This is a genomic window from Moraxella lacunata (genome assembly GCF_002027545.1).
Classification (GTDB): Bacteria; Pseudomonadota; Gammaproteobacteria; order Pseudomonadales; family Moraxellaceae; genus Moraxella; species Moraxella lacunata.
In genome coordinates this window covers 57,672-115,342 of the sequence record NZ_MXAN01000004.1, presented here as the reverse complement: position 1 = coordinate 115,342, position 57,671 = coordinate 57,672, and the positions used below count along the sequence as shown (strand labels likewise).

52 protein-coding genes and 2 pseudogenes (2 of these 54 cut by a window edge) are annotated in these 57,671 nt (G+C 44.2%); 33 read left to right on the top strand and 21 right to left on the bottom strand.

Annotated elements, in window-relative coordinates; genetic code table 11:
• Positions 1-415: the 3' portion of a type I glutamate--ammonia ligase gene (gene glnA / locus B5J94_RS00890; protein ID WP_062498038.1), read on the top strand. 995 nt of this gene lie to the left of the window's left edge; the window shows 415 of its 1,410 coding nt (coding positions 996-1,410); its start codon lies off the left edge, out of view; the stop codon is at positions 413-415.
• A gap of 119 nt (positions 416-534) precedes the next feature.
• Positions 535-1,062, top strand: coding sequence for a hypothetical protein (locus tag B5J94_RS00885; protein WP_062498036.1), 528 nt, complete (start codon positions 535-537; stop codon positions 1,060-1,062).
• Positions 1,063-1,248: 186 nt separating this feature from the next.
• On the opposite strand, the gene B5J94_RS00880 is transcribed toward B5J94_RS00885, so the two are convergent.
• Positions 1,249-1,932 (bottom strand): alpha/beta hydrolase, encoded by a 684-nt coding sequence (locus B5J94_RS00880; RefSeq protein WP_062498034.1) that lies wholly within the window; start codon positions 1,930-1,932, stop codon positions 1,249-1,251.
• A gap of 183 nt (positions 1,933-2,115) precedes the next feature.
• On the opposite strand from B5J94_RS00880, the pseudogene ypfJ reads away from it, so the two are divergent.
• The 3 genes and pseudogenes from ypfJ (at position 2,116) to B5J94_RS00865 (ending at position 5,599) form a co-directional block, all read left to right on the top strand.
• A pseudogene (gene ypfJ, locus B5J94_RS00875) lies at positions 2,116-2,948 on the top strand (KPN_02809 family neutral zinc metallopeptidase).
• 191 nt (positions 2,949-3,139) lie between these two features.
• Positions 3,140-4,051: a LysO family transporter gene (locus B5J94_RS00870; RefSeq protein WP_062498032.1), complete on the top strand. Its 912-nt coding sequence runs from the start codon at positions 3,140-3,142 to the stop codon at positions 4,049-4,051.
• Between the two features lie 660 nt (positions 4,052-4,711).
• Entirely contained in the window at positions 4,712-5,599 is an 888-nt protein-coding gene (locus B5J94_RS00865; protein ID WP_062498030.1) for a LysR family transcriptional regulator, read from the top strand.
• A gap of 14 nt (positions 5,600-5,613) precedes the next feature.
• On the opposite strand, the gene B5J94_RS00860 is transcribed toward B5J94_RS00865, so the two are convergent.
• Together B5J94_RS00860 and B5J94_RS00855 are read right to left on the bottom strand one after the other, a co-directional pair.
• On the bottom strand, positions 5,614-6,984 hold the full coding sequence (locus B5J94_RS00860; protein ID WP_062498028.1) for an ABC1 kinase family protein: 1,371 nt from the start codon (positions 6,982-6,984) through the stop codon (positions 5,614-5,616).
• Between the two features lie 285 nt (positions 6,985-7,269).
• Entirely contained in the window at positions 7,270-8,427 is a 1,158-nt protein-coding gene (locus tag B5J94_RS00855) for a cupin domain-containing protein (protein WP_062498026.1), read from the bottom strand.
• Positions 8,428-8,687: 260 nt separating this feature from the next.
• Between B5J94_RS00855 and prmB the strand changes: the two genes are divergently transcribed.
• Positions 8,688-9,818, top strand: a complete 1,131-nt coding sequence (gene prmB / locus B5J94_RS00850; protein ID WP_062498024.1) for a 50S ribosomal protein L3 N(5)-glutamine methyltransferase — start codon at positions 8,688-8,690, stop codon at positions 9,816-9,818.
• Positions 9,819-9,932: 114 nt separating this feature from the next.
• On the opposite strand, the gene B5J94_RS00845 is transcribed toward prmB, so the two are convergent.
• From B5J94_RS00845 to B5J94_RS00825, 5 genes are all read right to left on the bottom strand, one after another.
• Complete coding sequence (locus B5J94_RS00845; protein WP_062498022.1) at positions 9,933-10,319, bottom strand: hypothetical protein; 387 nt, start codon at positions 10,317-10,319, stop codon at positions 9,933-9,935.
• 20 nt (positions 10,320-10,339) lie between these two features.
• Complete coding sequence (gene ybaK / locus B5J94_RS00840) at positions 10,340-10,807, bottom strand: Cys-tRNA(Pro) deacylase (protein ID WP_062498020.1); 468 nt, start codon at positions 10,805-10,807, stop codon at positions 10,340-10,342.
• Between the two features lie 80 nt (positions 10,808-10,887).
• A complete protein-coding gene (locus tag B5J94_RS00835) occupies positions 10,888-11,343 on the bottom strand; it encodes a hypothetical protein (protein ID WP_062498018.1) in 456 nt (151 codons plus the stop codon).
• A 17-nt stretch (positions 11,344-11,360) separates the two neighbouring features.
• Entirely contained in the window at positions 11,361-12,449 is a 1,089-nt protein-coding gene (aroC, locus tag B5J94_RS00830; RefSeq protein WP_062498016.1) for a chorismate synthase, read from the bottom strand.
• Positions 12,450-12,726: 277 nt separating this feature from the next.
• Positions 12,727-13,557, bottom strand: a complete 831-nt coding sequence (locus tag B5J94_RS00825) for a glycosyltransferase family 25 protein (RefSeq protein WP_062498014.1) — start codon at positions 13,555-13,557, stop codon at positions 12,727-12,729.
• A gap of 74 nt (positions 13,558-13,631) precedes the next feature.
• Between B5J94_RS00825 and B5J94_RS00820 the strand changes: the two genes are divergently transcribed.
• A complete protein-coding gene (locus B5J94_RS00820) occupies positions 13,632-14,630 on the top strand; it encodes a glycosyltransferase family 4 protein (RefSeq protein WP_143821865.1) in 999 nt (332 codons plus the stop codon).
• Positions 14,631-14,632: 2 nt separating this feature from the next.
• Complete coding sequence (locus B5J94_RS00815) at positions 14,633-15,613, top strand: glycosyltransferase family 4 protein (RefSeq protein ID WP_062498010.1); 981 nt, start codon at positions 14,633-14,635, stop codon at positions 15,611-15,613.
• Here B5J94_RS00815 and B5J94_RS00810 read toward each other — a convergent pair.
• Genes B5J94_RS00810 through aspS form a run of 5 tightly spaced genes read right to left on the bottom strand, consistent with a single transcriptional unit; the run spans position 15,610 to position 21,431 of the window.
• Positions 15,610-16,368, bottom strand: coding sequence for a glycosyltransferase family 25 protein (locus B5J94_RS00810; protein WP_228144483.1), 759 nt, complete (start codon positions 16,366-16,368; stop codon positions 15,610-15,612). The two genes, B5J94_RS00815 and B5J94_RS00810, sit on opposite strands and share 4 nt — an antisense overlap.
• Positions 16,365-17,957 (bottom strand): glycosyltransferase family 2 protein, encoded by a 1,593-nt coding sequence (locus B5J94_RS00805; RefSeq protein WP_228144482.1) that lies wholly within the window; start codon positions 17,955-17,957, stop codon positions 16,365-16,367. The genes B5J94_RS00810 and B5J94_RS00805 overlap by 4 nt, the downstream gene beginning before the upstream one ends.
• Positions 17,954-18,700 carry a hypothetical protein gene (locus B5J94_RS00800; RefSeq protein ID WP_062498008.1) on the bottom strand — a complete coding sequence of 249 codons (747 nt, stop codon included), beginning with the start codon at positions 18,698-18,700 and terminating at the stop codon, positions 17,954-17,956. The genes B5J94_RS00805 and B5J94_RS00800 overlap by 4 nt, the downstream gene beginning before the upstream one ends.
• Positions 18,697-19,614, bottom strand: coding sequence for a lysophospholipid acyltransferase family protein (locus B5J94_RS00795; RefSeq protein ID WP_062498007.1), 918 nt, complete (start codon positions 19,612-19,614; stop codon positions 18,697-18,699). The genes B5J94_RS00800 and B5J94_RS00795 overlap by 4 nt, the downstream gene beginning before the upstream one ends.
• Before the next feature lie 17 nt (positions 19,615-19,631).
• Positions 19,632-21,431 carry an aspartate--tRNA ligase gene (aspS, locus tag B5J94_RS00790; RefSeq protein WP_062498005.1) on the bottom strand — a complete coding sequence of 600 codons (1,800 nt, stop codon included), beginning with the start codon at positions 21,429-21,431 and terminating at the stop codon, positions 19,632-19,634.
• 274 nt (positions 21,432-21,705) lie between these two features.
• On the opposite strand from aspS, the gene B5J94_RS00785 reads away from it, so the two are divergent.
• The 4 genes from B5J94_RS00785 to tpx all read left to right on the top strand — a co-directional run bounded on the left by B5J94_RS00785 (position 21,706) and on the right by tpx (position 26,234).
• On the top strand, positions 21,706-23,568 hold the full coding sequence (locus B5J94_RS00785) for a potassium/proton antiporter (protein ID WP_062498003.1): 1,863 nt from the start codon (positions 21,706-21,708) through the stop codon (positions 23,566-23,568).
• Between the two features lie 69 nt (positions 23,569-23,637).
• Positions 23,638-24,627 (top strand): protease SohB, encoded by a 990-nt coding sequence (sohB, locus tag B5J94_RS00780; RefSeq protein WP_062498001.1) that lies wholly within the window; start codon positions 23,638-23,640, stop codon positions 24,625-24,627.
• Between the two features lie 143 nt (positions 24,628-24,770).
• Positions 24,771-25,637 (top strand): SDR family oxidoreductase, encoded by an 867-nt coding sequence (locus tag B5J94_RS00775; RefSeq protein WP_062497999.1) that lies wholly within the window; start codon positions 24,771-24,773, stop codon positions 25,635-25,637.
• A 93-nt stretch (positions 25,638-25,730) separates the two neighbouring features.
• A complete protein-coding gene (tpx, locus tag B5J94_RS00770; RefSeq protein WP_062497997.1) occupies positions 25,731-26,234 on the top strand; it encodes a thiol peroxidase in 504 nt (167 codons plus the stop codon).
• Between the two features lie 243 nt (positions 26,235-26,477).
• On the opposite strand, the gene B5J94_RS00765 is transcribed toward tpx, so the two are convergent.
• The gene (locus B5J94_RS00765) at positions 26,478-28,316 is read right to left on the bottom strand and encodes a phosphoenolpyruvate carboxykinase (GTP) (RefSeq protein ID WP_062497995.1); all 1,839 of its coding nucleotides are present in this window, start codon (positions 28,314-28,316) and stop codon (positions 26,478-26,480) included.
• A gap of 194 nt (positions 28,317-28,510) precedes the next feature.
• Positions 28,511-29,965: an SLC13 family permease gene (locus tag B5J94_RS00760; protein ID WP_062497992.1), complete on the bottom strand. Its 1,455-nt coding sequence runs from the start codon at positions 29,963-29,965 to the stop codon at positions 28,511-28,513.
• 426 nt (positions 29,966-30,391) lie between these two features.
• Here B5J94_RS00760 and xseB point away from each other — a divergent pair, with 426 nt between their 5' ends.
• Both xseB and B5J94_RS00750 read left to right on the top strand, forming a co-directional pair.
• Positions 30,392-30,616 carry an exodeoxyribonuclease VII small subunit gene (gene xseB / locus B5J94_RS00755; protein WP_227514754.1) on the top strand — a complete coding sequence of 75 codons (225 nt, stop codon included), beginning with the start codon at positions 30,392-30,394 and terminating at the stop codon, positions 30,614-30,616.
• Between the two features lie 15 nt (positions 30,617-30,631).
• Positions 30,632-31,309 carry a TerD family protein gene (locus tag B5J94_RS00750; RefSeq protein WP_062497989.1) on the top strand — a complete coding sequence of 226 codons (678 nt, stop codon included), beginning with the start codon at positions 30,632-30,634 and terminating at the stop codon, positions 31,307-31,309.
• A gap of 151 nt (positions 31,310-31,460) precedes the next feature.
• Here B5J94_RS00750 and B5J94_RS00745 read toward each other — a convergent pair whose 3' ends face one another.
• The 4 genes from B5J94_RS00745 to B5J94_RS00730 form a co-directional block, all read right to left on the bottom strand.
• A complete protein-coding gene (locus B5J94_RS00745; RefSeq protein WP_062497987.1) occupies positions 31,461-32,297 on the bottom strand; it encodes a M23 family metallopeptidase in 837 nt (278 codons plus the stop codon).
• Positions 32,298-32,334: 37 nt separating this feature from the next.
• Positions 32,335-33,183 carry a symmetrical bis(5'-nucleosyl)-tetraphosphatase gene (locus B5J94_RS00740; RefSeq protein ID WP_062497984.1) on the bottom strand — a complete coding sequence of 283 codons (849 nt, stop codon included), beginning with the start codon at positions 33,181-33,183 and terminating at the stop codon, positions 32,335-32,337.
• A 14-nt stretch (positions 33,184-33,197) separates the two neighbouring features.
• A complete protein-coding gene (gene rsmA / locus B5J94_RS00735; protein WP_062497982.1) occupies positions 33,198-34,043 on the bottom strand; it encodes a 16S rRNA (adenine(1518)-N(6)/adenine(1519)-N(6))-dimethyltransferase RsmA in 846 nt (281 codons plus the stop codon).
• 165 nt (positions 34,044-34,208) lie between these two features.
• Positions 34,209-34,625 carry a DUF4377 domain-containing protein gene (locus tag B5J94_RS00730; protein ID WP_062497980.1) on the bottom strand — a complete coding sequence of 139 codons (417 nt, stop codon included), beginning with the start codon at positions 34,623-34,625 and terminating at the stop codon, positions 34,209-34,211.
• A 693-nt stretch (positions 34,626-35,318) separates the two neighbouring features.
• On the opposite strand from B5J94_RS00730, the gene B5J94_RS00725 reads away from it, so the two are divergent.
• The gene (locus B5J94_RS00725) at positions 35,319-35,810 is read left to right on the top strand and encodes a septal ring lytic transglycosylase RlpA family protein (protein WP_065256865.1); all 492 of its coding nucleotides are present in this window, start codon (positions 35,319-35,321) and stop codon (positions 35,808-35,810) included.
• A gap of 243 nt (positions 35,811-36,053) precedes the next feature.
• On the opposite strand, the gene B5J94_RS00720 is transcribed toward B5J94_RS00725, so the two are convergent.
• Positions 36,054-36,491 carry an HIT domain-containing protein gene (locus B5J94_RS00720; RefSeq protein WP_062498765.1) on the bottom strand — a complete coding sequence of 146 codons (438 nt, stop codon included), beginning with the start codon at positions 36,489-36,491 and terminating at the stop codon, positions 36,054-36,056.
• Positions 36,492-36,721: 230 nt separating this feature from the next.
• Between B5J94_RS00720 and B5J94_RS00715 the strand changes: the two genes are divergently transcribed.
• The 7 genes and pseudogenes from B5J94_RS00715 (at position 36,722) to B5J94_RS00685 (ending at position 47,081) form a co-directional block, all read left to right on the top strand.
• On the top strand, positions 36,722-38,011 hold the full coding sequence (locus B5J94_RS00715) for an adenylosuccinate synthase (protein WP_062498766.1): 1,290 nt from the start codon (positions 36,722-36,724) through the stop codon (positions 38,009-38,011).
• A gap of 167 nt (positions 38,012-38,178) precedes the next feature.
• A pseudogene (locus tag B5J94_RS00710) lies at positions 38,179-39,876 on the top strand (ABC transporter substrate-binding protein).
• A gap of 70 nt (positions 39,877-39,946) precedes the next feature.
• On the top strand, positions 39,947-41,614 hold the full coding sequence (locus B5J94_RS00705) for an ABC transporter substrate-binding protein (RefSeq protein ID WP_228144481.1): 1,668 nt from the start codon (positions 39,947-39,949) through the stop codon (positions 41,612-41,614).
• Between the two features lie 55 nt (positions 41,615-41,669).
• A complete protein-coding gene (locus B5J94_RS00700; RefSeq protein WP_062498767.1) occupies positions 41,670-43,304 on the top strand; it encodes a peptide ABC transporter substrate-binding protein in 1,635 nt (544 codons plus the stop codon).
• A 343-nt stretch (positions 43,305-43,647) separates the two neighbouring features.
• Positions 43,648-44,568, top strand: coding sequence for an oligopeptide ABC transporter permease OppB (oppB, locus tag B5J94_RS00695; RefSeq protein WP_062498768.1), 921 nt, complete (start codon positions 43,648-43,650; stop codon positions 44,566-44,568).
• Between the two features lie 16 nt (positions 44,569-44,584).
• Positions 44,585-45,481 carry an oligopeptide ABC transporter permease OppC gene (gene oppC / locus B5J94_RS00690; protein ID WP_211271032.1) on the top strand — a complete coding sequence of 299 codons (897 nt, stop codon included), beginning with the start codon at positions 44,585-44,587 and terminating at the stop codon, positions 45,479-45,481.
• Position 45,482: 1 nt separating this feature from the next.
• Complete coding sequence (locus B5J94_RS00685) at positions 45,483-47,081, top strand: ABC transporter ATP-binding protein (protein WP_062498770.1); 1,599 nt, start codon at positions 45,483-45,485, stop codon at positions 47,079-47,081.
• Positions 47,082-47,170: 89 nt separating this feature from the next.
• Here the strand turns inward: B5J94_RS00685 and B5J94_RS00680 are convergent, their stop codons facing one another.
• Complete coding sequence (locus B5J94_RS00680; protein ID WP_079363868.1) at positions 47,171-48,397, bottom strand: NRAMP family divalent metal transporter; 1,227 nt, start codon at positions 48,395-48,397, stop codon at positions 47,171-47,173.
• 217 nt (positions 48,398-48,614) lie between these two features.
• On the opposite strand from B5J94_RS00680, the gene xthA reads away from it, so the two are divergent.
• The 11 genes from xthA to B5J94_RS00630 form a co-directional block, all read left to right on the top strand.
• The gene (xthA, locus tag B5J94_RS00675) at positions 48,615-49,430 is read left to right on the top strand and encodes an exodeoxyribonuclease III (RefSeq protein WP_062498772.1); all 816 of its coding nucleotides are present in this window, start codon (positions 48,615-48,617) and stop codon (positions 49,428-49,430) included.
• A gap of 1 nt (position 49,431) precedes the next feature.
• On the top strand, positions 49,432-50,010 hold the full coding sequence (locus B5J94_RS00670; protein WP_143821863.1) for a hypothetical protein: 579 nt from the start codon (positions 49,432-49,434) through the stop codon (positions 50,008-50,010).
• Between the two features lie 4 nt (positions 50,011-50,014).
• Positions 50,015-50,566: a 5' nucleotidase, NT5C type gene (locus tag B5J94_RS00665; RefSeq protein ID WP_062498774.1), complete on the top strand. Its 552-nt coding sequence runs from the start codon at positions 50,015-50,017 to the stop codon at positions 50,564-50,566.
• Between the two features lie 193 nt (positions 50,567-50,759).
• Positions 50,760-51,386 carry an alpha/beta hydrolase gene (locus B5J94_RS00660; RefSeq protein WP_062498781.1) on the top strand — a complete coding sequence of 209 codons (627 nt, stop codon included), beginning with the start codon at positions 50,760-50,762 and terminating at the stop codon, positions 51,384-51,386.
• A gap of 17 nt (positions 51,387-51,403) precedes the next feature.
• Positions 51,404-51,943 carry a hypothetical protein gene (locus B5J94_RS00655; protein WP_143821862.1) on the top strand — a complete coding sequence of 180 codons (540 nt, stop codon included), beginning with the start codon at positions 51,404-51,406 and terminating at the stop codon, positions 51,941-51,943.
• The gene (zapE, locus tag B5J94_RS00650; RefSeq protein ID WP_062498776.1) at positions 51,943-53,040 is read left to right on the top strand and encodes a cell division protein ZapE; all 1,098 of its coding nucleotides are present in this window, start codon (positions 51,943-51,945) and stop codon (positions 53,038-53,040) included. Before B5J94_RS00655 ends, zapE begins: the two co-directional genes overlap by 1 nt.
• A gap of 205 nt (positions 53,041-53,245) precedes the next feature.
• Entirely contained in the window at positions 53,246-53,818 is a 573-nt protein-coding gene (locus B5J94_RS00645) for a nitroreductase family protein (RefSeq protein ID WP_062498777.1), read from the top strand.
• Between the two features lie 174 nt (positions 53,819-53,992).
• Complete coding sequence (locus B5J94_RS00640; RefSeq protein ID WP_062498778.1) at positions 53,993-55,318, top strand: NAD(P)H-dependent glycerol-3-phosphate dehydrogenase; 1,326 nt, start codon at positions 53,993-53,995, stop codon at positions 55,316-55,318.
• A 110-nt stretch (positions 55,319-55,428) separates the two neighbouring features.
• Positions 55,429-55,926: a phosphohistidine phosphatase SixA gene (gene sixA / locus B5J94_RS00635; protein ID WP_062498779.1), complete on the top strand. Its 498-nt coding sequence runs from the start codon at positions 55,429-55,431 to the stop codon at positions 55,924-55,926.
• 96 nt (positions 55,927-56,022) lie between these two features.
• Positions 56,023-56,145, top strand: a complete 123-nt coding sequence (locus B5J94_RS14870) for a hypothetical protein (RefSeq protein ID WP_265734255.1) — start codon at positions 56,023-56,025, stop codon at positions 56,143-56,145.
• Between the two features lie 287 nt (positions 56,146-56,432).
• On the top strand, positions 56,433-57,671 hold the 5' portion of the coding sequence (locus tag B5J94_RS00630; RefSeq protein WP_062501524.1) for a nitric-oxide reductase large subunit. Its footprint extends 1,026 nt past the window's final position; the window shows 1,239 of its 2,265 coding nt (coding positions 1-1,239); the start codon lies at positions 56,433-56,435; the stop codon falls past the right edge of the window.

Sequence of the window (57,671 nt, the reverse complement as noted above, 5' to 3'; positions counted from 1 at the left end):
ACTGGCGTATTCAGCGTCCAACCGCTCGGCATCGATTCGTATCCCCCACGTCAATAGCCCCAAAGCGGTGCGTGTGGAAGTGCGTTTCCCTGACCCGTCTGCCAACCCTTATTTGGCGTTTTCGGCACTGCTCATGGCAGGGCTTGACGGCATTGAAAATAAAATCGACCCTGGTGAAGCATCTGATAAGAACTTATATGACCTACCCCCCGAAGAAGAAATGCTTATCCCAACCGTTGCCGAAAACCTAGAAGTGGCACTAAATGCCCTGCGTGATGACCATGACTTTTTGTTAAAAGGTGGGGTCTTTACCAAAGAGATGATTAACGACTATATCGCTCTAAAAATGAAAGAAGTACAGCGTATCAATGAAGCGGTACACCCCTTAGAATTTGATATGTATTATCGTTGCTAATCGCTGGGGTACGCCCTAAAAAGACAGACGGCATGAATTTGGGTTTATGCCGTTTTGTTTTGCGTGCATTTTCGGTGATTTTTGGGTAAAATAAGATTATTTGTAACATTGGAATTCAGATGACTCATTTTTCAAAATCAGCCTTTTTCAAATCAGCAATGTGCATGGCACTCTCTGCCCTGCCGACATTGAGTTTTGCTTATCACATCCAAATCACCGAGCCTGCCGAAGACCGTGCCTATCATCGCCCTGCCCAGAGCATTGATGTGCAGGCAACTGTGTCGCCAACATTGGAGATGGGCTATACCACAGCTGTGCTATTAAATGGCAAAGTGGTGGGTGATGGGCTAACCGCCAGTGTGCCAACCCTTGATTTGGTGGCAGGCGAGTACACGCTAGAAGCCATCGTGATGGATAAAAATGCCCAAACGGTGGCGAGCGATACTCGCACAGTCTATGTCATTCAAAACAACCAAATCCAACGCAAAAAGAAAGCCGCCATTGCCGAGCGAGAAGCATATGATAATTCGTCAATTTGGCATAAGATTGCGGTGGGTCTAAACCCCAAAGTCCAAGCCCCGCCAAAGGTCTATGAATCCACACCAACATGGGAGCTTAGGGATTTGCCAAACAAACCAAATAAATAAGTCTTACTCATAAATAAAAGCCCTGTATGAACAGGGCTTTGTTAGAGTGTGTCTATCATTGATAACATTTTTGTAAAATAAGACCCCATTCTCAACTTTATATTAAGTGGTTGATTTATCAAGGGCGAATATGATTCGCCCCCACAACCCGAAAAATAGCTATCAGATAATCAATAAGTTGCCATTTTAAGTTGAAAGTGAAGTAAGTACTTTATTCATCCATTTGCCAATGTCTTTAATCTGCTCCATGCATACTTGATGAGCCATGCCGTAGCGTTTAAATTCAGGCGACAGACCCAAAGCGGTGAGTTTTTCGCTTGCCTTGACCCCAAGCACTGATGGCACGACGTCATCATAGTCGCCATGGTCGATTTTAACAGGCAGGGACGCATTAATATCAAGCTCGCCAATCTCCTGCTCGGTGGCAAGATAAGTGGATAAGGCAAGCAGTCCTGCCAATGGTCGGCTGTTGGTCAGGGCGTTGTGATAAGCAACAGCACCGCCTTGGGAAAACCCTGCGATGATGATGTTCTGACTGGGTATGCCGAGACGCACCTGCTCATCAATCAAGTCATTGATACGTTCGCTGGATGCCTTGATTTGGGCGGTATCCACCTTTCTGTCTAGGCTCATCTCCAAGATGTCATACCATGCAGGCATGACATAACCGCCATTGACGGTCACAGGAATGGATGGGGCGTGCGGAAAAATGAATCGCACGCCAAGCTCATCAGACAGCCCAAGCTCAGGCACGACAGGCACGAAATCATGACCGTTCGCCCCTAAGCCATGAAGCCATATCACGGCGTGTTCGATGGGTTTGTCTTTGGGGTTGTGAATGACTGTTTCAAAAGGAAGTAGCGAAACCATGTCAGCTCCTAACAATGCTCAATGTTTGACATACCCTAATTATACATAATTTTTAAAAATTCTTACAGATTTTTTGCAATTTTGCCTTATAATAGGCTAATTTTTTATGATAATAGGTGAGCTATGCAGTGGCGTGGTCGCAGATAGAGTAATAACATCGGAGACCGTCGTGGCGGTGGTGGCATGAAGGCAGGCGGGCTAAGTATCGGCAGTATCATTCTTGCCCTTGTCCTATGGAAAGTGTTTGGGGTTAGCCCTGAGACCACGCTGGGGGTCACTCAGCAGATAGGGCAGGCGACCCAACAGTCCGCTCCTGTCAATGAGACTGCCGACCAAGCCGAGAGTTCGTGGCGACTGTGCTTGCCGATACCGAAGATGTATGGACACCTGTTTTTGCCAGTCTTGGTGGTACTTATCAGCCGCCAAAACTGGTGATGTTCACAGGTTCGGTTAAGTCAGCGTGTGGAGCGGCAACATCTGCCAGTGGTCCTTTTTATTGCCCTGCTGACCAAAAAGTATATTTGGACACGCAGTTTTTTGTGGACATGAGACGGCACATGGGTATCGGCAGTGAGCGTAATGGCAGTACCGAGCTGTCTCGCCAAGACCAAGTGGGCGACTTTGCCCAAGCCTACGTCATCGCTCATGAAGTGGGACATCATGTCCAGACCCTGCTTGGAATATCCCAAGAAGTGCGAAAAGCCCAAATGCAAGGCAATGAGCGACAGGCAAATGAGCTGTCCGTCCGCCAAGAGTTGCAAGCGGACTGCTTTGCAGGCATGTGGGCAAAGAAAAACCATGAACGCACTGGCTTTTTACAACAGGGCGACATCGAAGAAGCCCTAGACGCTGCCGAGAAGATTGGCGATGATTATCTGCAACACAAATCGCACGGACACGTCGTGCCTGACAGTTTTACTCATGGCACGAGTGCCCAGCGTCAGCGTTGGTTCTATCGAGAGTTTGAGACGGGCGATATCCAAGCCTGCGACACCTTTGGCACCAATCAACTCTAAGCGCTTGATTTGCAAAATACACAAGGACGGTTTTTGCCGTCCTTTTTATTGCATGGTCTGGACTTGTATTGAACGCCAATCATTCATTTTGAATAAATTTTAATCAAAATCTTGTCTATTTATCAAAAAATGTTATAATCTTACGCTCATATTCTTTAATATTTCAAAAATCATTCACCAACCGTCACGCCATGCAAGGTATCATCACACTCCTGCTTATCTTAACCCCGATGTTTGTTGGTTTTGCCCTGCCAAACAGCAAAAAAAGCACGCATTTGGCGGAGCGTGGGCTTAACTATCTGGTGTTCATCATCTTGGTGGTGATTGGCATGGAGTTGGGATTGGTTGATGATTTACAGCATAAACTTGCCAATATCGCCCTGTATCTGTCGGTGCTCATGGCGTTGACCATCGGCTCAGGATTGATGGCTTTGGCGGTTTTTGACCGCTTATCGCCTTGCCAGTATCGCTCACAGCCAAGCCCGACCGCCAAGCCTAATGTCAGCATTCATGGCAGTCTGACCCAAATCCTGTGTTTGGCAATGGGCTTTGTTGTCGCTAAGTTTTTACCTGCCACGTGGCACCCGCCAGAGAAGACCACGACGGTGTTACTCATGCTACTGCTGTTTTTGGTGGGCATTTCACTCAAAGGCTCAGGCGTCAGTCTCAAACAAGCACTGCTAAATAAGCGGGGCTTGCAAATCAGCTTGATTTTTATGGGGGTGACACTGCTCTCGGGTGTTCTTTTTGCCCTGCTTTTTGATGATGTATCAGTGGCTCAGGGCTTGGCGTTGTCATCGGGTTTTGGTTGGTATTCGCTCTCAGGCACGATCATGACGGACGCTTATGGGGCGGTATGGGGGAGTGTGGCACTGCTAAATGACTTGGGGCGAGAAGTGCTGGCACTCATCTTTATCCCGTGGGTCATGCGACATTCATCATCGGCAGCGATAGGGCTTGGGGGTGTGACCAGTCTTGATTTTACCTTGCCGACACTCACGCAGGCGGGTGGGGCTTCTATCATTCCGCTAATCATCAGCTTTGGTTTTATTACCAATCTTGTCTCGCCCATTTTGATGGTGTTTTTTGCCAGCTTGTCTTAGGTATTTTATTAAGTTTATATTAAAAGACCATTAATATAAACTTAATAAAATCATAATAAATGCCAATATAAATTTAAATAAAAGTTAATCAAAAGAATAAATCATTATTTTTATGATTTTTAATAAATCACCATTCTTTTTAAATAAATCTTGGTATAAATATATCATGTCATAGAATTTGCCATTATATGCTATCTTGAAGCATTAATCCAGCAATATTTTTCATAAATAAAATTACCTTGTAATAATTACTTTATTTTAAAAATATAAAATAAACTTTAAATTTCAATAACTTATGTCATAAATTTTTATATTTTATTACGATATAAATTCTTTGTTTTATTTAAAATAACCAAATTTATTCATTAATTTTTTTATTATTTTTAAAAAGATACCAATAAATTTTTTAAAAAATAATATTATTTTAAGAATTGCTATTTGATTTATAAAAAATTTTTGTTATAATGCTTGCCAGCTTGCCAGCTTGCCAGCTAATTATTTGCTCATGAAAAGGTTAAAGCGTGATCAAATATTAAAAGGTGCTTGCAAAGGTTGCTAATGGGTCTGATGAAACATTAGGCTTTGCCCTTGTTTTACAGGTTTATCAGACGAATAATAATGTGAATATAATCTGAGCAAATCGGTGAATGGGGGTCAGATATGATACTAGATAATTTGCGAGCGATGGCGGTTTTTGTAGCAGTGGTCAGACACGGTTCATTTAGCGGTGCCGCCAAAGAACTTGGCATCACCACAAGTGCGGTCAGCCAGCAGATTCGCTCATTGGAAAATGAACTCGGAGCGGTACTATTACAACGCTCAACACGTAAAGTCAGTCTGACCGAGGTGGGTGAGTTGTTTCATCAATCAGCCATGCAAATGGTGGCAGCAGCCCAGATGGGTTGGCATCAGGTGAGTTGTTTTCGTGATGAAATCATGGGCAACCTAACCATTGCGACCACGCCACAGGTGGCTTGCCAGTATCTCATGCCTGCTTTGGCAGATTGGTTGGCACAAAATGAATCGTTGTCGCTCAACTTCATGGTGCGTGGCGAAGAGCTTGACATGACTCACGACCGTGTGGATATCTGTGCGGGCTTTGTGGACATCAAAGACGTGGGCGAGCATGATAAAAATGACGTACTACTTGCCCATGTGCCACAATTGCTATTGGCATCAGGCGACTACCTAGATAGGCATACACCCATCCACAGCATTGATGATTTGGCTGAGCAGGATTTTATTTTGTTAGACGGCAATCGCACGATAGCTTTTGCCACAGGCGAGACAGTCGCCATAAAAAGTCGTCTTAGCACCAACAGCTCCAAAATCGCCCTAAACCTTGCCATGTCGCACCAAGGAATCATCAAGGTCAATGCCTTGGACGCTAAGCCATTTGTCCAAAGTGGCGAGCTTAAAAACGTATTGGCAGGGCATGAACTACCGCCCTTGGCATTGGTGGCAAGACTACCCGATAAAGAATTTCAACCCATCAAAGTGCAACGCTGTTTGGATATTTTGGTAAAGCATTTTGCTAATATTGAATAAAAACAAAACGCTCATCATTGAGCGTTTTTTGCGACATGGCGTTTTACCAATCCATCAGCGTCCGTACGGCTGTCTAATGCCGAGAGCAGGGCGTATGCCCCGATAAATTTGCGACTGATGAACATCAGCTCTTTGGGTGGTAGGCTAAATTCTAGCGACTGCATGCCTGATTTGGCGGTGGTCATGACGCGTTGATATAGGTCGCTTTTTGCCCAAATGTATTTGCCATCATCAAGATATTCGCTGTCCACGGTGTCACTGTTGGCAAATGGCTCGCACGCCATCAGTAGCACGTCCGCCACGTCATCTTGGGGTTTTCCTGTTAATTTATCAAAAAAATCATAGCCCGTCATGGCATTTTTCATCATTGTTTTGTCTTGATGGTGACCTGCGATGAGTAGATTTTTGGCAATGGTTAATAATTTATCATCAAATTGTTTAATCGCCCCAAAATCGAGTAGCACCAATTTGTCTTGTTGGGTAGTATCATCAAGCCTGACCAAATAATTACCAAAATTGGGGTCGGTTTGCATCTCGCCCCACTCAAAAATCTCTCGTATGACAATGTCAATGGCGGATTGCCCTAAGTGATTACGGCGTGTTTGATTTAATGATTGTAGGGTAGGGTCATTTAAATGAATGCCTGCTTCATAACTCATACAAATCAGGCGGGGCGTGGAATAATTGTCATAAATGGTCGGTACGATATACCGCTCGTCGTCTTTGAGATAATCGGCAAATCGCTTGGTGGTGCTTGCTTCCATGACATAATCCACTTCCCGATGTAATAACTGCCTAATCTCGCCAAACCAGTCATCTAGGGCTTTGGTTTGGGGGACGGCATTGGTTACTTTTAATAAATGCTTAAATAACGACAAATCCGAATCAATGGCTTGGGCGACATTGGGGTATTGGACTTTTAGGACGACTTCTCGCCCTGAATATTTGTGCGTGGCTTTGTGGACTTGGGCGAGGCTTGCCGTGCCGATGGGTGTCCGCTCAATCTCAAAATCGTCAATCCGCTCGCCCAGCTCCGCCCGTATCGTCTGATACATGATGTGCCACGCCAGTGGGGCGGTCTGAGCGTCTAGGGTGTGCAAGGCATTGACGACTTCACGGGGGAGCATATGCTCGCCATATAACGCCAGCATTTGCCCAACCTTGACAACTGATCCCTTTAATTTACCAAGCTCTGCCACCAAATAATCCGCCTGCTCTTGCATGAGCGTGTGCTTTTGGAGTTCTCGCTGTTCTTTGGATAAAAAAAGCCCTGTAACACCACTTTTCGCCCAGTTTTTGCCGATGTTTAGGGAAGTTTTGGCAATGCTTAACTGGCGAGAAAAGGTGGACGTTTTGACGGTATCTAGGGGCTTTTTGTCGGTCATTGGGGTGCTAAATCATTTAAAATTGGGCAGGATTATAGCAGAAAATGGGGGTTTTGGCTATGCTCTTTTGGGGGTAGGGCGTGATTGGGGTGGGTGTTGGTGGTATAAAAATGCCAAGTTTGTTGCTTGGTATTTAAATGGGCTAAGTTAAATGAATTGGCATTGTTGCTTAATTATACTTTTTGGATATTTTGTAGGGGTAAATTGCAATTTGCCCTGTATAAAGTATTGAATTTTGGGCGAATGTGATTCGCCCAATATATTTAATGAGATAATACCAATGAATCAAATCAAAATCAGCCACTTATCATTTAACCAATCTGCACAATTTGCCAATAATTCATCGTCCAAACCACAAGATAAGTCGTCAAACGTAATCACGTCATTATCAGTAAAGCGGTCAATCAGTGCCAATTCTTTGTCATTAAAACACACACATTCGCCATTGATGTACCATTCATCATTTTGTCGGACAAATCGGCAGGCGGGATTTATCATCAGGCATTCACCATTTTGTAAGCGTTCAGCCAGCTCATCGGGGGTAAGTTCATCATCAAAGGCGACTAGGTCATACTGGCGTTTGCTGACCAATTCGCTCAACGCTTGGGTTAAAATGGCGTTGCCTTTGTCAGAATTTAGCAGATTGATAAGCTCATTTTTTATGGCAGAAATGCTCTCGTCCGTGAGTTCATAAGCATTGTCTTGCAAGGCTTGGGGTAGGATAAGCGGAGAGAATAGGGCGTGTTCGCCTGTGGCAACGTCCGCCACTTCGTCTAGGATTTGCACCATGTTGGGACGGCGAAACCCAAAGCTAAACGTCAAGCAGTCGTCCATAGCGACCCCATAATGGCTAAGGCGTGGCGGTACATATAGCACGTCCCCTGCTTCTAGGATTTCATCAAAAATAATCTGCCCCATGTCGTCAAGTAGGCGAATGGGCTGACCTTCAACAAAAGGCGTGTCGCTACCACACATTTTGCCAAGCATCCAACGGCGAGAGCCATAGCCTTGTGCCAAAAACACATCATATTCATCATAATGCTCGCCCACCGAACCGCCCGTCCCAGCGACCGATACCATGATGTCGTCTTGTTGCCATTTTGGAATAAAATCAAAGGCTTGCCACAGCTCACCAAGCTCAGGCGACCATTGTTCTAGGTTTTGCACCAGCACCGTCCACAGGCGTGGTGTGTTTTGTAAATCTTGCTCCGTCAAAGGCGAATTTTTGAGCGTCCATTGGCTTGGGTTGTCGTCTTTTTGGGCGATAAGCCGTGCCGAAACACCGTCTTCTATCGCCAAATCAAGCACGTCTGTCGGCTCAAACATACCCACAAGGGCAGGCAAACCATTTTTGATAAGCAGAGGCTTTTTTTGCCAATATTCTGCCAAAAAAATCTCGGGCGTGATGTCGGCAGGCAGGCAAAAGGGCAGTTTGTCGGTCATGGGCGTCTCTTTTTAATAAATCTATTGTCTTTAAAATGGGGTATTGTCAATCATTGGTGTGCTTGAAATTATCCAAAATCATTAGGGTGAATGTGATTCGCCCCTACCAATTCAATACAAGGTTTGAATTTTTCTATTTTATCAATTTTTCCCCAAAAAAACCATTTTTTACCACAAATTTGATGAGTGCTTTTAAAAAGCGGTTTAAAAATGGGCGATTTTTCTTTATAATGGCAATTTTATCCAATTAAGAGAATACCATGCCAGACACCCATTTAGATGACCAGTTTAGCGATGATACTCGGCAAGAATTTGACGGCTCGGACAACTTAGAAAACTTAGACGAGCTAGAAAATGGCAAATTAAGCCCTGCCCAGATTGACGAGCTACACATTCAGCTTGATGAAGCAGGACGAAATTTGCGTACCATTCGGGATTTTATCCGTTTTTGCGTGAGCAAACTGCGTGAATATGATGTGGTGGTGGCACAGGGGACGACTGACGAATTTGCCGAAAGCTCGGCTATTGTCCTGCACACGCTAAACCTAGATTGGGGGGCGAATCCTGAGATTTTGGATTGTCGTTTGACCGACAGCGAAAAACAGGCGGTGCTTGACCTACTCGCTGAGCGGATTATTCAGCGTAAGCCGTTGTCGTATCTTATCAACTTGGCGTATTTTTGTAATTTGCCGTTTTATGTGGACGAACGGGTGCTTATCCCACGCTCGCCCATTGCCGAACTTATCAACCAAAACTTCTATCCGTATTTTGATGTGGATAATGCCAATAAAACCAAGTTTTTTGCCCACGGTTTGCAAGAGTTGCAACTGGCTCCGCCTGAGCGGATTTTGGATTTATGCACGGGGTCGGGTTGTATCGCCATTGCTTTGGCGGTGGCATTCCCTGATGCCAATGTGGACGGGGCGGATATTGATAAAGATGCCTTGGAAGTGGCATGGACGAACGTGGAGCACCATGAACTGTCTCATCAAGTCAATCTGATTGAGAGTGATTTGTTTGCCAAAATCCCTGCCGAAAATCAGTATGAGCTGATTGTAACCAATCCGCCTTATGTGGATGCGGCGGTCATGGCGGAGCTACCGCCAGAGTTTTTGCATGAGCCAGAACACGCCTTGGCGGCAGGACAAGACGGTTTGGATTTGGTACATCAGATTTTGTACCACGCTCCCGATTATCTGACAAAAGACGGGCTATTGGTGTGTGAAGTGGGCGATAGCGAATGGGCGTTACGTCAATCCTATCCTGAGATTCAGTTTGACTGGCTTACCTTTGAAAAGGGCGGAAGCGGGATTTTTGCCATTACCTGCGAGGAGCTTTTGGAGTATCGTGATGAGTTTAAAAGACAGGTGGATAGGGTGAAGGGGGAGTAATGGATGAATTGCTTTATTGATGATAAGGTTTTATTTATCGCTTTGACGTTATGACTGCTGAGCGATAAGTGGGTATTTTAAAAACCCAAATCACTAGATTTGGGTTTATGCTTATCAAATACCGCCAGCAAACTCACTCACGCAGGCATTAATCGTCTTGCTTACCGCAGATGTGGCGATTTGCACACGAGCATTTTCATCAATCACAGCTTGACCTAGTTCGGCAAGGGTGACACTTTGCGAGGCTTTTTCGCTGACACAGCCACATACTTTGTTTTCAAGAGCTGTCTTTTGCTCGGCAGGCATCAGCATGGTAATGGTTTTGTAGGCATTATAGCCATTGAGCTGAGTGCGACATTGGATGTCCACAGCATTTTTAAATACTGCCATACCAGCATTGGTTGCGGTATTGATGGCGTTGGTTGTGCCATCCGTGCCTGTGGTAGCACAACCTGTTAGCATGGCAACACTCGCCATCATGCTAAGCATTAATTTTTTCATAAAACCTCTCTGATTAAAAATTACTCATCTATGATATCACAAAACTGTGCCGTTAAAACACCTGCTAACTCATCAGGGGCAATGCCAATATCCAGTCCACGCTTGCCACCGCTCACATACATTTTATCAAGGTTTTGGGCGGAAGAATGTATCACGGTTTTTAGGCGTTTTTTCTGTCCAATGGGGCTAATCCCGCCCACGATATAACCTGTTAAACGTTCGGCGTCGCTAGGATTTGCCATAACAAGCTTTTTTACACCCACGGCATTCGCCATTTTCTTCAAATTAAGCAGATGACACACGGGCAATATCGCCACAAAATACGCCTTACCGTCCGTAACGAGTAAGGTTTTAAACACCGTATCAGGCGACAAACCTAACTTTTCGGACACTTCTAGCCCAAAATTTGTGTTATTTGGGTCGTGGTCGTATTCGTGGACGCTATGGGCGATTTTTTGCTTTTTTAATAGGCGAATGGCAGGGGTCATTGTTGATTATCTTTTAATTGAGAAATTCGCTCTCGCACGACTTTGTGAAAATCGCGATTATCATAGCCATTTGCTCGGTTTTATTGGATACGTTGCCATGCCTTTTGTTCGGTCATGGGGAAATGATAGCGGTCAGATGCGAGCAAAATATTATAAATGTCATACACATCCTCGTGGCTTTGGTATAATTGCAACAGTTGGTTGGTAATCTCGTCTAAATCATCATCGCCATACATCAAAGTTAGCCGATGATAACCCCACACCATGCAATGATAATAGGCTTCATCGGAGAGTTTCGCCCCAAGCTGTATTTTTTCTGAACTTAACGGCTCATCTGAAAAATATTGCTCATCGCTGGGGCGTAGCATTTGCGAAAATACCGTACCGTCCAAATCCGACCCATAAACCGATTGAAATTGGGCGTAATTTGGGGGCATGACTTTGTACCAATCCATGAGTGTAGGCTCACTGGCAACAGACGACTGCCCAACCAATAATAATGCCAAGCCGATGATTTTAAAAAGTTTATTTTTCATCTTAAACATGATAACTTTTATTCAATCGGCTTTAATGGTTGCACAACATCGGCATTTTGCCCACGATGACGCAAATAATGGTCAAGTAGGACAATGGCAAGCATCGCCTCAGCAATCGGTGTGGCTCGCACGCCCACACAAGGATCATGGCGACCTTTGGTAATGACGTCTGTTGCCTCACCATCTAGGTTAATCGTCTTGCCTGCGGTGGTGATACTGGCGGTCGGTTTTAGGGCAATGGCAACACGAATAGCCTGCCCACTACTAATCCCACCCAAAATCCCGCCTGCGTGATTGGCACAAAAACCGTCAGGGGTTAGCTCGTCTCGGCTGTCATGCCCAAACTGCTCGGCAACCGCAAACCCATCACCAATTTCCACACCTTTGACAGCATTGATAGACATCATCGCATGGGCAATGTCCGCATCTAGGCGGTCAAAAATCGGCTCGCCCAAACCCACGGGGACATTCTCGGCAAAAACCTCCAATTTCGCCCCACAGCTTGTGCCTTGTTCACGCAAGGACGTAACCAACGCCTCAAAACGTGGCAGAGCGTCAATATCCCCACAAAAAAACGGGTTTTGGTTTACAATATCCCAATCTAGTTTCTCAGCCTTTTCAGTGCCAATTTGGGTAACGTGTCCACGAATGACAACGCCCAAACGTTCTTTTAAATATTTTTTGGCAATCGCTCCTGCCGCCACACGCATGGCAGTCTCACGAGCAGACGAACGCCCACCGCCCCGATAATCCCGAAAGCCGTACTTCATCGTGTAGGTATAGTCGGCATGATTGGGGCGAAAAGTTGTGGCGATATTGCCATAATCTTTGGATTTTTGGTCGGTGTTGCGAATGAGTAGCCCAATCGGTGTGCCTGTGGTACGCCCCTCAAACACCCCAGAGATAATCTCCACCACGTCATCTTCTTTACGTTGAGTGGCGAATTTAGAAGTCCCCGGTTTACGGCGGTCAAGCTCGGCTTGCAAATCCGCCTCGCACAGCTCCAAATTGGGCGGTACACCGTCCACAATCGCCAGAAGTCCCACACCATGCGACTCGCCACAGGTAGTTACGCTAAAAAGTTGTCCTATTGTATTGCCTGACATGGGTTGCTCTCTTTGATTGTCTTATGTTTGGATGAAGTATGACTAATTAGGGCATGTTGAACATTGATAACAGTTTATTGAATTTGATAAAAATTTGATGATTTAACCAATTTTTTCATGAAAAAAGGCTAAATCTTGTCTTTCTTAGCCAAAAACTTGTCTGATAGAATGGCTAATCAGCCTGCGTTTTTCATGCAAAAATGGTTAGTTTATTTCTAAGATGTGTATAAATTGTAAATAGTGTTATAAAAGTTTAGCACGCCCTATATCAAGTGTATTAATCAAGTGTCAAGTAAACTGTTTTTCTCTTTCTATTTATATAGGTGATAATTTTTTTTATCCATCTATAAAATTGCCAGAATGGTCTTTTTACCTCTCTCCAAATCTTTTTATGCAAATTTTGATTGATTTTTTCACGCTCAATTCTAAGTGCGTTTTCAAATCTGTTTCGACGATCTTGTTCTAGTTGACTTAAAATAATAGTTTGATCAGCCTGTCTGTCACTTTGTATGCATAGACAGGGGTTTAATTGATATGGATGATACTTGCCATGCTGCATGTAATGTTCAAATACAATGTGGTCGACAGCAATAATGCCGTTACATTTAGCATAATCTTTATGAAAGTCCACAAGATTGATAGCGGCATTTTTGGACAATATATATCCTGCACACCCAAGATGAATATCAATAAGAGGGATTAAAAACCTGTCTTTCACAGAAATCTTAGTGCCTTTTGATAAAATGATTTTGTCAAACAACTCTATTTTAATAATGTGGCAATCTTTGGGAATCCAGTCGGTATTATTTAGAAATGACTGGCTTGAATTGGCTAAGTATACATCATCCTCAAAGATTCCAATATACTCCAAATCATCATCAATGGCTTTTTGCCATAAACTAACATGACTAAATAAGCATGCCAACTCTCCTTTGGTTAGATTGGCATTGGTGATATCTAGCCCAAATTTAGTCGCTAACTCATCAATTTGGTCTGGTGTAACAGCATCAAAAAATTCAAAATTAATCTCTTTTTGTCCAAATTCTTGTATAATATGTAGACGTCTTTCTTGTGCATTGGCAAGGCTGATGACATAATTTTTAAGCATGGCGTTGGCGAATGAGAAAATTTATGGTATATTGCCTAATTTCCATCATTTTGTCAAGTTACATTGGAAATCACATGAAAATTTTACATGTTTTGTTGACTCGTATGCCCATTCCTCCTGTTAAATATGGCGGGACAGAGCGGGTATTGTGGGCATTATATCAAGGACAAAAAGAGCTTGGACATGACGTTAAATTTTTAACCAAATACGACAATAAACACCCTGACGCTATTTTATATAATCCCAATCAATCCCTAGAAAGCCAAATAGAAGGCTGGGCGGATATTATTCATTTTCATTTTTTGTATCGGGGCGAATTAAAAACACCTTTTGTTTGTACCACACACAATCAACAAATCACGCCTGCCACTTTTCCAAAAAACACCATTTTTTTGGGCGAATTACATGCCAAACGTAGTGGCGGAAGTGCATATGTTTATAATGGATTGTATTGGGCGGATTATGGCAAGCCTAATTTAAATAAACCAAAATCCAAATATGTGCATTTTTTGGCAAATGCCAAATACAAAGACAAAAATTTAAAAGACAGTATCGCCATCGCTCGCCATGCCAATACACCACTTCATGCCATCGGTAGCAAACGCTATTCATTAAAGTACAAAAAGGGCAAGTATGAACCATACTTTTATTGGGGGAGTGATTTGACTTTTTATGGAATGTTAGGTGGTGAACAAAAAAATCAAGTGATAAAAAACTCATCGGCATTATTATTCCCTGTGTTAAATTATGAAGCCTTTGGGCTTGCCATGATTGAAAGTTTGTATTTGGGTTGTCCTGTGATTGGTAGTCATTGCGGTTCTGTGCCAGAATTGATTATCTCTGATGTGGGTATTAGCACCCAAAGCAAAAACGAAATGATAAATGCCATAAAAAATATCGAAGTCTTTAATCGCAAAACCTGCCATGAATATGCCCAAGAGACATTTAACCATCTTGTCATGAGTAAAAAATATTTGCAATATTATGACATGGTACTAAATGGTCAAAACTTGCATGATAAAGAACCGAGTGTGAATGAATATTTACCCACTGACTTTTATTTGACGGACTGATGATGAAAATATTGCACGTTTTATTGACTTGTTTACCCATTCCGCCCAATGATTATGGCGGTACAGAGAGAGTATTATGGGCATTATATCAAGGACAAAAAGAGCTTGGGCATGATGTTAGGTTTTTAACCAAATACGACAATAAAAATCCCGATGGTTTGATATATGACGAAAATAAATCACTGGAGAGTCAAATAGAAGGCTGGGCAGATATTATTCATTTTCATTTTCCCTATGATGGCGAGATAAATACGCCATTTGTATGTACCGAACATAGCAATAGCGATGTTGAAAAAGAATTTAATATTAATACCATTTATTTATCGTCCAAACACGCCGAGAATTACAATGCTAGTTGTTATGTGCATAATGGGCTGTATTGGGCGGATTATGGCGAGCCAAATTTGGACAATCCACAAAATTATGTACATTATTTGGCAAAGGCGACATGGCGAATCAAAAACGTACAAGGAGCGATAAAAATCGCCCAAAATGCCAATATGCCCATGCACATTTTGGGTGGTAAGCGTTTTAATCTAAAACGCAACCCGTATTTTTATTTGTCATCGGATTTGACTTTTCATGGTATGGTGGGTGGCAAGGCGAAAAATGACCTTGTGAAAAATTCAAAAGGGCTGATTTTTCCTGTGTTGTGGCATGAACCGTTTGGTCTTGCCATGATTGAAAGTTTGTATTTGGGTTGCCCCGTATTTGCCACGCCATTTGGAGCAATGCCTGATATCGTCAGCGATGATGTGGGAGTGTTGTCAGACAGTTATGCAGTGCTGACCGAAGCGGTCAAAGACGTTGATAAATTTGACAGACGGGCGTGTCATGAGCGAGCCAAAACGCATTTTAGTCATTTGTCCATGTCAAAGGCGTATGTGGAGTGCTATGAAAGGGTGTTGGCAGGCGAGAATTTAAACGCACAACGTCCAAAATCCAAGGCGAATATCAAAGGGCGGTTGGCGATGGTGGATTAGCAAAAAGGCACTTTCATATAAAAAAACCGTTTGCCAAAACTTCTATATAAGCGTTTGAAAAATTTATGAATTTTTGTGCTTAGGGTGTCATTTGGTTGATAGATAAAGGTGTTATTTTTGCGTTCTTGCTCTAACTGACTGACAAGATGTGTATCAGAATCAGGTTGCTTGCATAGGGCAGGGTTTAGTTGATAAACCGTGCCTTGTGTTAAAAATGCCCCAAATAACACATGGTCAATCGCATAGCGTTCTTGTTCATCTAACTGGCGGATAAAGTCAAGGAGTTTGGTCGCTCCTAAACGGTGTAAAACATAGCCACAAGCCCCAACGTGGGTGCTTTTTAGGGGGTGTAATGTTCTGCCTTGATGATAAATGGCGGGTTTGCTCAAATGTACCAACTCATGCCATGTTTCTAGTTTGATGATATCAAAAGGGAAGCTCAACCAGTCATCTTTTAAGAAGGCAATGGCATTTTCGCCCAAATACACGTCATCTTCAAAAATGGCGACATACTCCAAGTCATCATCTATCATTTTTTGCCATAAACAGACATGGCTTAAAAAACACGCTTTTTCGCCCAATGATAAGCGTTGATTATTTACCAAAGGAATGTTTAATTGTGTGGAAATATGCTCTATGTCGTTTGGTGTAACTGCATCAAAAAATTCAAAATGAATGTTCTGTTTGCCAAATTCTGTCTTGATATGCTCTCGGCGGTCGGTAGCGGTACTTAGGCTGATGACGTAGTTTTTCATGATTTGTCCTTGTTCATCTGCCATAGCATGATGTATTTATCCAGTGTATATCCCAAAGACGCTACCGCCAAGATATAGCCATACGCTCCGCCCATAAAGTCGGCACGGATGACATGCTCACGCACAAACGAAAACCACGAGCGAACAAGCAGTCCTGCCATGCTCACGGTTTTGCCTTTGGTGTGTTTTTCTTTTGCCCAGTCGTGGCTGTATCGGATATTTTTTACCAAAAAATGATGCAGATTGTCGTTGGTGATGTGGGGCAAATAGCCCTTTAATACCACGCTTGGCACGCCTTGTTGGTCAAGCGATTCATGCACTTCTAAGTCTGAATATTTAAACTGCGTGCGAGCATAGAGCCGAGCAAGCTTATCGGTGTACCATGAGCGTGGCTGAACTTCCACGCCACAAAAGGTATTGACCCGAGCAATGGCAAAGACCTTATCTGTCTGCACGGGTTGTCTTAATATATCAGCAATAGACTGCCTTAATTCTTGGTCAAGGCGTTCATCAGCGTCCAGCACCAGCACATAATCGCTTGTAGCATAAGACTGGGCAAGTTGGCGTTGTTTGCCAAAGCCTTGCCAGTCGGTATTGGTGTGCCATTTTGCTCCAAAAGATTCGGCAATCTTGCGGGTATCATCGGTGCTACCGCTATCCAAAATGATAATCTCATCTACCAAATCATGCACGGTATCAAGGCACGCTTTTAGGTGCTTGGATTCGTTTTTGCAAATCATGACAAGCGACAGCGTGCTTTTTTTGTTGGTCAAATCAATGGGCGTGAGATTTTTGGCAAATTCTACCGATTTTAAAAACGCTTGTTCGGCTTGGTTGTGGGTCAAATCGTACAAAATGGCGTATTTGTTAAAGGTGTATTGGGTAAACATCAGCGAATAAATCAACCCATACCTGCCCTGCAAAAAACGCCCGTCCACAAAATACTGTTTAAAAAACGCCCAAAACGGGTTTAAAATTACCTTACTAAATTTGCCTTTTTTGCCCTGTCTGTGCCTATCGTCCGCCCATGCTTTGGCGTATTCTAGACGTTTGGTGAGCCAAAATAGGGGCGTGTCTGCCGTGTGATGTCGCATAAAGCCGTCAAGCGTGGCAGTGCTTGCCCCATTTAGCACGACCGATTCATGCACTAAGTTATTGTCATAGTTATATTTTTTTGGATACAGTCGCCAATGAGCCTTAACCGCCCATAGCCTGTTATCAATCTCATGCCCAAAAATACAGTCTATGCGTTTGATCCCATATACCGTATCATTGGGTGGATTTTTAATGACCGCCAAAATGCTCTGTTTTAGCTCATCGGTAATCTCTTCATCAGCATCTAGTGCCAATATCCACTCGCCTGTGGCGTGGGATTGGGCGAGCTGTCTTTGTCTGCCAAAGCCTTGCCAGTCGGTATTGACGTGCCATTTTGCCCCATATTGTTCGGCAATTTCTCGGCTGTTGTCGGTGCTACCGCTATCTAAGATGATAATCTCGTCCGCCAAGCCGTCTAGAGCAGGCAAGCTGATTGCCAAATTTTTGGCTTCATTTTTGACAATCATGACGACTGATAGGGGGTATTGACTCATTGCCAAGCATCCTTAATCCATTCACTTGGCAAAACATGGCGATACCATTTACCGCCCCCACCTGTGATAGCATCTGGTGGATTAATCTCACCATGAAAGATGATGATTTTTGCCCCAACTGGTTTTTTGGGTGGCACAAAATACGCCATGGGGAGTTTTTGTAGGCAGTGATATTTAAAACTGACGCACCATGAACTGTCCCAATATTCTAAATGATGGTATTTACGCAGATAATTGGACAAAAACGCCTGTTCGTGGCGAACTTCTTCCCTGATTTGTTCAAAATTTTGTTCAAAATAACTAAGCAGGTTTGGATAAGTATTTTGCCCCACTTTAAAGCGATATACCGAGCTGTTACCGACCATTCGCCACGGTTTTTTCCAATCACGGATAATCATCACGCTGTCATCATGCTCCGCTTTGTGCGTAAAAAAGCAGTCAATATTATCCACGATAACAATATCAATATCCAAAAATAACGCCGTGCCTTTTAAATCATACAATTCTGGTTTAAAGGTGGTGAGCTTTTTCCAGCCACGTTCGGGCAGGTTGGCAGGTAGGTTAAGCTCAGGAATGGGATAGCATTTGACATTATCATCAATGCCTGCACTGTCGTCCGTCAAGCACACCATTTGAAAATCAAGGGTCAAATGGCGTTTTACCATATGATACAGGCGATTGACGTATTCGGCACCGTATTTGGTTCCCCATTTCATACAAATCACATAGCGGTTGTCAGTCATGGATTTTCCTTGTTTTTGTCTATTTTATAAGATTTTATTTGGGCGTGCAAATCGTCAAAAGGCAACAGGTAGGGATTTTCGCCAAAAGGCGTGGTTTTAAACCGCCGATAGCCCCACATATAATGAGCAAAATGCTCATTTATCATCATCTGCATACTATTATTCAGAGCGGTGGTGGCGATGATGTCGTTTTTGTCGTACAAATTTGGGTCGGTCAAATCATAACAAAATATCTCAAATCCTTCCTTGCCCTTGATACACGCCAAGCCAACCAACGCACAGCCTGTTTTTTGAGTAAGTTTGGTGGTGAGCGTGCCTGTCATGGTGGGAATGCCAAAAAACGGCACGATTTCTCCGCCATTTTTATCAGGGACATGGTCGGGCAAAATCACAGTAAATCCGCCTGATTTTAAGGTTTTAAAAATCGCCTTAACGCCTGTACTGTCGGTGGGGACAAGCGTGGCGGAGAGTCGTTCACGACCGCTTAGGATAAATCGGTCAAGGCTAGGATTGCCAGACGGCTTGTACATAATCGTCAAATCGCCAAAACCGCACAGCCAGGCGTTCATCATCTCCCAAGTACCGATGTGTGGCACCACCAAAATCAGCCCCTTGGGATTGGCAAAACCACGCTCCAAAATCTCACGATGATGTACCGTTTTGATTTGGGCGATAGACCATTCTGGGGACATTGCCCAGCTTTTGGCACTGTCTAGGGTGCTGATAAGCTGATTTTGCAGGGCGGTAAAGGCAAGCCTGTCTCGCTCGTCCTTATCCATAAAAGGGTGGACTAGCATAAGATTGGTGCAAATACTGCGATAAATGCTGGCATTTGACCATTTGGCAAGATAAGACGCAAAACGAGCCAATGCCCCCAAAAAGGACATTGGCACGAATTTGATAAGATTAAGCATAAATCACAAGTCTATGATTATTCAGCTTTTTCTTTTTCACGCACACGAATGCCAAGCTCACGCAGTTGCTTATTATCCACGCCAGCAGGGGCTTCGGTGAGCGGACATTCTGCCGTTTTGGTCTTAGGAAAGGCAATAACGTCCCGAATAGAGCTTGCCCCTGTCATGAGCATGACCAAACGGTCAAGACCAAACGCCAATCCGCCATGCGGTGGAGCACCATATTTTAGGGCGTTGAGCAGGAAGCTAAATTTCTCTTCGGCTTCGGCTTCATCAATGCCCAGTGCTTCAAAGACTGCCTTTTGCATATCTAGGGTATTGATACGCAATGAACCCCCGCCAATCTCAGTGCCGTTTAGCACCATGTCATAAGCGATAGATAGGGCGGTCTCTGGGCTGTTTTTCATCTCTTCTACCGTGCCTTTTGGGCGGGTAAATGGGTGATGAACTGATGTCCATTTACCGTCATCGGTCTCTTCAAACATGGGAAAATCCACAACCCATAGTGGAGCCCATTCTGATGTAAGCAGGTTTAAATCATGACCAATTTTGACACGCAACGCACCCATGGCATCATTGACCACTTTGGCTTTGTCAGCACCGAAGAAAATGATGTCGCCATTTTCGGCACCTGTACGGCGGATAAGCTCGACAAGCACGTCATCAGTCATATTTTTGATGATGGGCGATTGTAGTCCGCTTTCTTTATCCACGCCGTTGTTGATGTTGGCGATGTCGTTTACCTTGATGTACGCCAAGCCTTTTGCCCCATAAATGCCGACAAATTTGGTGTAGTCGTCAATCTGTTTACGGCTGATTTCACCGCCTTTTGGAATGCGTAGGGCAACCACACGACCTTTGGGGTCTGCCGCAGGGGCGGAGAATACTTTAAACTCCACGTTTTGCATGATGTCCGCCACGTCCACGAGCTTCAATGGAATACGCAAATCAGGCTTGTCGGACGCATAATCACGCATGGCTTCCGAGTACGGCATACGCTCAAATTTGTCAAATTTTACGCCCAAAAGTTCGTCAAAGAGCTTAACAGTCATGCCTTCCATTAAGTCCATGATGTCGTTGTCATCAAGGAACGATGTCTCAATGTCAATTTGGGTAAATTCAGGCTGACGGTCAGCACGCAAGTCTTCATCACGAAAGCACTTGGCAATTTGATAATAACGGTCAATACCGCCCACCATAAGAAGCTGTTTGAATAGCTGTGGCGACTGTGGCAGGGCATAGAACTCGCCATTAGACACACGGCTTGGTACAAGGTAATCCCTTGCCCCTTCTGGGGTGGCACGAGTTAGGATAGGCGTTTCAACGTCCAAAAAGCCATGCTCGTCTAGGTAGTTGCGGATAAGGCTTGTAACCTTTGAGCGAAAACGCAAGCGGTCAAGCATTTCAGGACGGCGAATGTCAAGGAAACGGTATTTTAGGCGTAGCTCTTCTGAGACGTTGTTAAAATCATCGTTTAGTGGGAATGGTGGCGTTTCGCTCGTGGCAAGGGTTTCAATCTCTTTGGCAAGAAGTTCGATTTGACCGCTTTTCATGTTGGGGTTTTGGGTGCCTTCGTATCTGGCACGCACACGTCCTGTGATTTTTAGGATAAATTCAGAACGTGCCTTATCAGCGGTGGCAAAGGCTTCTGGCGTGTCGGGGTCAATGACGACTTGCAACAGTCCGTCTCGGTCTCTCATGTCCAAAAAAATCACGCCCCCGTGGTCTCTACGGCGGTGTACCCAGCCGACAATGGTAATGGTTTGGTCAATGTAGCTTTCGGTAACACTACCGCAATATTCTGTGCGAATTGCCATAAATTTGCCTTTTTTAAAGTTGCTTTAATTTTGAAAAAGTTGAAACCTGCTATTATGCCTTTAAAATGCAATTTGGGCAAGTTTTTTTGTAAAAATTTGTCAAAAGGACATGACGGGGCAAGTTGCCCTTTTGGGTATTTTTGGGGCTGGCTTTTGGACAAAAATTGGCACGTTTGGGGTGATTTTGTGTTACAATTAATCTTTTTAACTGATTTTTGATGATTGACTGCTGTCAAGTTTTGCCCACAAATTATCCAACCCAAAAAGGAGCGTGATGGACACCCTAAATATTTTGTACCTTGTCTCGGCGGTGCTAATTTTTGTCAGTATTATGACAAGCCAGTTATCGGCTCGTTTGGGCGTGCCTTTATTGTTATTCTTTTTGGGCGTGGGTGTGTTGGCAGGCGAAGAAGGGATTTTGGGGATTGAGTTTGAGCAGTATGCCCTTGCCAATTTTATCGGACAAGCTGCCCTTGCTTGTATTTTGCTTGATGGCGGACTTAGAACGTCTCTAAATTCATTTCGGGTGGGGCTAAAACCTGCTGTTACCCTTGCAACATGGGGTGTTATCGCAACTGTCTTGACACTTGGGATTTTTATTGCTTATCTTTTGGGAGTGGATTGGCGGCTGGGGCTTTTGATTGCTGCCATTGTTGGCAGTACCGATGCTGCCGCTGTTTTTAGTCTGCTTAGAAATGGTGGGGTCAAACTCAATGACCGAGTGCAAGCGACGCTTGAACTTGAATCAGGGGCGAACGACCCCTTGGCAATTTTGCTTGTTACGGTCATGATTGCCCTAAACCTTGACCCTGAAAGCCAGACAATCTGGACGATTTTGTCGCTACTTGCCACCCAAATTGGCGTGGGGCTTGTCATGGGCGTGGTGTCAGGTTTTGTATTGTCTAAATTATTGCCCAAGGTGCATCTGGCAGATGGCATGTATGCCATTTTGATAATGTCAGCAGGTATGGCAGTGTTTGGGGCAACCAACCTTTTGGGCGGTTCGGGCTTTTTGGCGGTGTATTTGGCGGGTGTGGCAATTGGTAATACCAAAGTGCGTGCTACCGAACACGTCCTTAGGGTCATGGACAGTTTTGCATGGCTGTCGCAAGCGGTGTTATTCGTGGTGTTGGGGCTACTGGTTACACCATCTAGCCTTTTGCAGGTGTGGCATTATTCTTTGATTGTGTTTTTGTTTTTGTTGTTTGTCGCTCGCCCCTTTGCGGTCATGACAAGTCTTTTGCCTTTTGGGTTTAATTGGCGTGAGATTGGTTTTATCTCGTGGGTAGGACTGCGTGGGGCGGTGCCGATTACTCTTGCTATTATTCCGATTATGATGGCAGTTCCCCAAGCCAATTTGGCATTCAACATCGCCTTTGGGCTTGTGATTTTGTCGCTACTTGCCCAAGGAGCGACCATTCCTTTTATGTCCCGAGCCTTTGGGGTGTGGGTACCAACCGATAGCGAACCAAAGGCGGAGCATGAAATTTGGGTGGGCGACCATGCCAATATTACGCTTTATGAATTTGAGGTGGGCAAGGGGGCGTTTGCCGTGGGACGACACCCTGTCAATATCTCAAGCCGTTTTAATGCCAATGATGTCAGTTTGTTTGCAGTGGTACGAAACGACCATTTGCTTGTTGTCAATGACGATACGGCATTGCGGGCGGGCGATGTGGTGTGGTATGCCATGAGTGGGGATAATGCCAGCTCTGTGGCAAAGATTTTTAATAATTCTGCCACCCAATACCAAAAAACAAGCGAGTTTTATGGCGATTGGCTACTGTCGCCCCACATCAAAATTGCCGATTTGCCATTTTTTAGTGGGGGGCAATCCTTACTCAAAACCGACCGACCCAGCACGTCCAAATCCACCAAAAAAACGCCCTTTGATTTTTTTGAAGTATTTACCCCACCTAAATCAACGCTTGGCGGGATTGATGATGAGTTGATTGAGATATTTGATAAGCACAAAAATGAGACCATTGAAGAGTATATGCTAAGCCATTTTCATGCTGAGCCTGTTAGTGGGGATAAGGTGCGACTCAATGACCATTGGAGCCTTATTGTGCGTGATGTGGACAATCGGGGCAGCCTGCGTGGCGTGGGGCTAAAAAATACGGTTAAAAAGGAATAAAGGGCTTTTAAAACACCAAACAAACCCCATTATTTTTTAAAATTTATCCAAAAAGATTAAGGTAAAATCATGCTATTTCATTCATCAAAAAAACCCACCGAATTATCCATTATTCATCTTAATAAACTCCAAGACAAACGCCAAGAGCAGCTAAAAGACGCTCTAAAAAACAGCCAAAAAGACGACAAAAAATGCGGTCTGTTTGGCAAATTGTGCAAAAAAGCCAAAGACAAGGCAAAAGACAAAAAAGACAAGGTGGACGATAAAAGTAAGAGCAAGAACGATAGTAAAAGTGTGTTTGTACTGGATTTTGATGGCGACATCAAAGCATCTGCGGTGGCTCATCTGCGTGAAGAGATTAGCGTGATTATCAGCTCGGCAAAAGCAGGCGATGAAGTGGTGGTGCGTTTGGAGAGTGGTGGCGGACAAGTCAATGCTTATGGTTTGGCAAGCTCGCAATTGGCTCGCCTAAAACAAGCAGGACTGACATTAACTGTCTGCGTGGACAAAATCTCGGCAAGCGGTGGCTATATGATGGCGTGTGTGGCGGACAAGATTATCGCCAGCGATTTTGCGGTCATCGGTTCGGTGGGCGTGGTCAGCCAATTTCCCAACTTTCATGAACTTCTAAAAAAGCATAACATTGGTTATGAGATGTTCACAGCAGGCGAGTACAAACGTACTGTAACCATATTTGGTGAAAATGATGATGAAGACCGTGCCAAACACCAAGCAGATATTGAACGCATTCATGAACTGTTTAAAACTTTTGTCAAAAAACACCGTCCAAAACTGGATGTGGAGAAGATTGCCACAGGTGAGATTTGGTTTGGGCAGGATGCTTTGGATTTGGGGCTGATTGATGCGATTGGTACATCTGATGGCTATGTGCTTGAACTTATCAAAGAGCATGAGGTTTTGGTGTTACACACTCGCACCAAACCAACTTTGGTAGAAAAATTGGGGCTATCTGAGCAAGTAGGCATCAAAGCAGGTGAGATGGTTGGTCATATGGTGTCATCGGTAGGCGAACAACTTGCTAAATATCAACGTCCTTAAAGAGTCTTACAAGTGATTGAATGTACACATCATTTTGCTTAAAATTTTGATAAAAATGGTGTAAAATAAGCCATTCAACTTTTTAAAAGCGGACAATGGTTGTTCGCTTTTTCATTGATTTTAACATATGATTTGGGTTATTTATGAAAAAACTGGAAGAAGCCTTTGCCAAAGCTGATAGACTTGGACGAGTTATTGCTAATAAATTTAGCAAAATCAAAGATTTAAATGACATTCGTGGTATCGGTCAGGGTAAAACTGTGCTGATTACAGGGGCAAGCTCTGGACTTGGAGCGATGATGGCTCGCAAGTTTGCTTTTTTGGGTTATGATTTGGCGATTTGTGCCAGACGGCTTGATCGCTTAAATATCCTAAAAGCAGAATTGGAAAAAGAGTTTGGTATTAAAGTCTATGTGCGTACGCTTGATGTTACGGTATATGACGATATCTTTACTGTATTTGAAGATTTTGTTACAAATGTGCAACATGATGGCGGTAAACTTGATAAAATTATTGTAAACGCAGGTGTGGGCGACAGTCGTGTCATTGGTCATGGACGATTTGCCATCAACCGTGCAACCGCTGAGATTAATTTTATCTCTGCTCTTGCCCAGTGTGAAGCTGCCATGGGGGTTTTTCGCCGTCAAAATAGCGGACATTTGGTGGTCATATCCAGCATGTCAGCGGTACGTGGTTTGCCACGCCACTTGACCACGTATGCCGCTGCCAAAGCAGGATTGGCAAGGCTTGCCGAGGGGATAAGAGCCGACACCATCAGAGAAAAATTGCCGATTACCGTGTCTACCATCTATCCTGGTTATGTGCGTACTGACCTAAATATTGGGGCAAAATACTTGCCTTTTGAAGTTGAAGAAGATGAAGGGGCGGATGTGATTGTCAAAGCCATTGAAACTAAGGTTGATGAAGCCTATGTTCCTGCATGGCCATGGCTACCGATTGGATTGGGCATGAAATATTTGCCATTGAGACTCATGACAAAATTCTTGTGATTAAAATTTTGTGATTGAAAGCATTGCAATTTATCTCAAAGCAGGGTAATATGATGGGGTTCTTATTCATCAACAGACCAAACAGGAGTATTTATGAGCAGTCAAATTAGCTTAGATGGTAATGCCGTTGAAGTGGCAGGCGATTTTGCCAAAGTGGGTGAGATAATTGCTGATTTTGCCTTAGTTGGCAATGATTTGGCACAGGTTAAACTGTCTGATTTTGCAGGCAAACGCAAGATTTTGAACATTTTTCCAAGCATTGATACGGGCGTTTGTGCCACATCTGTGCGTGTGTTCAACCAAAAAGCAAGTGAGCTTGACAATACTGTTGTGTTGTGTATCTCAGCAGATTTGCCCTTTGCCCAAGCTCGTTTTTGTGGGGCAGAAGGTATTGAAGGAGTTAAAATGCTCTCTGCGTTTAGAGATGATGACATCGCCGAAAATCTCGGAGTTGCCATGACAACAGGACCATTGGCAGGACTAACCGCTCGTGCGGTCATTGTGCTAGATACCGATAACAAAGTTTTGCATAGCGAGCTTGTGCCAGAGATTAAGAGTGAGCCTGATTATGATAAGGCATTGGCATCTTTGGCTTGATTTACTCAGTTTGCTCAAAAAATAGCCCAAATATGGGCTATTTTTTTAATGGTTTAAAATTTATTTAACATAATCCAATTTTTATCTGGTTATTATCTGTGATAAACATCAAGTTCGTTAAATAAGTTCGTTAAATAAGTTCGTTAAATGGGATTTTCTAAGCGGACAATCCAAGCCATTACCAAATAAAAACGCCCCAAATTTATTGGAGCGTTTTTTGTACCAAAAATGTCATATTATTGCTTATGACATGGTTTGTACACCTTCTAGGATTTTGTCGGCGTGGTCGATTAGTGCTTGTGGCATACGCTCACCCAATTTGTCAAACAACTCTTTGTGGCTTTGGATTTCTTTGACCCACTCATCTTTGTTTTGACGGGTAACGGTTTCAAAGTCTTCTTTGGTAAAGTCAGAATGCGTCCAATTTAGGTCTTTATAAGTCGGCACAAGACCAATCGGTGTGGCATGAGCATTGGCATTGCCTTCACAGCGGTTGATGATCCATTCTAGCACACGCATATTTTGTCCGAAACCCGGCCATACGAAGTCGCCATTTTCATCACGGCGGAACCAGTTAACCTTAAAGATTTTTGGCAGTTGCGTGCCATGTTCTTTAGTTAATTTTTCTAGTTTTTCGCCCATTTCTAGCCAGTTAGTGAAGTAGTCTGCCATGTTGTAGCCAGCAAATGGGAGCATAGCAAATGGGTCTCTGCGGACAACGCCCTGCTGACCAACTGCGGCAGCGGTGGTTTCAGAACCCATCGTGGCGGCTTTATATACGCCATCAATCCAATCGGGGGATTCAGAGATGAGTGGCACGGTGTCGGCACGGCGACCGCCAAAGATAAAGGCAGAGATTGGCACACCTTCGGGATTTTCCCAGTTGGGGTCAATCGATGGGCATTGGCTTGCCGATACGGTAAAGCGGGCATTGGGGTGCGAGGCTTTCTCGGTGCCGTCATGCTTTTTGCCTTTCCAGTTGATGAGATTGTCTGGTACTTCTTTGGTTTTGCCTTCCCACCATGCTTCGCCATCTTCGGTCATGGCAACGTTGGTATAGATGACATCATGCGATAGCGATGCCATGCAGTTGGAGTTGGTTTTGGTGTTGGTGCCAGGGGCGACACCAAAGAAACCTGCTTCGGGGTTGATGGCGTATAGTTTGCCGTCCGCCGATGGTTTAATCCAAGCAATGTCATCGCCCACGGTTTCGACTTTCCAGCCTTCATAGCCTGCTGGTGGGATAAGCATGGCGAAGTTGGTTTTGCCACAGGCGGATGGGAAGGCAGCTGCCACATAGTGCTTTTTGCCTTCGGGGTTCGTTACGCCTAGGATAAGCATGTGCTCGGCAAGCCAACCTTGTTCACGACCCATGACAGATGCAATGCGTAGGGCTAGGCATTTTTTACCAAGCAGGGCGTTACCGCCATAGCCTGAACCAAATGACCATATTTCACGAGTTTCTGGGTAGTGAACAATATACTTATCATCGTTGCATGGCCATGCCACATCTTTTTCATCATCTGCCAATGGCTTGCCAACAGAATGCACACACGGAACAAATTCACCATCTGTGCCCAGCACCTCGTAAACTGCCTTGCCCATGCGAGCCATTTTACGCATACTGACAACCACATAAGGACTGTCGGTCAGCTCTATACCAATGTGGGCAATATGGCTGCCCAAAGGGCCCATACTAAATGGCACAACATACATGGTACGCCCCGCCATGCAACCGTCAAATTTGTCATTTAAGATGGCACGCATCTCATTTGGGTCTTTCCAGTTATTTGTTGCTCCTGCGTCAATCTGTTTTTCGCTACAAATAAAAGTGCGGTCTTCAACACGAGCCACATCTGATGGGTCAGAAAATGCCAAATAAGAATCAGGATGTTTCTCTTCATTCAGTTTGACCATTGTGCCATTATCAATCATGAGTTGGATTAGGCGATCATACTCTTCTTGTGAACCATCACACCACTCAATGCGAGCAGGTTTGGTCAGTTTGGCAATCTTAGCAACCCAATCAATGATGGCTTGATGGCGAACAAAATCAGGAGTGTTTAGAGTGGTTGTGGTCATAAAAATCTCGCTTGATAAAAGTGGGTTTATGGTGAGTTATTTATCAGTAGAATTAAAAAAATACGCTATTAAACCATATTTTCTTATGAATTGTAATATTTATTTTTTTAAAAAATGAATGTATTTTCAAAAAAAATGAACATATCTGAATATGTTCATTTTAGGTTAAGTACTGATATATTAAAGTCAAGAGACTATCTTAAAAAGAAAAAAGCCCATATTGTAACGATGGCAATGGATATGAAGTTTAGGATAAGACCAACTTGCATCATCTCTTTTTGTTTGATGTATCCTGTGCCCATGACGATGGCATTTGGTGGTGTGGCAACAGGTAACATAAACGCACAAGAAGCGCCGATGCCAATGACCATGATAAGTGCCTCAGGGGGAAGACCAAGCTGTACGCCAATCGGAGCAAATAGTGGCACAAGTAAGGCGGCAGAGGCGGTATTTGAGGTGAATTCGGTCAAGAAGATAATGAATGCAGTGATTGCCAAAATAACTACAAATATCGGTGCAACCGATAAGGCATTGGCGATTTGCTCGCCAAGCAAGGCAGAGGCACCCGAGTCTTTCATGATATTAGATAGAGCGATACCGCCACCAAAGAGCATGAGTACGCCCCAGTCGGTATTATCAGACACTTGTTTCCAGCTGACCAAACCGCAGGCAAGCACCGCAACCGCTGCTGATAGAGCGATGATGGTATCGGGGGATTTAAAGGCGAACATCTCACCGAGTTGTTTGCCAAAAATCCATGATAGGGCAGTAGCCACAAAGACAACGATGGTTAAAATCCGTGATGGTGTCCATGGAATGACCTCATCGGTCATGACCACATTCTGTTTTAGGTTGGGTTTTAAAAAGACGTACATCGCCCCAAGCAGTATCGGAAGCATGACAAGCATCATCGGTACACCAAATTTCATCCATTCTATAAAACTAAGCTCCAATGCTTTGGCAGCAATACCGTTTGGTGGTGAACCAATCATCGTGCCCAATCCGCCGATACTGGCACAATAGGCGATACCTAGTAGGACAAACAAAAAGGTAGAACGGTCTTTTTCTTTGTCAATCTGCCCCAAAAGTCCCAATGCCAATGGCAACATCATGGCGGCAGTTGCGGTGTTGCTAATCCACATGGACAAAATGGCGGTGGCAAAAAAGATGTAAAACACCGCCAAGCCCAGCTTGCCCCCTGCCAGTTTAACCAAGCCAAAAGCGATTTTGCGGTCAAGTTTTTGCACATGCAACGTGGCAGCAAGGGCAAAACCGCCAAAGAATACAAAGATGATGGGGTCGGCAAAACTTGCCAAGGCTTTTTTGGTGTCAAACTCAGGCACGCCAACCAGCACCGCAAGAATCGGCACTAAGATGGCAGTGGCGGTGACGTGAATGGCTTCGGTCAGCCATAATGTGCCGATAAAGACAAGTATCGCCAAGCCTTTATTGACGTCGGTGCCAAACGGCATGACTTGATATAATATGATGGAGACGATGGCGGCGACGGCAAAAATAATCATGCCCTTGATGGCGTCTTTGGTGATGACACCTGATGGCGTTTCGTCGTTACTGTCACCCATAAAGTCGGTGTCTAAGGTAAGCTCGGAGACGTGTTCGTCGTTGTGGGGTTTTTTAGAGTCAGTCATGATTTTCCTTTTTCATCAAATACATGTCATCGCTTGAAAATCAGTCATTGAAAGGTCAATTAGTGAGCATGCATAAAAATGCCAATATCAACACATCATGACTGATGGTTCCTTGTGGTGTCATGTGCGTTGGTATTGGCGTGTTTGACTGTACCATGCCAAATATTGATAAAATGGCACGTTTACATAAATTTAAGCTATGATAACAGAATTGTAATCGTTTGAAAATAGTTTGTTGGTTTTGTTTTTAAAATGAATCGTACCCAACTTACTTGGTAAATCCGTTCTTGGTAAGTCCGTTTGTAACAAAAATACTTACAATAAAGACAGTGGGCTTGACAAAATCTACTTGCTTGATAAGAAGTGATTGGGTAAAATGGGATTTTATTTGTCTAAAATTATCCAAGAAAATTACCTGAGAATGACATGTCCCAAGCCAGTGATACCCCATCTTTGATGACTTTTAAAGAAGCCTACGACATCTTAAAGCACAACGCAGACTCGCTAGAACAAAGTCAGACACTAGACATTGACAACCTAGTGAGCGTGGTAGAGCAGTCCATTGATGCTTATAAAGTCTGCCAAGAACGCATTAACGCCGTAGAGCAGGCATTAAAACATGCCTTTGATGAGACCGCCCTAAAAAACTAACCCATTGATAAGTTTATGACTGATTTTAACCAACACAAAGACAAGGACAACCCGTCCTTAAAAACTTTTTTTGAACCCAAAACCTTGACCGAGCTTGGTGTGTATGGACGGACTTTGACGGTGTCTGTCAATTATGAAGCATGTCAATTTGAAAAAACAGGCGTGCTTGCTTTTGTCAGAAAAATCCCCCTGCTAAAGGGGCTAACCCCGTTTCGCTCGCCAACGCTTGACATGGACATCGATTTGTCCTGCGTGATGCTAGATGGCTCACATCAGGTGTTGGACAAGATTTGGTATGGCAATGTGCGAAGTGCTGATGAGAGCGTGCGTCATGTTGGGTCGCTGGCAGGGGCAGGTCACTTTGAAGAGACGCTCATGCCACAGGAGTTAATAAGTGTTAAGCTAAATGAGTTGCCCAGTGCGGCACAGCGGTTGGTGTTTGTCATGTCAAGCCATCACAAGCATCCGCTTTTCCAAGCCAAAAAAGGCATCACAAAAATCAGTGATGACGACAGCATCATTCACGCCTATGAGCTGGCAACAATCACCGCAGGTGAGCACGGTGTTGTGGCGTGGGTCGTTGAACGTGATGGCGATGATTTTAGAATATCCGCCCCACAAAAAGTTTTGGGCACGTCATTTAATCCTGCCAAACTGGCTGATGAGTTGGATAAACTGGCAAGTGGGTTTTGATGCGTTATGGCATGTAGCATGTAGGGTGTGCCAGATAAGCACGCCTTGATGATGTTATTTGGCGTTGTTTATAAGGTGCTTTTGCAACTGGCCATGCAGTAAACACAACGCCTTGGCATGGAGCAAACTGCAATTTGCCCCATCATGCCGATTATTTTAATACCGTCACAGGGTCAATGTACACGCCATTTTTGGCGATACGAAATTCTAATAAGGTTGCCCCGTTTTGTTGTTGCTTCATTTTGGCGATGAGGTCGCCCACACCGATGCTCTGCCCTTTGCGGACACTCACATCTTTGACATGCAGATAGCTACTGACAAAGCCATCAGAGTGTGAGATGGTGATAATACCCCCTGTGTTAGTGTTGTCAGCATGCACGACTGTGCCTGAGCGAGTGGCACGCACGATGTCGTTATTACTGCCCGTAAACCACATGCCTTCGGCTTTGGTGTTAATGCCGTTAATGTTGCTAATCTCGCCAAAGTGACGAACGATTTTGTTGTTTCTGCCCACAGGATAGTCAAATTTCATGACACCAACATTGCCGACCATGGGATTTTTGACCGTGATGACCCTAGGCGTGGTTGCTGTGGCGGGTGTTTGGGTGATGGTGGTGGTTGTGCCAGCTTGGGCGGGATTTGATGTGTGCCATAGGGTCAGCCACTGCCCCACACGGATGGTGTGATTGCTGTCTAGGCGGTTGATGCGACTGACTTCACGCCAATTAAGACCGTAGCGAGTGGCGATTTTTGAGACGGTGTCGCCACGTTGGACTTGATAGCGTTGGGGTACACCTTGTCTGGCAGGACTGCTGACGGGGGGCGTGATGGTGGTTTGGGCGTTATTTTGTTGGTAGGTGGGTTTGTTGGCACAGGCAGATAGTGCCAGTCCCAGCGTGATGACCACTCCCAATGACATGTTAGAAAATCCACTTTTCCCAGTTAAGGCATGAGATGGGGTGTTGGTACAATAAGATGATTCAATCATGGTTGTTCCCATTATCAAGTATCTGGTAAAATAGTTGTCAAGCATCAAAGCCACTGACGGTAATAATATGCTCATCAGCAAGGCGATAGGCGACAAGTTTACCGCCCCACACACAGCCCCCATCTAAGGCACGGACGTGTTGGGTGGCAATCTTTGCTTGTAATGCTGCCCAATGCCCGAACAAAATCTTGCGTTTGCGTGCCACTTCCCAATCAAACCAAGGACGATAGCCCAAAGGCATGGTGTCGCCAAGACTTTCTTTAAAAGAAAATTCAAGCGTGCCGTGTTTGTCGCACAGTCGCATGCGTGTCAAGTAGTTGGCAATCAGTCGCAGGCGAGTGTGTCCTGTCAGCTCATCCGACCAAGGCTCGGTGGCTTTACTGTATAAATTGGGCAACAGCTTATCAAGCTCATCCAAATCACCAGCAAAGGCTTGTTCTAGTTCTTTGGCATAACCCTTGGCATCTTTGACTTTCCAATGGGGCGGTATGCCCGCATGAGTCAGTACCGTTTTGTCATTGGGGTATACCAAAAACGGCTGATGACGTAGCCAATCCAACAACTCATCACAGTCGGGAGCGACAAATATCAGTGCGGTGTTGTCCTTGGGTTTGATGGGTAAAACGCCACGCCATGTGGCAATCAGCGTAATGTCATGATTGCCAAGCACCGTGGTTAATGCCCCAATGTCGGACAAACGTTTGACTTGTCTTAGGGTGTCTAGTGAGTTCTCCCCACGAGCCACGATGTCGCCACATAGCCAAATCTTGTCTTGGGTTTCATCAAAATCCAAAGCAACAAGCAAACGGTTAAAAGCATTAAAACAGCCCTGCAAGTCGCCAATGACGTACTCATGGCGATAAGTTTTTTGTAAATTTTGGGTCATGGTATTTTATTATATCAATCTTTGTGTGTTTTTTCAAAGGCAACATCAGACAGTCGCACAAAATCTGCCACACTCAGCGTTTCGGGGCGGGCTTGGGGGTTGATACTCGCCTTGGCAAAATCATCATCGTCCAATATCGGCAACATGTTCACACTTTTAAAAATCGCTCGCAAAGTTTTGCGTCTGTGGTTAAAGGTCTCACGCACGACATCGGCAAAGAGTTTCTCATCTTGGGCTTGCAAGGGCTTGACCTTAAAAGGCGTTAGGCGAAACACGGCAGACGTTACCTTTGGCGGGGGGTTAAACGCCCCATTTGGCACGGTCAAAAGATAATCAGTGGTGCAATGATACTGCATGATGACAGACAGTCGCCCGTAGGCTTTGGTATTTGGCTCGGCGGTGATGCGATCCACCACTTCTTTTTGAAGCATAAAGTGCATGTCGGTGATGACATCGCTAAATTCTAACAAGCGAAATAAAATGGGTGTTGAGATGTTATAGGGTAGGTTGCCCACCACACGAAACGCCCCACGCCCCACCTGCTCGGCAAGCGTGCGATAGTCAATGTGCATGGCGTTGTCATTGATGATGGTAAAATCAGGATGGCTGTTCGCCCCGATGTTGATTTTTAGACCATTTGCCAAATCACGGTCAAGCTCGATGACTGTCATGCCATCCACTTCTGCCAATAGTGGTTCGGTCAATGCCCCAAGCCCCGGCCCGATTTCTAGTAAGTTATCGGTGCGAGATAAGCGAACGCTATCAACGATTTGGCGGATGATGTTTGTGTCGTGTAAAAAGTTTTGCCCAAAGCGTTTTCTGGGGGCATGGTTAAATTCTTTTGGCGTGCGAATGGTCATGATGCGTTTGTCTTAAAATTTAGCCAATTATAACACCCTTTGCCAAAAAATAAAAATTGGACGAACTGACCAGTCATTTTTATGACGGTAAGCTCGCCCAAAGATGGGTTGAACTAACTTTTAAAACAAAGTCTTTACAACCAAACAATAATTGGCAAACGCTAATTACTGCGTAGGGTTGATGATTTCAGGGGTAACTGAGACGATGTTGTTTAGTTTCCATACAGGAACAACTTCGCCTGCAGCTTCGTCATTGACTGCCGTTTGGCTGATGTTTAGTACATAACGGTTGCCTTCTTCAAAGGTAAATCCTTCGATATTGCCACTTAGTACATTGTAGTTACGCTCGTGGGTGCGACGGTATTGTAGGCATTCACTGGCAACGGCATTGCCTGCGGTGTCGGTCAGCTGACAAGTGGCTTTGCGTGGGGCGATTTCAATATCAAAACTTGGAATATTAACCACTTTAACGGCTTTGACTTCGCCTTCAACGGTTTTAACACGAGTATTGTCAAGCTGAGTGCCAGCACAACCAGTTAGTGTTAAAGCAATAATAGATGATAGTGCGATGATTTTTTTCATGGGACATCCTTTGGGTGTTTGTGATAAAATGATTTAGCAAGGCAAAGACAAAATGAGTAGATAAGCCATTGCCTGCAAATTTATTGTAGACCTTTTTTATTGCTACATCCTTTTTAAAATGTAATAAAAAGTAATAAAGCGTTGATTTTGCCTTATATTTAGACAGTTTTTTCACAAAAAATGAACATGTAATGAGTTTAATTTGGGATATATTGTATTTTGATTTGTATTTTAAAAAATAAAAGCATGGGATGGCTTTGTCTCAATCTTGATTTGTGCTAAGTTTTAGGCTGTATATTGCTTCTTTGGTTTGCATATCGGTGTTTTTTTACAAAAAATAGCAATCGCTTAACAAGATAAGCCCATAAATTTGTTATAATAGTCAGCCTTTGCTTGCCAAACTATTTTTGTAGACATTGACTTTTGTAGCATTGACAGTTAATAGACTTCTTTCCAAACCCCGATTTTTGTGGATTTTTAAAAACTTCAACCCCAATACTTATAAAGGTTTATTAAAGGTTTATTTTTAGTTTGGAAAGAGATTTAATGGATTTGTTTGTTTTGGGGCGTGTCAAATTTTCATCTTATTTTATAAAATGTTATCAATGGTAGGCACGCCCTAATAAAAACATCATCAATGGCAGGCGTGTTTTATTCATTTTATCCATAATACCATCAACCAAGAGAGTAATCATGCGTTTATTTAACATCACTACCTTAACCTTGACCGCTCTAATCGGCATGCAGGCATCTGCCCACTCAACCACGGCGTCTTATTATGCTGATAAATTTAATGGTCGCAAAACTGCCAATGGCGAAGTATTTAGCAATAATGGCATGACCTGTGCATCTAACCGCTACAAACTTGGGACGTATGTGGAAGTTACCAATGCCAAAACGGGCAAATCCATCACTTGTAAAGTCAATGACCGCATTGGTAAAGCAGGGCGTATTGACCTAACCAAAAACGCCTTTAAACAGCTTGCTCCGTTGTCGGTTGGTTTGGTAAAAGTGCAAGTAAAACCTGTGGACAAAGATGCCAAAAACACCAAGCAAGATAAGGCTGGCGATGTGATGCTAGCCAAAGACAGCCTTGCCAAAGATAAATTGGCACAAGATGAGCAAAAGACAAGCGAAAATAATCAAGATGGCACGATTAATTTGGCACTTGAACAAGACAAGTGATTGATAAGACAAGCGATTAAATCATCTTTAAAGACCACAAAAATCCGTCATTGGGCATAATGACGGATTTTTTGTTTTGGTGCTAACTGCCAATATAATTTACTTCATTCTCAACTTAAAATAGCAACTTGTTGATTTTTCAATAATTATTTTTTGGTCGTAGGGGCGAATTGCAATTTGCCCTTAATAAATCAATCACTGATACAAAGTTGAGAATAGGGTATAATTTGGAAAATCAACAGCTTAAATGTTGAATTTCCAGTCAAAGGGCATTTCATGATGCCCACGGAGTGCCATCATCAGAGTCTGTTTCATGTGTTGCAAGACTTCGGGGGTGTAGGCGATGGCAGGGCAACCCCAAACAGGGTTGGGCCAGCGAGCGTCATTTTGATAGCGGACGACATGATGAAAGTGTAGTTGTGGCACTTGATTGCCAAGGGCGGCGACGTTCATTTTGTCCGCCCCAAAGATTTTTGCCATTTGGCTAGATACCCAGCTTGATTCACGCAAAAATTGCACTTGGTCAGCGTCGGATAACTCATAGATTTCTTTGATGTTTGAGACGCGTGGCACCAAAATCAGCCAAGGAAATTGACAGTCATTCATCAAACGCACGGTACATAGGGGTAGGTCGCCAACCAAAAATGTGTCTTTGGCAAGCGCGGGGTGTAACTGAAACATGGATTCGCCTTTTTTTAATTATGAATTTTAACAGGATATTGTAACATGATTTTGGTAAAAATTTTAAGGGCTTTGGCAAAATTTTGCAAGTTTTTATCAATTTAAATTGATTTGATAAATTTTCAAAATTTGTTCAATTTAAGCTAGTTTTCCCCCTTGATTGTGTGTTAAACTAGATAGGAAAAACGCCAAAATTTGGCATTGGTTTAACTTAAATTAAGGTGAAAGACATGGGTAAAAATGTTGTCGTGCTTGGCAGTCAGTGGGGCGATGAAGGCAAAGGTAAAATCGTGGATTTATTGACCGAAAAAGCAACTGCCGTGGCACGCTATCAAGGCGGACACAATGCAGGGCATACGCTTGTTGTTGGTGGCGAAAAGACGGTATTGCACCTTATTCCATCTGGGATTTTGCGTGAAGGCGTAACCTGCTTTATCGGCAATGGCGTGGTACTAGCCCCCGATGCTCTACTAAAAGAGATGAAAGGCTTGACTGACAAAGGCGTGCCTGTGCGTGAAAGACTTCGTATCTCGCCTGCTTGTCCGCTTATCATGCCTTATCACACCGCCCTAGACCAAGCCCGTGAATTAAAGCGTGGCAACAGCAAAATCGGCACAACAGGTCGTGGTATTGGTCCTGCTTATGAAGATAAAGTGGCTCGCCGTGGCTTGCGTGTGGCGGATTTGTTCCGCAGTGATTTGGCGGACAAATTGGCAACGATTTTAGAATACCATAACTTTGCTTTAACCCAGTACTATAAAGTTGAAGCGATTGATTATGATGCTACCCTTGCTCTATGTCAAGAATGGGCAAGCGAGCTAAAAGACTTGGTTGTGGACGTCACAGACGAGCTAGAAACACGCCGTCAGGCAGGCGAGAACTTGATGTTTGAAGGGGCCCAAGGTACCTTGCTTGACATTGACCACGGTACTTATCCGTTTGTAACGAGCTCAAACACCACTGCAGGGGGCGTGGCAATAGGCACAGGGCTTGGGCCTTTGTATTTTGATTATGTGCTTGGCATCACCAAAGCCTATACCACTCGTGTGGGTTCAGGACCTTTCCCAACCGAGCTGTTTGATGATGTGGGTGAGCATTTGGGCAAAGTGGGGCATGAGTTTGGAGCGACCACAGGGCGTGCCAGACGTTGTGGCTGGTTTGATGCAGTGGCACTTAGACGTGCGGTGGTGCTAAACTCCATGAGCGGTATTTGCCTAACCAAACTTGACGTGCTAGACGGTCTTAGTGAGATTAAGATTGCCACTGATTATACCTTGCCAGAAGGCGAGATTCAGGGTGCGTATGATGCTGAGTATTATGCCAAAGTAACGCCTGTGTATGAGACATTGCAAGGCTGGAGTGAGTCTACAATCGGTATTACCAAGTTTGACGATTTGCCAAAGAATGCCAAAGTCTATATCAAGCGTATCGAAGAGCTGGTGGGCTGTCCTGTGGACATCATCTCAACAGGGGCGGACAGAGCCGAGACGATTGTGCTAAGAGACCCGTTTGATGCATGATTTAGCATGATTTAATCTGACACAAAACCATTTATTTTATGATAAGTGGTTTTTTGTTGTCATTATTTTGCCATAATCTTTAAAAAATTCTTGACTTTGGGGGTAAAAAATGATTATATTTAGTTGTCATTTGAATAAGTGGTAATTACGCAAGTTCAAATAACGCAATGCTAACGATACGTTACTGTTTTTCACATAAGGACATACCCATGAATGCAAAATTTGTACCATCAGCACTGCTTGTCTCGCTTAGCCTGGCTTTATTTGGCTGTGGTGGCGATAAAGAGTCAACCCAAACATTAGCAGGTAATACATCTGTTGCTACAGGCGAACTTGCCGATACACAAGAAGTGACCATCAATAACGGTGCAGAGCCTGAGTCGCTAGACCCGCATAAAGTATCAGGCGTGCCAGAATCTAACGTCATTCGTCAGCTATTGGTTGGTTTGACATCAACCGATGCAAATGGTAACACTGTACCTGGCATGGCAGAATCATGGGAGAGTGCTGATAATAAGGTGTGGACATTTAAATTGCGTGATGCCAAGTGGTCAAATGGCGACCCTGTGACGGCTCAGGATTTTGTGTATAGTTTTCAGCGCCTGGTAAATCCTGAGACAGCATCGCCTTATGCCACTTATTTGGTGGCGGTCAAGGTGGTGAATGCCTAGGACATCGTAAACGGTAAGGCAAAACCTGATACACTGGGTGTCAAAGCCATTGATGATAAGACGCTTGAGGTCACCTTATCCGAGCCTGTACCTTATTTGCCTGACACGCTCATTCATACTTCTGTCAAGCCTGTCAACCAAAAAGCAGTAGAGCAACATGGTGACAAATGGACAGCAGTGGGTAACTATGTGGCGAATGGTGCTTACAACCTAAAAGATTGGCAAGTCAATGAACGCATTGTGTTAGAGCGTAATGCCAGTTATTATGATGACGCCAAGACAACCATCAATACAGTGACGCTACTGGCTATCCCATCAGAGGTTACCGACGTGACTCGCTACAAAGCAGGCGAGGTGGATGTCACGGCAGATGCCTTGCCATCAGAGCAGTTTAAACAGCTCCAATCAGAGTTGGGCGAGCAGGTTAAAGTTCAGCCGAAGCTATGTACTTATTACTATGAGTTCAATCACACCAAAGCCCCGTTTGATGATGTGCGTGTGCGTAAAGCGTTGTCGTTGGCACTAGACCGTGACATCATCACTGACAATATCTTGGCACAAGGTCAGACCGTGGCATATCAATTCACGCCAAATTCTATCGCAGGCATGAAGGATTATGAGCCTGAGTGGAAGGCGTGGGATAAAGCCAAGCGTATTGAAGAAGCTAAAAAGCTACTCAATGAAGCAGGTTTTAATGAGTCCAATCCTTTGAAGTTTGAACTGCTGTATAACACATCAGAGGCACACAAAAAACTGGCGGTGGCGGCAGCGTCGTTCTGGAAAGATTCTTTGGGCTTTGTTGAAGTGAGTCTAAATAACCAAGAATGGAAAACCTACCTTGAAACTCGACGCACTCAAAAGCATCAAGTATCTCGTGGCGCGTGGTGTGCTGACTACAATGAAGCATCAACGTTCCTAAATACATTCATCTCAAGCGATTCAAGTAACTATGGTAAATACAACAGCCCAGAGTTTGACCGTTTGATGAGTAGTACATTAGGGGCGGATGTTACCGCAGAACAGCGTGCCGAGCTGTATCGCCAAGCCGAGGCGGTGCTAGATAAAGACAGTGCGACCATCTTTGTGTATCACTATGTATCACCCCGTTTGGTAAAACCATACGTCCTAGGCTATGCAGACAACGACCCGCAAAGCACATGGCAGGTTAAAGATTGGAAAATTGCCAAACACTAACACATAACAACAGCACAAATCGCCCTAGGGTGATTTGTGTTTTGTTTATCATAGGAGCATAGGAGAAAGTATGTCCCATTTTATGTCTCAACTGCCACGTTTTCATCCTGCTGTGCTTAGCATGGCAGTCTTATTTGGTTTGACAGCGTGTGGCGGTGATAAGCCAAGCTCAGCTCAAACCGATACTACCCAAACTAACACCAATGCCCAAGCCACTGCTGAGCAAGCCATTACCATCAATAATGCCAGCGAACCTGAGTCGCTTGACCCGCATGTTGCCAAAGGTGTGCAAGAGGCGAACGTGATTCGTCAGTTTTCAGAGGGGCTACTGACAACAGATAATGATGGTAATCTGGTGGCAGGCATGGCACAAAAGTGGGAGAGTGCTGACAATAAAGTATGGACTTTTAGCTTGCGTGATGCCACATGGTCAAATGGCGACCCCGTAACGGCTCATGATTTTGTGTATAGTTTTCAGCGGTTGGTTGACCCAAAAACGGGGTCATCGTACGCCAGTTACCTAGAAGATGCCAAAGTGGTCAATGCCGGTGAGATTATCTTGGGTAATAAACCAACGGATACATTGGGCGTACGAGCCATTGATGATAAGACCTTGGAGATTACCTTATCAGAAGCGGTACCTTATTTGCCTGACATGATGATTCATACATCTGTACAGCCTGTACACAAGGCAACCGTGGAAGCTCATGGCGATAAATGGACAAATCCTAAAAATATCGTGGTCAATGGGGCGTATAAGCCGACTGAATGGATAGTCAATGAAAAAATCGTCTTAGAGAAAAACCCATCCTATCATGACCATGCCAATGTCAAACTAGATAAGCTGACCATGCTACCCATTCCGCAGGCGACTACGGATGTACAGCGTTATCAGGCAGGTGAGATTGACATTACCGCCAGTGAACTGCCATCTGAGCAGTTTGCATCCCTAAAACGAACCCTAGGCGATGAGGTCAAATCCGCCCCAACGCTATGCACCTATTATTATGAACTTAATGTTGATAACGCCCCCTTTGATGACATCAAAGTTCGCCGTGCCTTAAACTTAGCAGCAGACAGAGAATTGATTGCTGAGAAAGTCATGGGACAAGGACAAGTGCCTGCCTATCAATTTACCCCGCCTGCCGTCAAAGGGGGGTTAAAATACACCCCAGAATGGCAATCATGGGACAGAGCCAAGCGTTTAGAGGAAGCCAAAAAGCTACTAAATGAAGCAGGTTATAATGAATCCAACCCATTGACCTTTAAGCTGTTGTATGACACCAACGAAAGCCACAAAAAAATCGCCGTGGCAATGGCAAGCCTATGGAAAGAATCCTTGGGTGTGAATGTAGAGCTTGTGAACGAAGAGTGGAAGAGCTACCTAGAAACTCGCCGTCTGGGCAAATACCAAATGGTGCGAGCCAGATGGTGTGGCGATTATAACGAATCATCAACCTTCCTAAACTTGATGAAATCAAACAACACCAACAACTGGTCAGCCTATAAGAGTGCCGAATATGACGCCATCATGGCAAGTTCATTACAAGCGGGGCTAAACGATGAAGAGCGAGTGAAAATCTATCATCAAGCTGAGAGTCTGCTGGATAAAGATGAGGTGCATATTGACATCTTTTATTATACCAATGCTCGCCTAGTCAAGCCTTATGTGAAAGGGTATTCTAACAAAGACCCGCTTGACCAATGGCAAGCCAAATATTGGTCAGTGGCAAAATAAGCCATTAACACCGCTGGGGTGGAATGCCCCAGCTTCATCATCATGGAGAACTAAGATGAAACTATCAACATTAAACCTAGCCATGCTTACCTTATGTGGAGCGGTTACTTTGACAGGGTGTGGGGGTGATAAGCCGTCCGCCCAAGCAGGTGGTGCCAGTAGTGCCAGTGCATCCAAGGACAGCATTACCATTCCCAATGGTGCAGAGCCTGAATCATTGGATTTGCATAAGGCATCAGATTCAAGTTCATTTGCCATCATTCGCCAAATGTTTGTCGGATTGGTCAGTGCTGATGAAAAAGGAGCGACCATACCAGTATTGGCAAGTGAATGGGACAGTGCCGATGGTAAAGTGTGGACATTTAAAATCCGTGATGCCAAATGGTCAGATGATACACCGATTACCGCTCATGACTTTGTGTATAGTTTTCAACGTCTGACCGATCCAAATACCGCATCACCATATTCTAGCTATTTGGTGGATGCCAAAGTGGTCAATGCAGGTCAAATTGCTGAAGGTAAGGCAGGCGTGGAAACCTTGGGTGTAAAAGCCGTTGATGATAAAACGCTTGAAATTACACTAACTGACCCCGTACCTTATTTGCCCGACTTATTGGTATTGCCTGTGGCATATGCTGTGCCAAAGCAAGCCATCGACGCTCATGGCGACAAATGGCTTGACCCTGCCAACATCGTGGTTAGTGGTGCGTACAAATTGACCGATTGGGTGGTGAATAGTCACATCACCGTAGAGCGAAATCCTGCCTATTTTGGTGAAGTGACGGGTAATATTAATAAAGCCACGTTCCTGCCCATCACATCAGCATCTACAGAAGTCAATCGCTACAAAGCAGGCGAGGTTGAGCTTGCCGCCATTCCATCGGAGCATTTGGCAAGCATCAAAAAGGAGTTGCCTGATGAGGTGCATTCTTCGCCAAAATTGTGTACTTTTTATTTAGAATATAATCACGCCAAAGCACCTTTTAATGATGTAAAAGCTCGTCAAGCCATTGCCATGGCATTAGACCGTGAGACGATTGCTGAAAAAGTGTTGGGTCGTGGCGAGAAGGCAACCTATCAGTTTACCCCACCTGCCATTCACGGCATGGGCGAGGTCAGCCACGAGTGGACAAAACTTGACAAATCAGCACGAGTGGCACAAGCCAAAAAGCTCATTGAAGAGGCGGGTTATTCGGCGAGCAAGCCTTTAAAGTTTGAACTGCTATACAGCACGAGCGAAACAGGTAAGCGTATCGCCACAGCCACATCATCCATGCTTAATGAATCATTTGGTGGTAGTGTCAATGTGTCTATCATCAATCAAGAATGGAAAACCATGTTAGATACTCGCCGTCAAGGTAAGTTTGATACAGCATTTGCAGGATGGTGTGCCGACTATAACGAGCCATCAACTTTCCTAAATATCTTACGCTCGGGTAACAGTAACAACTCAGGTCAATACAAAAATGCAGAATTTGACCGTTTGTTGGATTCAACCCTAAGTGCAGGCATTAGTGATGATGAGCGTATGAAAATCTACCACAATGCCGAGGCGATTTTGGACAGGGATATGGTCATGGTGCCGATTTATACTGCCATTTCGGTTCGCCTCAAAAAGCCCTATCTAGAAGCAGAGTCACTAAATGACCCGAGCAGTAACTGGCAAATCAAAGACTGGACGTTAAAATAATTGGGTACGAGTCACAGCACCTTGCAGTTGTTTGTGAGGTGCTGTTGTTTTTAAAAATCACGCCCTATGATTCATGCGAATTTTTGCAATAAATTATTTTTAATAAAAGTTTTAAATACCGATGTTTTATTAAAAATAATTAATAGGTGTATATAATGGCTTATGTTACAATAAGCCACCGATTTTTAGGTAAAACCCATCAGTAGAGGGAATGTTAGATGATGACAGATGCACAAAAGCAGTGGCAAAAGGCATTGGGATGATGTATGGGTCACCGCTCATTTGTTAAACTGACAGGGTTTCTACGTTGCCATGGACTTGCAACAACAATAAGAGAGTGCTTATGTTTAAACTCATTTTTAAGCGTGTGTTAGAAGCCATTCCAACCATGCTCTTTTTGATTACCATTTCGTTTTTTATGATGCGACTTGCTCCCGGCAGTCCTTTTACGGGCGAGCGTAATCTACCCCCTGCGGTACTTGCCAACATCGAGGCGAAATACCATTTAAATGACCCGATATGGCTTCAATTTTTAAATTACCTAAAACAGCTTGCCCAAGGGGATTTTGGTCCATCTTTTAAGTACAAGGATTACACCATCAATGAACTGCTTGCCCAAGCCTTGCCTGTTTCGATAGAGATTGGCTTGTATGCATTCATCATTGCGGTGGTGTTGGGGATTGGTTTGGGGGTGATTGCTGCCTTAAAACAAAACAGCTGGCTTGATTATACGTTGATGACATTGGCAATGACAGGCATAGTCATACCAAGCTTTGTCAAAGCACCGCTACTTGTGCTTATTTTTGCGGTTATTTTAAAATGGTTTCCTGCTGGGGGCTGGAATGGTGGGGCATTCATGAATTTGGTGCTACCTGTGGCAGCATTGGCGATAGGTTATGTGGCAAGCATCGCTCGCATCACAAGAGGTTCGATGATTGAGGTGATGAATAGCCCCTATATTCGTACCGCCAAAGCAAAGGGATTACCTTTATCACACATTGTGATTAAACATGCCTTGCGTCCTGCCATGTTGCCCATCATCTCTTATTTGGGGCCTGCATTTGTGGGGATAATCACAGGCTCTATCGTGATTGAGACGATTTTTGGTTTGCCTGGTATTGGTCAGCTTTTTGTCAATGGTGCTTTAAACCGTGATTATAGCCTTGTGCTAAGTTTGACGATTTTGGTGGGGGTATTGACAATCCTATTTAATGCGATTGTTGATATTTTGTATGCGGTGATTGACCCAAAAATTAAATACTAATAATGAAGGAATGTGTATGTCTATGAATGCAAGCAAAACCGTGCAAACCATAGAACCTGTGGTAAAGGGACGAAGTTTGTGGCAAGATGCATGGCGACGTTTTCGCCGTAACAAAGCTGCCATAGCAAGTGGTGTGGTATTACTTCTTATCACGGCATTTGTGATTGTTGCCCCCATGTTATCATCATTTGGCTATGCTGATACGGATTGGAGTAACATGGGTATTGCCCCATCCATGCAAACCAAGCACTATTTTGGTACAGATACCTTAGGGCGAGACCTGCTCGTACGGACGGCAGTCGGCGGACAAATATCACTGATGGTGGGGATTGCAGGTGCTTTGGTGGCGGTACTGGTAGGTACGGTTTATGGTGCGGTCTCTGGCTTTTTGGGCGGCAAAGTGGATATGGTCATGATGCGGTTTTTAGAGATTTTAAGTGCCTTTCCTTTCATGTTTTTTGTGATTTTGCTTGTTACCTTGTTTGGGCGTAATATCATCTTGATTTTTGTGGCAATCGGTTTGGTCTCATGGCTTGATGTGGCTCGTATCGTGCGTGGTCAGACATTGAGTCTAAAAAACAAGGAATTTATTGAAGCTGCCCGAGTAACGGGGGTTACCAACTGGCAAATTGTCATCCGTCATATCGTGCCAAATGTATTGGGTGTGGTTGTGATTTATGCATCTCTTATTGTGCCTGGGATGATTTTATTTGAATCATTTTTAAGTTTTTTAGGGCTGGGTGTGCAAGAGCCCAGAACCAGTTGGGGGGCACTGCTTCAAGAAGGAGCTCAAACCATGCAGGTTGCTCCGTGGCAGCTGCTTGTGCCATCTACTTTTTTGGTGATAACACTGTTTTGTTTTAACTTTATTGGCGATGGTTTGCGTGATGCCTTAGACCCAAAGGACAGATGATATGACATTATTACAAGTAAAAAATTTGGATGTATTTTTAAAAACCGATGAAGAGCTTGTCCATGCGGTCAAAGATTTATCATTTACCGTAGAAAAAGGGGAGACGCTTGCCATCGTCGGTGAGTCAGGTTCAGGTAAGTCGGTAACGTCAATGGCAATCATGCAGCTTTTGCCCAAAAATATCACCACTTTTGACAAAAAATCATCGGTGCTTTTTAATGGTAAAGAGCTGCTTGACTTATCTGAAAGACAGATGCGTGCCATTCGTGGTGATAAGATTGCCATGATTTTTCAAGAACCCATGACATCACTCAATCCATTTGTCCCCATTGGCAAACAAGTGGCAGAAGCGGTCAGCATTCACAATCCGAGTGTAAGCAAGTCCGAAGCCACCAAACTGGCACTTGACACCTTACAAAAGGTCAAAATCCCCAATGCTGACAAAAAAATGACAGCATATCCACATGAATTTTCAGGTGGGCAACTTCAACGCATCATGATTGCAATGGCAATCATCAATAAACCCGACCTACTCATCGCCGATGAACCGACTACCGCTCTTGATGTAACCACGCAGGCGGAAATTTTGGATTTAATGCTAGAATTGCAGCGTGATTTGGGCATGGCGATTATTTTAATCTCTCATGATTTGCGATTGGTGAGAAAGTACAGCGATCAAGTGTGTGTCATGCAGTATGGCGTGATTATTGAACGTGGCACGACCCAAGAGGTCTTTGATAATCCACAACATCCTTATACTGTTGAGCTGTTGACCCCCATTCCCAACAATCACAAACCCATCCTTGATGAATCTGCCCCAAAGCTCATCACAGCAGAGGGCATTAAGGTGGATTATGTCATCGCACGCAACTTTTTTGGCAAGCCGACCAAAACCTTTAATGCAGTCAAGGGCATCACACTTGACCTAAAAGTGGGCGAAACGCTCGGCATCGTAGGTGAGTCAGGTTCGGGCAAATCCACGCTGGGGCGTGCCATCATGCAGATTGTGGAATCCACGGGCGACATTCGTTTTAATGGCGAGAAAATCATTGACACCACAGGCGACAAACGCCAAGCTCTACGCCGTGATATGCAAATCGTCTTTCAAGACCCCTTTAACTCATTGTCGCCTCGTCTGACCGTGCGTGAGATTATAGAAGAGGGGCTTACTGTACATTTTCCGCAGATGAGCAAAGAAGAACGTCGGCAAAAGGTGGTTAAGATCTTAAAAGAAGTCAATCTATCGCCCACCATGATAAACCGCTATCCGCATGAGTTCTCAGGGGGTCAGCGTCAGCGTATCGCCATCGCCCGAGCGATTATTTTAGAGCCAAAATTTGTTTTGCTTGATGAACCGACATCTGCCCTTGATCGCTCTACCCAAATCATGGTAGTCAATCTTTTAAATGACCTACAAAAAAAATATGGACTAAGCTATATTTTTATCAGCCATGATTTATCGGTGGTCAAAGCACTCTCTGACCGCGTGATTGTGATGAGTGGGGGTGAAGTGGTGGAGATGGGTACGGCAAGACAGATTTTTGAAGAGCCAAAGCATGAGTACACCCAGCTACTAGTGCAAGCATCTAATTTGTCTTAGTTTGTCCTAGTTTGTCTTAATTTATTTTACCCCGTCCAACAAAAAAACCAGTCAAGCGACTGGTTTTTTATCGTGGTTTGGTGTAAAGTTTATCCGATAATCCCAAAAAACTGCAACAAAAACAGCCCCGTAAACCCTGTCAAAAACACAATCCCGCAGATGGCATAGATATTCATCAGATGCGAGAGTTTTTTGCCACGGCTTTTGATGAGTGAGTAGTTCAAATAGGCAAAAATAGGTGCAGTGACAAAGGCAGAAATCATGGCAAATTTGAGCAAAGTTGCCATCTGCCCCATAAAGAATGTGATGAGTCCAAAACCTGTGATGGTGGTAATAGTCGTCCAAAACAGCGTGGTCTTGCCTGATGGCTCGTGTCCACTGATGAGTGTAAAGCATTCGGCATTGGCACGACCATAGCCATCCACGCAAGTGATGATGGTGCCAAACATGCACAAAAAGGCGATGAACGTCACCAAGCCCCTTGCCCATTCGCCGATGGTGTTGGTGTACATATTGATGAGCTGTCCGATATAAGCACTGCCCTGCATGGCAATCTCTTGCCCTGTGCCATACTGGACAAACACCCCCAACGCCAAGAAAAATAACGCCAAAATGGCAGAGCTAAGATAGCCGACATTAAAGTCAAGCAAGCCTTGTTCATGTGTTGGATGGTCATCACGAATTTTTTTGGCGGTCCACACCGATGAGATGGCGGAGAATTCTAATGGCGTTGGCATCCAGCCCATCAAGGCGATGATGAAGGAAAGTCCTGCCATGTTAAACGGTGATACTGCCACAAAGTCATGGGCAGGTGGTGGTGCTTTTGCCCCTGCGATGATGACCGCCAAGATGGTCGTAACGGTCAGCAAAATAATGATCCATTTGGTCACATTATCAAGCATCCGAAAATGCCCAAAGATGAGCAATGCCCAAGATGCCACCACCATCACCGCCGACAGTACAACTGTGGAGAGTTCAAAGGGGAGCATATAACTTAAAATCACCGCTGTCAGCAGTACCACAGCCCCTGTACTGATCATGCCTGATAGGATGGATAGAATAAAAAACGCCCAAAGATAAAATTTAGACTTTTTGGCGTAGCCTGCAATGAGACTCTCACCCGTTTCATAAGCGTAGTCGGTGGCAAAGCGAAAAAAAGGGTATTTAAAAAAGTTTGCCAATAAGATGATGATGGCAAGTTGCCAACCATATAACGCCCCCGCCTGTGTTGATGCGATCAAGTGTGAACCACCAATGGCGGCAGATGCAATCAAAATACCTGGCCCAAAGGCTCTCCAGTTAATGCGATTAGCCATAACTGCCCCAATAATAAAAATAAAGTTTTGTGATATTAGCATATTATAGCTTATTGTTTTATAATTTTTTATGATTAATAATTTATATTATGCAGAAATTTTTATATAAAGTAGGGCGTTTTGTAAAAATGTTACCAACGGTCGGCATGCCCTTTATATTTGCGGTTTTGCCCTTATAATATGTCATTATTTTTTAATTTTTTAAGAGAATATCGCAATGACCACTTTTGTCAGTTTTAATATTAACGGACTGCGTGCCAGACCGCACCAACTCGTTGCCGTGCGTGATACGCTTGGGGCGGATGTTATTGGTTTGCAAGAAACCAAAGTCCATGATGATGCCTTTCCCCTAAAAGACGTGGAGAGCCTTGGTTATCATGTGGAATTTTTTGGGCAAAAGTCGCATTATGGTGTGGCGATTTTGTCCAAATTTGAGCCGATTTTTGTGCAAAAGGGCTTTCCCTTTGCTGATGTGGATGCTCAAAGACGGCTCATTCATGCCCGATTTGATGTCAATGGGCGTGAGATTGATGTTATCAACGGCTATTTTCCCCAAGGCGAAAACCGTGAACATGAGACCAAATTCCCCATGAAACGTGCTTTTTATGCCGACCTAAACCGCTACATTGACGAGCTAAAAGGGCAGGGGCGTGAGCTTGTCATCATGGGCGATATGAACATCTCGCCCCATGACAACGATGTGGGCATTGGCGAGCCAAACGCCAAACGCTGGCTAAAAAATGGCACTTGTTCGTTTTTGCCCGAAGAGCGTGAGTGGTATGATGCCTTAATGAGTCGTGATTTGCACGACACTTACCGTAAGTTTAAGCCTGACAGTGCAGACGAGTTTAGTTGGTTTGATTACCGCTCAAAAGGCTTTGATGACACGCCAAAACGGGGTTTGCGGATTGACCATATTCTGTGTACAGACAGACTTATCCAAGACTGCGTGGATGCAGGAATCAGCTATGACATTCGTGGGCTAGAAAAGCCGTCTGACCATGCACCGATTTGGGCAAGGTTTGGGGTGTGATGTGCTTAAATCACTAGCCAACCACCTTAATACCGCCCACACGCTGTATCCTGTGGTCTTAAAATCTTTGCAAGCCTTTGAATGGCAAGTGGATAACCATGTGTCATCAGATGACGAGTTTGACCAAGCCTATCAAAAGCTTGCTGATGATTTGGCGGAGTTAACAGGCAAAGACATGGGCGAATATCTCTTGTGGGAGTGGTGGGAAGTGGACGGCGTAGAAGCCCTTGCGTTCAAGATTGCCCTGCCAAAACCTGTCGCCTGTCATGTCGGGCAAGATGACTTGACAGACATCGTGCGGACATTAAAACACGAGCAAACACGGCAAATAGCACCATTCATCAATGAGCCACACGATAAAACCGATGAGTTTATTGGATGTTGTGAACATTATTTGGATAGCTATTTGCATGAATTATTGGCGGTCAATTTCCCAAAAAGCTATGATTACGATTTATTTTGTTCCCACAAAATAGACGGCAACCACATAGAATTTGGCAGTGATGACATCATTGACGTGATTTTAAGTGGCAAATCTTATCAATCCCAAAAACAAACACTCTTTAAAAGATATAGATAAATCCATGACCAAACTTATCTTAATAGACCAAGACGGCGTATTGGCAGATTTTGAAAAATCAATCAATATCATTTGGCAGAAGCGACACGGCACGCCATTGCCCATTGATAATCGCACCGAATTTTATTTGCACGATGAACTGCCACAGCATAAAGCGGAGCTAAACGACATTTATGCCCAAAAAGGCTTTTTTGAAAATCTGCCCCCAATAGACGGGGCGATAACTGCCTTGCAGACCTTGCTTGATAATGGGCTAGATGTGCGAATTTGTACCGCTCCCATACGAGCGTATCGGCATTGCGTGAGTGAAAAATTTGCGTGGGTGGAGCGATATTTGGGGGCAGAGTGGACAAAACGCATTATCTTGACTAAGGACAAAACGTGGGTGCGTGGCGATGTGCTGATAGATGATAAGCCTGTCATCACAGGGTCTTTGATACCGATGTGGGAGCATTGGCATTACTTGCAGGGATATAACGAGCACCTGCCAGGCAAAAAAGTCGTGTGGACGGATAAGGAGAGCTGGGCGGAGCTTTTGACATTCAAGTCATCATGATTTATAAAAGTTGCTGTCTTGGCATGGAAGACATCATGATGATGTTTTTTTTAAAAATTTATTTAACATAATCTTAATCATTTACGCTCATTTTAAAAATAAAATCCAAAATCTCATCATAAAAACCTACCACAAAACACCTGTATAAGCCTGATTTTATGCTATAATGACCCATTTTTATACTTTTAAAAACATGAAAAACTTAAAACCCACAACCCTAATCCCTGCCCCACATATGGGCGACAGTGCAGTGCTTGAAGTGGACGCACATTGGGCAGGCTCGGACGTGCTTGCTCTTATATTACACCCCAACCCCAAAGCAGGCGGGACAATGAATAATAAGGTCGTTACGACCCTATACCGCTTTTGCAAAGAAGCTAATATGGATACCGTGCGGTTTAATTATCGGGGCGTGGGGCAGTCAAGCGGTGAGATTGAGTATGGCAATGGCGAGTATTTAGACAGCCTATGCGTGCTTGATTGGGCGTTGAAGCAGACATCTGCCAAGACGCTTTGGCTGGCAGGATTTTCTTTTGGTGGATTTATTGCGTGCCGTGTGGCGGATAAGGTGTTGGCGGATTATGATGTCAATCTGCAAAAACTCACACTCATCGCCCCGTCCATTGAAAAAAACAACCCAACAGGGCTAACCTTGCCAACCGATACGCTTATGATTTATGGCGACCAAGATGAATTTGTCCGCCCAAGCAGTATGGCGGATTTTGCCGATGAGTTTGGCATACGCCGTAAAGTGATGACAGGGGCGAGCCACTTTTTTCATGGGCGACTTGGCGAGCTAAAAGAATTGATTGAAAAATGATTTGAGAAATTGTACAGATGAATGATATTGTTTTAGATAAAGCATTTTTTGTGTACAACAAGAGAATATTTATAATATGGGTAGTTGTTTTGCTGTTCATTATGCTAATCTCAATGCTTGTATCTATCAGCTATCGCATAAAAGCACAAGAACTTCATGTAGACATTCATGCTAACGGGGTGGTCACAACAGCGTATTTATATAAAACATTATGTTCTAGTGGCAGAAGAGGTGGGAGTGACGATGCTTATTATCGGCGTGTGGTTAATGGTAAAACCTACACACATAATCTGACAGGCGGTTGTAATAATCCATCTAAGACCATTAATATTTATTATTTGCCCGATAAGCCTTATAAATATTTAACCGAATATGAATATGCTCGTGGCGTACGTAGTTTAAAAAGCTATTTATGGGGTTCGGCACTTGTAAGCGCGTTGTTTTTTGTGCTATTTCTAGGACATATTATGATGATGACGTTCAATTATACACGTGACGATGTTTGTGGTGAAAATCGCAAAATCAACAAGACAAATATAGAGCCAAAGGAAAAATAATGACCAATTTATCCCCCCAAAAACGCTATGATGAAGCCCTAGCCACAGGCAATTTTAGCCACGATGATGTACAAGCTAAGGCGGTTGCCTACCTTGACAAATTACACCATGAAATCATGGCAAGCCAAAACACCAATCAAGGCTTTTTTGCCAGTTTGTTCAAAGCCAAACCCACGCCCCCCAAAGGCTTGTATATGTGGGGCGGTGTCGGACGTGGCAAGACGTGGCTTATGGATATGTTTTATGACAGCTTGCCGATAGAGCGAAAAATGCGACTGCATTTTCATCATTTTATGAAGCGAGTACAGTCCGAGCTTGTCAAATTGCAAGGTCAAGTCAATCCCTTACAAAAAGTGGCGGACATTATCCATAGCGAGGCGGTTGTCATTTGTTTTGATGAGTTTTTTGTCTCCAATGTGTCGGACGCCATGATTTTGGGCGATTTGTTTAGTATGCTCTTTGAGCGTGGCATTACGCTTGTGGCAACGTCCAACATTGAGCCGTCTGGACTTTATAAAAATGGCATTCACAGAGACCGCTTTTTGCCCGCCATTGAGCAGGTTGAAAAGCACACGACCGTGATGAATATTGACTCTGGGACGGATTATCGGCTAAGACTGTTAAAACAAGCCAAACTCTACTCATCGCCCCTAACGGACGACACCAAAGACTGGCTGTCCGAGCGGTTTGATACGTTGGCGGGCGGTCAAAAGGTAGTAACCGACCCCATTGTCATCGGTGGGCGTGAGATTGCTATCATTAAGCGTACCGAGACCATGCTTTTGGCAAGTTTTAGGGATTTGTGTATGCAACCACGCTCAGCATCTGATTTTATCGAGATTGCCAGTGATTTTGATACGGTCATGGTGGATAATGTCCCTGCCTTGACGGATACGTTTATGGACCCAACGAGACGGTTTATTTATTTGGTGGATGAGTTTTATGACCGCCGTGTCAAGTTGCTCGTGCGTGCCGAGCAGTCTATTTTGGAGTTGTATCAGGGCGAAAAACTCGCCTTTGAGATTGAGCGGACACGTTCACGCCTCTTAGAAATGCAGTCTGAGGAATATTTGTCAGAAGAACATAGGGTAGAATAGGGGGTGGTTTATTGGATTTCCTGCACTAGGTTTTCCGTTCGCCCTGAGCCTGCCTGTGGGTGCGGAAAACCGTCATGGGTAGGCATAGCTCACCACAAACGGTTTTCTTTTGCCCTGTAAACGCCTTAATTTTGGGCGAATGTAATTCGCCCCTATTCGTAATATTGTAAACTAATTAAAAGCAAAAAATCAAACGAGAAAAACCATGAACGACCTAATCTCCCTTATCCATGCTCGCCGTAGCATTGGCAAACTCTCCCTACCCATGCCAAGCCATGATGAGCTAAACACCGCCTTTTTGTGTGCGATGACCGCCCCCGACCATAAGGTGTTACGCCCTTATCGGTTTGGCGTTATGGTGGGTAAGGCTCTTGACGAGTTTGGACAAGTACTGCTCCAAGCAGGGCTTGCCAAAGCCGAGACGGACGGCGAGAGCCTAGATGACACCGCACGCACCAAGCTCATTAATATGCCAAAACGGGCTCCGATGATTATCACGGTGGCAACGGATTATAAATCGCACCCAAAAGTACCAGAGTTTGAGCAACTTCTGTGCGTGGGGGCGGTGGTGCAAAACCTGCTGTTGGCACTGCAAAGCATGGGCTATCGCACGGTGTGGCGTACAGGCGATTTGTGCAACGAGCCTGCCATCAAAGCCCATTTTGGGGTTAGCGATGATAACACCGTGTGCGGATTTATTTATGTTGGGTCAAGTGATATTGTCATGCCTGAGCGTGAAGAAGCGGATTTGGCAGAATTTGTTTATTTTTATCAATAAATTGCTCAATCTCAACTTAAAATGGTAACTTATTGATTATCTGATAATTATTTTTCGGGTTGTAGGGGCGAATCATATTCGCCCTTGATAAAACAATTGATAAAACAATTATTTGATATAAAGTTGAGAGTAGCCTAATAACTGATCAATAAAAGTTTGAAAAAGGACAAGTCCATGAAATTGCCAAAAGATAACCCCAAAGTTAAAAAAATTGTCGATGTGGCAAGTCAAAGTATCAATCAAGGCTTAGAAGAAGCCCGTCATCTGCTCGAAAAATCCGAAGCCGAAGGCGGAATCTTGGCAAACCTTGCTCATTTTGCCAAAAAACGCAAAAAAGAGCCAGACCCAGACACATTTGGCATTCATGTGGATAAGCAAATGGATACGCCCCTGCGTATCGTGGTACTCGGTGGAGGCAGTTTTGGGACGGCAATGGCGAATTTATCCGCCAAAAACGGCTGTGAGACGACCTTGTGGGTGCGTGATAAAAAGACGGTCAAAGCCTTACAAAAAACCCGCATTAACAAAAAATACCTACCCAATCATGTGCTAGATAGCCGTCTGGCATTTAGTCATGATTTGGCAGAATCAGTCAAAAACAAAGACATCATCTTTGTGGCGGTGCCAAGCTCGGCGGTGCGTGAGACCTTGCAAAATATCCGTCCACACATCACACATCAAGCGGTGGTGTCTTTGACCAAGGGCATAGAAAAAGGCACGTTTGCCCTGATGAGCGACATCATCAAGGACGAATTGCCACAGGTGAATTTTGGCGTGATGAGCGGGCCCAACCTTGCCCTTGAAATCATGAATAATATGCCGTCCGCCAGCGTGATTGCCAGTCCGTCCGAGCCACTTAGAGTGGCGGTGCAGACAGCACTGCACAGTGCGTTTTTTCGGGTGTTTGCGTCCGATGATGTCAAGGGTGTGGAGTTAGGCGGAGCCTTAAAAAATATCTATGCCGTGGCAATGGGTATGGCAAATGCCTATGGCGTGGGCGAGAACACCAAAGCCATGCTACTGACTCGGGCGTTGGCGGAGATGAGCCGATTTGGCGTAGCGGTGGGGGCAAACCCCTTGACGTTCTTAGGCTTATCAGGTGTGGGCGATTTGTACGCCACTTGTAATTCTACCCTAAGTCGCAATTATCAAATCGGCAATATGCTTGGTAAGGGCATTACGCTGGATAACGCCATTAAAAAGCTCGGACAAACCGCCGAAGGGGTAAATACCATTGCTCAGGTAGAAGAACAAGCCAAAAAACTGGGCATTTATATGCCAATCACTCACGCCCTATATGCGGTGTTATACGAAAATAAATCAGCTCTGAGTGTGGCGGTAAACCTGATGGAAACAGGGTTTCGAAGTGATGTGGAATTTGTCATGCCCCACGATGAGAGCAATGAAAAGCTGTCAAAAGAGTTTGATAAGGTCTTAAAAGCAAGTAAAGAGAATAAACCCAAAGATGATGAAGCTATTGATGATAATGATGATAAATAGGTCGTGATTGTTAAATTGGATTGTATTCTTATCATAATGCTTTTGAAAAATTTTAACTAAATGTGTAGGGGTAAATTGCAATTTACCCTATATTAAAAGAAGAATTTACCATGAAACTTATCTTTATCCGACATGGTCAAGCAACCGCCTATTGTGCTGATGATGCTGGGCGTGATTTGACCGAATTTGGACAAGCTCAGGCGAACCAGACTGCCATGCATCTCACCGAGCGATACAGTCTTGACATGATTATCGCCAGCCCCTTTAACCGTGCCGACCAAACCGCCAAAATCTTGCAAAATACCGCAATTGCCAACGGACAAAATCCCACATTCATCACACTAGACAGCATTACCCCCGATGATGACCCTGTGGCAGGCGTGGCGGACATTGAGCAGATTATCACATCGCACTATGGACATGAGCATGATAAGACGATAGCGGTAGTGTGTCATATGCCGATAGTTGCTCGTATGGTGGCATATCTAGACGCAGACGGTTTGCCCCCGCCGATGTTTGATTTGGCGGAGTACAGAGTCATGACAGCCGATGTCATCGCCCAAGGTCTGGCACGTCAAAGTGAGAGATTCTCGCCCGTGCAACCTTGATGGATTGATAAACATAACCGCTTTGTAGGTTAATTTAATAAACCGCTACCTATTTGGGTGGCGGTTTTTAGGGCGTGTTGAATATTGGTATTTGCAATGAAAAATGAGAAAAATCGCACGTTTTTCAAGGAAAAAACGCAGGCTGATAGTCATTCTATTAGACAAGTTCTTGACGATGAAAAACAAGATTTAGCCATTTTTCATGCAAAAATTGATTGAAATTGTCAAATTTTCATCTTATTTTATAAGAATGTTATCAATGTTCAACACGCCCTATTTACCTTTAATAAAAATAAGTTACCTTTTATCTATAAATACAACAAATTATTAATAAGAATAACAAACTTTAAAAATTGTCTCATAAAGCATTGACTTTTGGCAATGGGTGGGCGTACAATGCCATTTTAAAGATATATTTAAAATATATTTTTAAAACAGTCATTAAGATAATGCGATTATCTTATCAATCACAATTCCCAATCAAGCCACGAGATAAGGAGCAAGAGATGGGTGAGTATAAAAAGCACTGGTGGGTGCTGTTTGGGGTGCTACTTTGCACCTTTACATTGCTTGGATGGGGTGGGGCGGAAGTTTATCGCTCTGCACCGCCCATTCCACAGCAGTTTGTGGACAGTCAAGGTCAGGTCATCATGACAGATGATGACATCCTGCAAGGTCAGTCAGCATGGCAGACGACAGGTGGCATGCAGTTGGGTTCGGTATTGGGGCATGGGGCGTATCAAGCTCCCGACTGGACGGCTGATTGGCTGCATCGTGAGTTGGTTGCATGGCTTGACATTCGTGCCAATGAAACCTACGGCAAGGGATATGACACCCTAACACCATCTGAGCAAGCAGGGCTACGTCAAGCCCTAAAAGAAGAATATCGCACGAGTGCAGATAATGGCGTACAAACCGTAGTACTCTCTGACACACGCATCAAGGCAATCAATGAAGTTGCCCCTTATTATATCGAGCTGTATGGCGATAATCCTGAATACGTCAAGACTCGGGAAAATTTTGCCATGAAAAATAACACTTTGCCTGATTTGACCGCACGGCAACATTTGGCGAATTTTTATTTTTGGACGGCGTGGATTTCATCGGCAAATCGTCCTGGTACAGATGCCACATTTACCAATAACTGGCCACATGAGCCACTGATTGATAATGTACCAACCGCCGAAAACATCATTTGGTCAGTGGCTAGCGTGGTGTTTTTGATTGCGGGCGTGGGATTTTTGATTTGGGCGTGGGCATTTTCCAAAAAAGAAGAAGATGTCAAATTGGCGGTGCCAGAGTCTGACCCTTTGACCAAGATAAGTCTAACACCATCGCAAAAAGCGTTGGGCAAATACGGACTGCTTGTGGTGGCGTTATTTGTACTACAAGTATTTTTGGGTGGTTTTGTTGCTCATTATACGGTAGAAGGACATTCGTTCTATGGCATTCCTGTGGCGGACTGGTTGCCTTACTCACTGGTGCGGACATGGCACATTCAGTCGGCACTGTTTTGGATTGCCACGGCATTTTTGGCGGCAGGCTTATTTTTGACCCCCATCATCAATGGTGGCAAAGACCCTAAATTCCAAAAACTGGGCGTGGATATCTTGTGGGTGGCACTCATCATCGTGTGTGTGGGTTCGTTCATCGCCCAGTTCTTTGCCCTAAAACACATCATGCCTGCCCATCTTAATTTTTGGTTTGGACATCAAGGCTATGAGTTTATTGATTTGGGGCGTTTT

Bases quoted from the DNA above. Each gene is read 5' to 3' on its own strand.
- B5J94_RS00775 (WP_062497999.1), top strand. From the start codon at position 24,771: ATGAAAAAACTGGAAGAAGCCTTTGCCAAAGCTGATAGACTTGGACGA.
- B5J94_RS00720 (WP_062498765.1), bottom strand. From the start codon at position 36,491: ATGTTTCAGTTACACCCCGCGCTTGCCAAAGACACATTTTTGGTTGGC.
- B5J94_RS00700 (WP_062498767.1), top strand. From the start codon at position 41,670: ATGAAACTATCAACATTAAACCTAGCCATGCTTACCTTATGTGGAGCG.
- zapE (WP_062498776.1), top strand. From the start codon at position 51,943: ATGACCAATTTATCCCCCCAAAAACGCTATGATGAAGCCCTAGCCACA.
- B5J94_RS00785 (WP_062498003.1), top strand. From the start codon at position 21,706: ATGGACACCCTAAATATTTTGTACCTTGTCTCGGCGGTGCTAATTTTT.
- oppB (WP_062498768.1), top strand. From the start codon at position 43,648: ATGTTTAAACTCATTTTTAAGCGTGTGTTAGAAGCCATTCCAACCATG.
- B5J94_RS00745 (WP_062497987.1), bottom strand. From the start codon at position 32,297: ATGATTGAATCATCTTATTGTACCAACACCCCATCTCATGCCTTAACT.
- aroC (WP_062498016.1), bottom strand. From the start codon at position 12,449: ATGTCAGGCAATACAATAGGACAACTTTTTAGCGTAACTACCTGTGGC.
- B5J94_RS00705 (WP_228144481.1), top strand. From the start codon at position 39,947: ATGTCCCATTTTATGTCTCAACTGCCACGTTTTCATCCTGCTGTGCTT.
- xseB (WP_227514754.1), top strand. From the start codon at position 30,392: ATGTCCCAAGCCAGTGATACCCCATCTTTGATGACTTTTAAAGAAGCC.
- B5J94_RS00740 (WP_062497984.1), bottom strand. From the start codon at position 33,183: ATGACCCAAAATTTACAAAAAACTTATCGCCATGAGTACGTCATTGGC.
- B5J94_RS00640 (WP_062498778.1), top strand. From the start codon at position 53,993: ATGAAATTGCCAAAAGATAACCCCAAAGTTAAAAAAATTGTCGATGTG.
- B5J94_RS00645 (WP_062498777.1), top strand. From the start codon at position 53,246: ATGAACGACCTAATCTCCCTTATCCATGCTCGCCGTAGCATTGGCAAA.
- B5J94_RS00885 (WP_062498036.1), top strand. From the start codon at position 535: ATGACTCATTTTTCAAAATCAGCCTTTTTCAAATCAGCAATGTGCATG.
- B5J94_RS00865 (WP_062498030.1), top strand. From the start codon at position 4,712: ATGATACTAGATAATTTGCGAGCGATGGCGGTTTTTGTAGCAGTGGTC.
- rsmA (WP_062497982.1), bottom strand. From the start codon at position 34,043: ATGACCATTCGCACGCCAAAAGAATTTAACCATGCCCCCAGAAAACGC.
- B5J94_RS00680 (WP_079363868.1), bottom strand. From the start codon at position 48,397: ATGGCTAATCGCATTAACTGGAGAGCCTTTGGGCCAGGTATTTTGATT.
- B5J94_RS00835 (WP_062498018.1), bottom strand. From the start codon at position 11,343: ATGAAAAATAAACTTTTTAAAATCATCGGCTTGGCATTATTATTGGTT.
- prmB (WP_062498024.1), top strand. From the start codon at position 8,688: ATGCCAGACACCCATTTAGATGACCAGTTTAGCGATGATACTCGGCAA.
- B5J94_RS00750 (WP_062497989.1), top strand. From the start codon at position 30,632: ATGACTGATTTTAACCAACACAAAGACAAGGACAACCCGTCCTTAAAA.
- B5J94_RS00880 (WP_062498034.1), bottom strand. From the start codon at position 1,932: ATGGTTTCGCTACTTCCTTTTGAAACAGTCATTCACAACCCCAAAGAC.
- B5J94_RS00730 (WP_062497980.1), bottom strand. From the start codon at position 34,625: ATGAAAAAAATCATCGCACTATCATCTATTATTGCTTTAACACTAACT.
- tpx (WP_062497997.1), top strand. From the start codon at position 25,731: ATGAGCAGTCAAATTAGCTTAGATGGTAATGCCGTTGAAGTGGCAGGC.
- sixA (WP_062498779.1), top strand. From the start codon at position 55,429: ATGAAACTTATCTTTATCCGACATGGTCAAGCAACCGCCTATTGTGCT.
- B5J94_RS00795 (WP_062498007.1), bottom strand. From the start codon at position 19,614: ATGCTTAATCTTATCAAATTCGTGCCAATGTCCTTTTTGGGGGCATTG.
- B5J94_RS00810 (WP_228144483.1), bottom strand. From the start codon at position 16,368: ATGAAAAACTACGTCATCAGCCTAAGTACCGCTACCGACCGCCGAGAG.
- B5J94_RS00685 (WP_062498770.1), top strand. From the start codon at position 45,483: ATGACATTATTACAAGTAAAAAATTTGGATGTATTTTTAAAAACCGAT.
- aspS (WP_062498005.1), bottom strand. From the start codon at position 21,431: ATGGCAATTCGCACAGAATATTGCGGTAGTGTTACCGAAAGCTACATT.
- xthA (WP_062498772.1), top strand. From the start codon at position 48,615: ATGACCACTTTTGTCAGTTTTAATATTAACGGACTGCGTGCCAGACCG.
- B5J94_RS00765 (WP_062497995.1), bottom strand. From the start codon at position 28,316: ATGACCACAACCACTCTAAACACTCCTGATTTTGTTCGCCATCAAGCC.
- oppC (WP_211271032.1), top strand. From the start codon at position 44,585: ATGTCTATGAATGCAAGCAAAACCGTGCAAACCATAGAACCTGTGGTA.
- ybaK (WP_062498020.1), bottom strand. From the start codon at position 10,807: ATGACCCCTGCCATTCGCCTATTAAAAAAGCAAAAAATCGCCCATAGC.
- B5J94_RS00655 (WP_143821862.1), top strand. From the start codon at position 51,404: ATGAATGATATTGTTTTAGATAAAGCATTTTTTGTGTACAACAAGAGA.
- B5J94_RS00660 (WP_062498781.1), top strand. From the start codon at position 50,760: ATGAAAAACTTAAAACCCACAACCCTAATCCCTGCCCCACATATGGGC.
- B5J94_RS00760 (WP_062497992.1), bottom strand. From the start codon at position 29,965: ATGACTGACTCTAAAAAACCCCACAACGACGAACACGTCTCCGAGCTT.
- B5J94_RS14870 (WP_265734255.1), top strand. From the start codon at position 56,023: ATGAAAAATGAGAAAAATCGCACGTTTTTCAAGGAAAAAACGCAGGCT.
- B5J94_RS00860 (WP_062498028.1), bottom strand. From the start codon at position 6,984: ATGACCGACAAAAAGCCCCTAGATACCGTCAAAACGTCCACCTTTTCT.
- B5J94_RS00715 (WP_062498766.1), top strand. From the start codon at position 36,722: ATGGGTAAAAATGTTGTCGTGCTTGGCAGTCAGTGGGGCGATGAAGGC.
- B5J94_RS00800 (WP_062498008.1), bottom strand. From the start codon at position 18,700: ATGACTGACAACCGCTATGTGATTTGTATGAAATGGGGAACCAAATAC.
- B5J94_RS00815 (WP_062498010.1), top strand. From the start codon at position 14,633: ATGAAAATATTGCACGTTTTATTGACTTGTTTACCCATTCCGCCCAAT.
- B5J94_RS00725 (WP_065256865.1), top strand. From the start codon at position 35,319: ATGCGTTTATTTAACATCACTACCTTAACCTTGACCGCTCTAATCGGC.
- B5J94_RS00665 (WP_062498774.1), top strand. From the start codon at position 50,015: ATGACCAAACTTATCTTAATAGACCAAGACGGCGTATTGGCAGATTTT.
- B5J94_RS00805 (WP_228144482.1), bottom strand. From the start codon at position 17,957: ATGAGTCAATACCCCCTATCAGTCGTCATGATTGTCAAAAATGAAGCC.
- B5J94_RS00820 (WP_143821865.1), top strand. From the start codon at position 13,632: ATGAAAATTTTACATGTTTTGTTGACTCGTATGCCCATTCCTCCTGTT.
- B5J94_RS00825 (WP_062498014.1), bottom strand. From the start codon at position 13,557: ATGCTTAAAAATTATGTCATCAGCCTTGCCAATGCACAAGAAAGACGT.
- B5J94_RS00870 (WP_062498032.1), top strand. From the start codon at position 3,140: ATGCAAGGTATCATCACACTCCTGCTTATCTTAACCCCGATGTTTGTT.
- B5J94_RS00845 (WP_062498022.1), bottom strand. From the start codon at position 10,319: ATGAAAAAATTAATGCTTAGCATGATGGCGAGTGTTGCCATGCTAACA.
- B5J94_RS00855 (WP_062498026.1), bottom strand. From the start codon at position 8,427: ATGACCGACAAACTGCCCTTTTGCCTGCCTGCCGACATCACGCCCGAG.
- sohB (WP_062498001.1), top strand. From the start codon at position 23,638: ATGCTATTTCATTCATCAAAAAAACCCACCGAATTATCCATTATTCAT.